This is a genomic window from Bartonella sp. AC158YNML, from assembly GCF_042196725.1.
GTDB lineage: Bacteria > Pseudomonadota > Alphaproteobacteria > Rhizobiales > Rhizobiaceae > Bartonella.
This window is the reverse complement of record NZ_JBHIQU010000010.1, coordinates 1-51,324: the sequence shown is the minus strand read 5'-3', so window position 1 is coordinate 51,324 and position 51,324 is coordinate 1. Positions and strand designations below refer to the sequence as shown.

At 35.5% G+C, this 51,324-nt stretch carries 44 protein-coding genes and 2 tRNA genes; 17 read left to right on the top strand and 29 right to left on the bottom strand.

All coding sequences use genetic code 11. The annotated features are described in order from the left end of the window. Positions 1 to 182: 182 nt before the first annotated feature. The 4 genes from ACFIM1_RS06755 to ACFIM1_RS06740 all read right to left on the bottom strand — a co-directional run bounded on the left by ACFIM1_RS06755 (position 183) and on the right by ACFIM1_RS06740 (position 3,455). A tRNA-Thr gene (locus ACFIM1_RS06755) sits at positions 183 to 255 on the bottom strand. 204 nt (positions 256 to 459) lie between these two features. Further along, complete coding sequence (accC, locus tag ACFIM1_RS06750; protein ID WP_375609520.1) at positions 460 to 1,818, bottom strand: acetyl-CoA carboxylase biotin carboxylase subunit; 1,359 nt, start codon at positions 1,816 to 1,818, stop codon at positions 460 to 462. 14 nt (positions 1,819 to 1,832) lie between these two features. After that, positions 1,833 to 2,333 carry an acetyl-CoA carboxylase biotin carboxyl carrier protein gene (accB, locus tag ACFIM1_RS06745; RefSeq protein WP_375606915.1) on the bottom strand — a complete coding sequence of 167 codons (501 nt, stop codon included), beginning with the start codon at positions 2,331 to 2,333 and terminating at the stop codon, positions 1,833 to 1,835. A gap of 255 nt (positions 2,334 to 2,588) precedes the next feature. Continuing rightward, complete coding sequence (locus ACFIM1_RS06740) at positions 2,589 to 3,455, bottom strand: DsbA family protein (RefSeq protein WP_375609521.1); 867 nt, start codon at positions 3,453 to 3,455, stop codon at positions 2,589 to 2,591. A gap of 341 nt (positions 3,456 to 3,796) precedes the next feature. Here ACFIM1_RS06740 and glpD point away from each other — a divergent pair, with 341 nt between their 5' ends. The 3 genes from glpD (at position 3,797) to cobT (ending at position 8,259) form a co-directional block, all read left to right on the top strand. Further along, entirely contained in the window at positions 3,797 to 5,326 is a 1,530-nt protein-coding gene (gene glpD / locus ACFIM1_RS06735) for a glycerol-3-phosphate dehydrogenase (RefSeq protein ID WP_375609522.1), read from the top strand. A 561-nt stretch (positions 5,327 to 5,887) separates the two neighbouring features. Beyond that, entirely contained in the window at positions 5,888 to 6,868 is a 981-nt protein-coding gene (gene dusA, locus ACFIM1_RS06730) for a tRNA dihydrouridine(20/20a) synthase DusA (protein WP_375609523.1), read from the top strand. Between the two features lie 383 nt (positions 6,869 to 7,251). Then, a complete protein-coding gene (gene cobT / locus ACFIM1_RS06725) occupies positions 7,252 to 8,259 on the top strand; it encodes a nicotinate-nucleotide--dimethylbenzimidazole phosphoribosyltransferase (RefSeq protein WP_375609524.1) in 1,008 nt (335 codons plus the stop codon). A gap of 28 nt (positions 8,260 to 8,287) precedes the next feature. Here the strand turns inward: cobT and ACFIM1_RS06720 are convergent, their stop codons facing one another. From ACFIM1_RS06720 to topA, 7 genes are all read right to left on the bottom strand, one after another. Further along, positions 8,288 to 8,779: an Lrp/AsnC family transcriptional regulator gene (locus tag ACFIM1_RS06720; protein WP_375609525.1), complete on the bottom strand. Its 492-nt coding sequence runs from the start codon at positions 8,777 to 8,779 to the stop codon at positions 8,288 to 8,290. Between the two features lie 21 nt (positions 8,780 to 8,800). Further along, positions 8,801 to 9,430, bottom strand: coding sequence for a uracil-DNA glycosylase family protein (locus tag ACFIM1_RS06715; RefSeq protein ID WP_375609526.1), 630 nt, complete (start codon positions 9,428 to 9,430; stop codon positions 8,801 to 8,803). Positions 9,431 to 9,458: 28 nt separating this feature from the next. After that, a complete protein-coding gene (locus tag ACFIM1_RS06710) occupies positions 9,459 to 10,022 on the bottom strand; it encodes a thermonuclease family protein (RefSeq protein ID WP_375609527.1) in 564 nt (187 codons plus the stop codon). Between the two features lie 330 nt (positions 10,023 to 10,352). Further along, a complete protein-coding gene (gene rpmG / locus ACFIM1_RS06705; protein ID WP_004864083.1) occupies positions 10,353 to 10,520 on the bottom strand; it encodes a 50S ribosomal protein L33 in 168 nt (55 codons plus the stop codon). A gap of 102 nt (positions 10,521 to 10,622) precedes the next feature. Then, positions 10,623 to 11,795 (bottom strand): MFS transporter, encoded by a 1,173-nt coding sequence (locus tag ACFIM1_RS06700; RefSeq protein ID WP_375609528.1) that lies wholly within the window; start codon positions 11,793 to 11,795, stop codon positions 10,623 to 10,625. A 367-nt stretch (positions 11,796 to 12,162) separates the two neighbouring features. After that, positions 12,163 to 14,439 (bottom strand): ribonuclease R, encoded by a 2,277-nt coding sequence (gene rnr / locus ACFIM1_RS06695; RefSeq protein ID WP_375609529.1) that lies wholly within the window; start codon positions 14,437 to 14,439, stop codon positions 12,163 to 12,165. Positions 14,440 to 14,442: 3 nt separating this feature from the next. Next, positions 14,443 to 17,016 (bottom strand): type I DNA topoisomerase, encoded by a 2,574-nt coding sequence (gene topA, locus ACFIM1_RS06690; RefSeq protein ID WP_375609530.1) that lies wholly within the window; start codon positions 17,014 to 17,016, stop codon positions 14,443 to 14,445. A 264-nt stretch (positions 17,017 to 17,280) separates the two neighbouring features. Between topA and ACFIM1_RS06685 the strand changes: the two genes are divergently transcribed. Then, entirely contained in the window at positions 17,281 to 17,487 is a 207-nt protein-coding gene (locus tag ACFIM1_RS06685) for a hypothetical protein (RefSeq protein ID WP_005773510.1), read from the top strand. Here ACFIM1_RS06685 and dprA read toward each other — a convergent pair. The 4 genes from dprA to ACFIM1_RS06665 are packed head-to-tail and all read right to left on the bottom strand — an operon-like array spanning position 17,417 to position 21,513. Further along, complete coding sequence (gene dprA / locus ACFIM1_RS06680; protein WP_375608347.1) at positions 17,417 to 18,649, bottom strand: DNA-processing protein DprA; 1,233 nt, start codon at positions 18,647 to 18,649, stop codon at positions 17,417 to 17,419. The genes ACFIM1_RS06685 and dprA overlap by 71 nt on opposite strands. Further along, positions 18,606 to 19,238, bottom strand: a complete 633-nt coding sequence (gene plsY / locus ACFIM1_RS06675) for a glycerol-3-phosphate 1-O-acyltransferase PlsY (RefSeq protein ID WP_375606903.1) — start codon at positions 19,236 to 19,238, stop codon at positions 18,606 to 18,608. Before plsY ends, dprA begins: the two co-directional genes overlap by 44 nt. An 11-nt stretch (positions 19,239 to 19,249) precedes the next feature. Then, positions 19,250 to 20,551, bottom strand: coding sequence for a dihydroorotase (locus tag ACFIM1_RS06670; RefSeq protein ID WP_375606902.1), 1,302 nt, complete (start codon positions 20,549 to 20,551; stop codon positions 19,250 to 19,252). Next, a complete protein-coding gene (locus ACFIM1_RS06665; protein ID WP_375608348.1) occupies positions 20,548 to 21,513 on the bottom strand; it encodes an aspartate carbamoyltransferase catalytic subunit in 966 nt (321 codons plus the stop codon). Before ACFIM1_RS06665 ends, ACFIM1_RS06670 begins: the two co-directional genes overlap by 4 nt. 125 nt (positions 21,514 to 21,638) lie before the next feature. Between ACFIM1_RS06665 and ACFIM1_RS06660 the strand changes: the two genes are divergently transcribed. Next, complete coding sequence (locus ACFIM1_RS06660) at positions 21,639 to 23,258, top strand: acyl-CoA dehydrogenase family protein (RefSeq protein ID WP_375606900.1); 1,620 nt, start codon at positions 21,639 to 21,641, stop codon at positions 23,256 to 23,258. Here the strand turns inward: ACFIM1_RS06660 and ruvX are convergent. Continuing rightward, on the bottom strand, positions 23,243 to 23,722 hold the full coding sequence (ruvX, locus tag ACFIM1_RS06655) for a Holliday junction resolvase RuvX (protein WP_375606899.1): 480 nt from the start codon (positions 23,720 to 23,722) through the stop codon (positions 23,243 to 23,245). The genes ACFIM1_RS06660 and ruvX overlap by 16 nt on opposite strands. A 147-nt stretch (positions 23,723 to 23,869) precedes the next feature. Between ruvX and gatC the strand changes: the two genes are divergently transcribed. Together gatC and gatA are read left to right on the top strand one after the other, a co-directional pair. Continuing rightward, complete coding sequence (gatC, locus tag ACFIM1_RS06650; protein ID WP_375609531.1) at positions 23,870 to 24,157, top strand: Asp-tRNA(Asn)/Glu-tRNA(Gln) amidotransferase subunit GatC; 288 nt, start codon at positions 23,870 to 23,872, stop codon at positions 24,155 to 24,157. Between the two features lie 31 nt (positions 24,158 to 24,188). After that, on the top strand, positions 24,189 to 25,676 hold the full coding sequence (gatA, locus tag ACFIM1_RS06645; protein WP_375609532.1) for an Asp-tRNA(Asn)/Glu-tRNA(Gln) amidotransferase subunit GatA: 1,488 nt from the start codon (positions 24,189 to 24,191) through the stop codon (positions 25,674 to 25,676). A gap of 88 nt (positions 25,677 to 25,764) precedes the next feature. On the opposite strand, the gene ACFIM1_RS06640 is transcribed toward gatA, so the two are convergent. The 5 genes from ACFIM1_RS06640 to ACFIM1_RS06620 all read right to left on the bottom strand — a co-directional run bounded on the left by ACFIM1_RS06640 (position 25,765) and on the right by ACFIM1_RS06620 (position 30,622). Continuing rightward, positions 25,765 to 26,475 carry an ABC transporter ATP-binding protein gene (locus ACFIM1_RS06640; RefSeq protein ID WP_375609533.1) on the bottom strand — a complete coding sequence of 237 codons (711 nt, stop codon included), beginning with the start codon at positions 26,473 to 26,475 and terminating at the stop codon, positions 25,765 to 25,767. After that, positions 26,462 to 27,244, bottom strand: coding sequence for an ABC transporter ATP-binding protein (locus tag ACFIM1_RS06635; RefSeq protein WP_375606895.1), 783 nt, complete (start codon positions 27,242 to 27,244; stop codon positions 26,462 to 26,464). Before ACFIM1_RS06635 ends, ACFIM1_RS06640 begins: the two co-directional genes overlap by 14 nt. Next, on the bottom strand, positions 27,241 to 28,299 hold the full coding sequence (locus ACFIM1_RS06630) for a branched-chain amino acid ABC transporter permease (protein WP_375606894.1): 1,059 nt from the start codon (positions 28,297 to 28,299) through the stop codon (positions 27,241 to 27,243). Before ACFIM1_RS06630 ends, ACFIM1_RS06635 begins: the two co-directional genes overlap by 4 nt. Continuing rightward, positions 28,299 to 29,375 carry a branched-chain amino acid ABC transporter permease gene (locus tag ACFIM1_RS06625; protein ID WP_375609534.1) on the bottom strand — a complete coding sequence of 359 codons (1,077 nt, stop codon included), beginning with the start codon at positions 29,373 to 29,375 and terminating at the stop codon, positions 28,299 to 28,301. The genes ACFIM1_RS06630 and ACFIM1_RS06625 overlap by 1 nt, the downstream gene beginning before the upstream one ends. A 113-nt stretch (positions 29,376 to 29,488) precedes the next feature. Further along, on the bottom strand, positions 29,489 to 30,622 hold the full coding sequence (locus ACFIM1_RS06620; protein WP_375606892.1) for an ABC transporter substrate-binding protein: 1,134 nt from the start codon (positions 30,620 to 30,622) through the stop codon (positions 29,489 to 29,491). A gap of 325 nt (positions 30,623 to 30,947) precedes the next feature. Here ACFIM1_RS06620 and ACFIM1_RS06615 point away from each other — a divergent pair, with 325 nt between their 5' ends. The 4 genes from ACFIM1_RS06615 (at position 30,948) to ACFIM1_RS06600 (ending at position 33,888) form a co-directional block, all read left to right on the top strand. Then, the gene (locus ACFIM1_RS06615; RefSeq protein ID WP_375606891.1) at positions 30,948 to 31,523 is read left to right on the top strand and encodes a cold-shock protein; all 576 of its coding nucleotides are present in this window, start codon (positions 30,948 to 30,950) and stop codon (positions 31,521 to 31,523) included. A gap of 261 nt (positions 31,524 to 31,784) precedes the next feature. Then, complete coding sequence (locus tag ACFIM1_RS06610; RefSeq protein WP_375609535.1) at positions 31,785 to 32,297, top strand: DUF192 domain-containing protein; 513 nt, start codon at positions 31,785 to 31,787, stop codon at positions 32,295 to 32,297. After that, positions 32,294 to 33,067, top strand: a complete 774-nt coding sequence (locus ACFIM1_RS06605) for an alpha/beta fold hydrolase (protein WP_375606889.1) — start codon at positions 32,294 to 32,296, stop codon at positions 33,065 to 33,067. Before ACFIM1_RS06610 ends, ACFIM1_RS06605 begins: the two co-directional genes overlap by 4 nt. Before the next feature lie 608 nt (positions 33,068 to 33,675). Then, positions 33,676 to 33,888, top strand: a complete 213-nt coding sequence (locus ACFIM1_RS06600) for a DUF3126 family protein (RefSeq protein ID WP_375606888.1) — start codon at positions 33,676 to 33,678, stop codon at positions 33,886 to 33,888. Between the two features lie 45 nt (positions 33,889 to 33,933). On the opposite strand, the gene radC is transcribed toward ACFIM1_RS06600, so the two are convergent. The 3 genes from radC to sfsA are packed head-to-tail and all read right to left on the bottom strand — an operon-like array spanning position 33,934 to position 36,285. Further along, complete coding sequence (gene radC / locus ACFIM1_RS06595; protein WP_375606887.1) at positions 33,934 to 34,728, bottom strand: DNA repair protein RadC; 795 nt, start codon at positions 34,726 to 34,728, stop codon at positions 33,934 to 33,936. 17 nt (positions 34,729 to 34,745) lie between these two features. Further along, positions 34,746 to 35,576, bottom strand: coding sequence for a type I methionyl aminopeptidase (map, locus tag ACFIM1_RS06590; protein WP_375606886.1), 831 nt, complete (start codon positions 35,574 to 35,576; stop codon positions 34,746 to 34,748). After that, entirely contained in the window at positions 35,569 to 36,285 is a 717-nt protein-coding gene (gene sfsA / locus ACFIM1_RS06585; protein ID WP_375609536.1) for a DNA/RNA nuclease SfsA, read from the bottom strand. Before sfsA ends, map begins: the two co-directional genes overlap by 8 nt. A gap of 248 nt (positions 36,286 to 36,533) precedes the next feature. Here sfsA and ACFIM1_RS06580 point away from each other — a divergent pair, with 248 nt between their 5' ends. The 4 genes from ACFIM1_RS06580 (at position 36,534) to ttcA (ending at position 40,119) form a co-directional block, all read left to right on the top strand. Next, positions 36,534 to 37,370 (top strand): RNA methyltransferase, encoded by an 837-nt coding sequence (locus ACFIM1_RS06580; protein WP_375609537.1) that lies wholly within the window; start codon positions 36,534 to 36,536, stop codon positions 37,368 to 37,370. Next, positions 37,363 to 38,190 carry a glutamate racemase gene (murI, locus tag ACFIM1_RS06575; protein ID WP_375606883.1) on the top strand — a complete coding sequence of 276 codons (828 nt, stop codon included), beginning with the start codon at positions 37,363 to 37,365 and terminating at the stop codon, positions 38,188 to 38,190. The genes ACFIM1_RS06580 and murI overlap by 8 nt, the downstream gene beginning before the upstream one ends. A 170-nt stretch (positions 38,191 to 38,360) precedes the next feature. Further along, on the top strand, positions 38,361 to 38,978 hold the full coding sequence (gene rpsD / locus ACFIM1_RS06570; protein WP_375606882.1) for a 30S ribosomal protein S4: 618 nt from the start codon (positions 38,361 to 38,363) through the stop codon (positions 38,976 to 38,978). A gap of 265 nt (positions 38,979 to 39,243) precedes the next feature. Beyond that, on the top strand, positions 39,244 to 40,119 hold the full coding sequence (gene ttcA, locus ACFIM1_RS06565) for a tRNA 2-thiocytidine(32) synthetase TtcA (protein WP_375610372.1): 876 nt from the start codon (positions 39,244 to 39,246) through the stop codon (positions 40,117 to 40,119). A gap of 538 nt (positions 40,120 to 40,657) precedes the next feature. On the opposite strand, the gene rimO is transcribed toward ttcA, so the two are convergent. After that, positions 40,658 to 41,971: a 30S ribosomal protein S12 methylthiotransferase RimO gene (gene rimO, locus ACFIM1_RS06560; protein ID WP_375606880.1), complete on the bottom strand. Its 1,314-nt coding sequence runs from the start codon at positions 41,969 to 41,971 to the stop codon at positions 40,658 to 40,660. A gap of 498 nt (positions 41,972 to 42,469) precedes the next feature. Continuing rightward, the gene (gene lexA / locus ACFIM1_RS06555; protein WP_375609539.1) at positions 42,470 to 43,174 is read right to left on the bottom strand and encodes a transcriptional repressor LexA; all 705 of its coding nucleotides are present in this window, start codon (positions 43,172 to 43,174) and stop codon (positions 42,470 to 42,472) included. A 1,203-nt stretch (positions 43,175 to 44,377) separates the two neighbouring features. Between lexA and ACFIM1_RS06550 the strand changes: the two genes are divergently transcribed. After that, a tRNA-Lys gene (locus ACFIM1_RS06550) sits at positions 44,378 to 44,453 on the top strand. A gap of 582 nt (positions 44,454 to 45,035) precedes the next feature. Next, positions 45,036 to 45,935, top strand: coding sequence for a septal ring lytic transglycosylase RlpA family protein (locus ACFIM1_RS06545; protein ID WP_375609540.1), 900 nt, complete (start codon positions 45,036 to 45,038; stop codon positions 45,933 to 45,935). A 1,987-nt stretch (positions 45,936 to 47,922) separates the two neighbouring features. Here the strand turns inward: ACFIM1_RS06545 and ACFIM1_RS06540 are convergent. The 3 genes from ACFIM1_RS06540 to ACFIM1_RS06530 all read right to left on the bottom strand — a co-directional run bounded on the left by ACFIM1_RS06540 (position 47,923) and on the right by ACFIM1_RS06530 (position 50,098). After that, the gene (locus ACFIM1_RS06540) at positions 47,923 to 48,702 is read right to left on the bottom strand and encodes a hypothetical protein (RefSeq protein WP_375609541.1); all 780 of its coding nucleotides are present in this window, start codon (positions 48,700 to 48,702) and stop codon (positions 47,923 to 47,925) included. A gap of 102 nt (positions 48,703 to 48,804) precedes the next feature. After that, positions 48,805 to 49,245, bottom strand: coding sequence for a hypothetical protein (locus ACFIM1_RS06535; RefSeq protein WP_375609542.1), 441 nt, complete (start codon positions 49,243 to 49,245; stop codon positions 48,805 to 48,807). A gap of 82 nt (positions 49,246 to 49,327) precedes the next feature. Next, positions 49,328 to 50,098 (bottom strand): hypothetical protein, encoded by a 771-nt coding sequence (locus ACFIM1_RS06530; RefSeq protein WP_375609543.1) that lies wholly within the window; start codon positions 50,096 to 50,098, stop codon positions 49,328 to 49,330. Positions 50,099 to 51,324 lie beyond the last annotated feature (1,226 nt).

The window sequence follows — 51,324 nt, the reverse complement described above, 5'->3', positions numbered from 1 at the left end:
TTTAGAAGTTGAGACCCTTTGGACCTCTGGTTTTGCTAAAAAACCACCACAAAAAGAACTCTTGATTCGTAATAATTAGAGAGGCATGTTAAAAATCCTATTCCCTTAACTTTATTAAGGTATCCCTCACTTAAAAAAACATATGTAAAATCAATAAATTATTATTCAAATAAAAAAAACGGTGCCCCCAGAGAGACTCGAACTCCCGACCCCCTGATTACAAATCAGGTGCTCTACCAACTGAGCTATAAGGGCGTAACCATGTAGGAGTTAGCACAAACTAACAAAAAGGAAAACAGAAAATTATTAAATTTTATGCATATTAAAAGAAAACTATATAACAAATAAAAAATAATCAGCTCATTTCTTTTTTAACACTTTTTACAGCAACGTTGGAATTATCCTTATGTTAATATTTTATAGAACCTATGATGAAAATTCACTATTTCGCTATTGAACTTACGAATCTGAAGACATGGACTGATGAGCAAGGTATTTTTCTAGCCAGTGGATATTATAATTACCATCAGCAACATCTTGATTATTAATAAGATCGCGAAAAAGAGGTAGTGTAGTTTTTATTCCATCGACGACAAATTCATCTAAAGCACGCCGTAAACGCATCATACATTCTAAACGGGTACGTCCATGAACAATCAGCTTTCCAATCATGCTATCATAGTAAGGAGGAATACGATAACCTGAATAAGCGCCTGAATCAACACGAATCCCTAAACCTCCAGGTGTATGAAAATGTGTAATGGTTCCAGGTGATGGCGTAAAATTAATGGGATCTTCTGCATTAATACGGCATTCAATGGCATGACCAGAAAAACAGACTTCATCTTGTGTCACTGAAAGTTTACAGCCTGATGCAATATGGATTTGTTCGTGGACTAAATCTATACCTGTAATTGCTTCAGTTACAGGATGCTCGACTTGTAAACGTGTATTCATTTCAATAAAATAAAATTCACCATTTTCATAAAGAAATTCAATAGTACCAGCTCCACGATATCCAAGTTGGGCACAAGCATTTGCAACAATACTTCCAATTTTTTTCCGTTCAGTTTCATTAAGTGCAGGTGACGTAGCTTCTTCCCATACTTTTTGATGCCGTCGTTGAAGTGAACAATCGCGTTCTCCTAAATGAATAGCATTTCCCGCACCATCACCTATGACTTGAATTTCAATATGACGGGGTTTTTCTAAATATTTTTCTATGTAAACAGCGTCATCACCAAAAGCAGCTTTCGCTTCTGAACGCGTTGTCTTGAGAGCTATAGAAAATTCTTGTTCAGAATGAACGACTTTCATACCACGTCCGCCACCACCGGCAGAAGCTTTTATAATAACCGGATAACCAATTTCACGAGCAGTGCGTAAAGCATCTGATTCTTCATTAACTGCTCCATCTGAACCTGGAACTACAGGAATACCAAGTTTTTTGGCGGTTTTCTTTGCTTCGATTTTATCGCCCATGATTCGAATATGAGTAGCTGTTGGACCGATGAATGTAATATCATGGGCTTCTAGAACATCTGCAAATTTTGCATTTTCAGAAAGAAAGCCATAACCTGGATGAACAGCATCCGCTCCTGTAATTTCACAAGCAGCAATAATTTGCTGAATACTCAAATAAGAATCGCGAGCAGGAGGAGGGCCAATACAAACACTTTCGTCAGCAAGACGAACATGCATTGCATCTGCATCAGCGGTAGAGTGAACAGCCACGGTTTTTATGCCAAGTTCTTTACATGCACGTAAAACGCGAAGAGCAATTTCTCCTCGATTAGCAATGAGGATTTTTCGAATCATGGTTGCCCCTCGCTTTATTCAACAATAATAAGTGGTTCACCAAATTCAACAGGTTGACCATCTTTGACAAGAACAGTGGTTACCGTACCTGAGCGCGGTGATGAAATTTGATTCATTGTTTTCATGGCTTCAATAATAAGTAATGTCTCCCCTTCAGAAACATTTTGTCCTACTTCTACAAAAGGTTGTGCGCCTGGTGAAGGTGCAAGATAGGCTGTTCCAACCATTGGAGAGGTTATTGTGTTTTTTGATTTATCTTCTTGGATAGAGTGTATAGGAGATTCAGCTGTTGGAACTGGAGAAGATGTTACAGAAAAAGTAGGAGTAGAAACAGGAGCATAGATCGCTTGCTCGGAAGAAGTTGAGGTATTTTGGCGTGAGACACAAATACGAAGCTCCCCTTGTTCAACTTCAATGTTCGTTAAATTTGTATCATTCAAAATTTCAGCAAGATCACGAATAATGTTCGTATCAATTGCGGTATATTTTGCCAAATCCATTTTTTTTGTTGCCATTTTATTTCTAACTCCTTGATCAATGAAGATCGTCATTATTTCGTTTTATGACAGAATATCTCTAGATTAGGGATGATATCTTTTGAAGCTTTAAAGATATTTATTTCCTTTAAATTCATTATCTTTTGCAATTTTAAACTCGTATCTGCTTTACGCAAAATTGCATTTATAAGCCTGTTGTCAAAAAAGAGAAAGCATAAAATTACCTCATTTACAGTATTCTTCCTAAAACTAATCAGGTATAGAATAGGGTATTTACTGTGTATTATCTATCGCTTGTTTTAGAATATCTTGTCTGGCTGCGCCGATGAATATTTTATTACCAATGATATAAGAAGGTGTTCCCGTAATATGAAGTGTAGAGGCAATGTGAATATTTTCTTTAAAAGCTTTTTGCAGATTAGGGTCTTTTATTGCATTACGGAGTTTTTTTTCATCTGCTCCTAATGAAACAGCTATTTTTATAGCTTTAGCTTCATTTGCGCGCCCTTGATTCATTAAAAGCTTTTTATGAAACTGAGGATATTTTTCTGGAAATTGTTTTCGAAATGCGTAAGCAACGGTATGAGCCGCCATAGAATCAAATCCCAAAATCGGTAAATCCTTGATAATAACCCGTAGATCTGGATATTCTTTTATCAAGTCTTCTATATCTGAATAGGCACTTTTACAAAATCTGCAATTGTAATCAAAAAAATCAACAAGTATTTTTTTACCATTTGGATTCCCAAAAACAGCGTCATGAGGAGAGTGAAAAATTTCCTTTTCTAATAAATGAATAATTGAGCTTTGACTTTCGTCTTCATTTTGTTTTTCCAGCTTATCTTGAAGGATAAGCTGCATTTCAATCAAAACTTCTGGATGAGTAAGAAGATACTCTCTAACAATTTGTTGAATATGCTGAGAATCAGTATGCAGTGTCATTTTTTCTTTAAGCTTAGATAAAAAGCTAGAATCTTCTAAAAGTTGTGCTTTAAGTTTTTCTAAGCTTAAATAATTGGTTACTGTCTGCTGTGATGTTGCGTTTGATAAAGAAGGTAAAAAGGTTAAAATACTCAACATAACTGGGACTAAAATTTTTGAAACACGTGTTATTTTCGAGTTTTCAGGTTGATGAGTCATCTATATACCTTTACATTTTCTATTGTGTCATTGAGTAAACTATATGAAAAGCGTTCTCTATGTGCAATAAAGCATTTAGCTATAGTATGTATTCTCAAATGATAAAAAACATTAATTTTTCTCTAAAAAGCTTTCATATGATGTACATTTACAAAGATTATATTGCCTACAGGATAAAAAATCCTCTCTTTAATTTGTCAAATGTTGTTTTGATGTATAAGGGTATCAAAAGCTTTTTGTGCGTATTTATTTTAGGAAAAAGTACGTTAATAATACAATGAAGAACACTTGTATTATTTTTTCCTGTTGCTTTATTGAGGACTGAGAAACAAAATTAAATAATGAAAAGTGAAATTATGAAAACCACAACACATTATGAGCTGTTTATCATTGGGGGAGGGATAAACGGATGTGGATTGGCAAGAGATGCAGCTGGACGCGGTTTTAAAGTAGGATTAGCTGAAATGAAAGATCTTGCATCAGGGACTTCAAGTGCATCAACAAAACTTATTCACGGTGGTCTTCGTTATCTTGAACATTATGAGTTCAAACTTGTTCGTGAAGCACTCAAAGAACGCGAGATCATTTTACGCATAGCTCCACATATTGTACGTCCTTTACGTTTTCTTCTTCCTTATCATAAAGAATTGCGCCCTGCTTGGATATTGCGTTTTGGACTTTTTATTTATGATTATTTAGGGAGCTGGAATCAGAAATTGTGGCGCAGTAAAACGATTAATTTTTCAAAAAAGTTTTGCTCTACACTGAAAAAAGAATATCAGAGAGGTTTTGAATATTCTGATGCAAGAGTAGATGATGCGCGTTTAGTCATTGCCAATGCTCGTGATGCAGAAAAGTGGGGAGCTGATATAAAAGTACGGACAAAAGTTCTATCTTTAAAAAGAGAAGACAAAAAATGGCGTATCTTTCTTCAAGACAAGTTAAGCGGTAAAGAATATAATGTCACTGCTTCTTATGTCGCGAATATGACAGGACCTTGGATTGATCATGTTTTGGCAAGCGTATTAGACTGTAAAGAACATACACCAATACGGCTTGTTAGAGGTTCTCATATTTTGGTTCCCAAGCTTTATACTCATGATCGTGCTTATATTTTTCAAAATGGTGATGAGCGTATTATATTTGCTATTCCATATCAAGAAGAGTTTACCTTGCTTGGAACAACAGATTGTAACTATCAGGGAGATCCAGCTGATGTTCATATTACTGATACAGAAATTAACTATCTCTGCACAGCAGCCAGTGAATATTTCATACAACCAGTATTACCTGAAACGATTGTCTGGTCTTACTCTGGAGTTCGTCCACTCTATGATGATGGAGCTTCAAAAGCACAAGAAATTACGCGCGATTATGTTTTAAGAGAAATGGGAACAGGAAGTGCACCAAAGATTCTTAATCTTTATGGTGGAAAGATCACAACTTATCGTAAGTTGGCTGAAGATGCAATGAAATTTGTTGAAAAAGCACTTGGTAAAAAGGGAGCGTCATGGACAGCTAATGCAACACTTCCAGGGGGTAATTTTCACTATAATAAATTAGATATAATTGAAAATAAAATTGCTCTTTTGACGCCAGATTTAGATGCCTTTACACACCGCAGACTTGCACGCTCCTACGGTACAGAAGCATTAGTGATATTTGCAAATGGTAAGGCGGATAGAGGAAAAAATTTTGGACATGGGCTTTATGAAGTAGAAGTAAAATGGTTAATGGAAAAAGAATGGGCTAAAGCATGTGAAGATGTGTTATGGCGTCGTTCAAAACTTGGTCTCCTATTTAATGAACAAGAAGTTGATACCCTTTCTTCCTATATGCAAAATAAACAAGAGATTGAACAACGTTTATGATCATTTCATTTTACAGATTTTATCTGTAATATTGTAAAATATTTTTCTTCAAGAGATATTGATATAAGGTACATTCACACATGTTAAAAAATAATGCTTGTCTACGCCCTCATTTTAGTTGTTTGTTTGCAACAACCATACAATGGAAAAATTAGTTTGAAGATTTAGAGTGAAATTTGTCTATCTTATACAGTAAAATCCCCAAATAACTCATTGAGAAAAAGTGATTTATAATCAGATTCGTATGAATAAGAAGTTTTGTTCTTTTCTTAAGGAGGAGATAAAATACTTTCTATAGTGTTTTGTGTACAATAAATTGGGAAATTCTAAAGGAAATTAAGCCTATCATAAAATTGTATAATATACCTGAACACTAATCTATAAGAAATGCAAAATTGTGTTTTATCATGATTGATTGTAGTAAGCCTTGATATCAATTAAAAATAATGAGCTGTTATTATACTCATGATAGTATAAGAGAATAAAACTTTCTGCAAACTAAAAGTAAGAATTTTTTTATGTATAAAGAGAGAGCTATAGGGACATGAGAGTAATACCCTCATGATATTTTACAACCTTCCATCACCTGTAAAATTTGCAGTAGCACCAATGTTGGACTGGACAGACCGACATTGCAGATTCTTTTATCGTCTTTTAACGAAAAAAACACTCCTTTATACGGAAATGGTGGTAGCAGATGCTGTCATTTATGGTGTTCGCGAACAATTGTTGGCTTTTAGCGACAAAGAACGTCCAGTTGCATTACAATTAGGGGGGGCAGATCCGAAAAAGTTAGCAGAAGCCGCACGAATTGCTGAGGATTTTGGCTACAACGAAATAAATCTCAATGTTGGTTGCCCATCAAATCGTGTTCAAGCAGGAGTATTTGGAGCTTGTTTGATGTTACATCCAGACATTGTAGCAAATGCTGTGGAAGCGATGAAACGAGTGGTTACGATACCTGTAACTGTTAAATGTCGGATTGGAGTGGATGAACAAGATGAAGAATTAGCATTAGATCTTTTGGCTAATCAGGTTTGGAATGCTGGATGTGATGCACTCTGGATCCATGCTCGCAAGGCATGGCTACAAGGATTAAGTCCGAAAGAAAATCGCAATATTCCGCCCCTTAATTATGAAAGGGTTTATAAATTAAAACGTAAATATCCTCATAAATTCATTGGAATAAATGGTGGAATTAAATCTATTGATGAGATCAAACAGCACTTGATTTTCTGTGATGCTGTGATGGTTGGTCGCCAAGTTTATCATGATCCAACTTTGTTAAAATATATTGATTTTGAACTCTATGGTGAGTCGCAGAATAATTTGAGTGAGAGTGATCTTATTGAGATTATGTGTGATTATGCGGCTCGACATATTGCATCGGGGGGGCGGCTTTCTCATGTGACGCGTCACATGATTGGTTTATTTCATGGGCGGGGTGGGGCGCGTCGATGGCGGCAAATATTATCAAATGATGCGACAAAACCAAATGCAGATATATATATTTTGAAAGAAGCTTTTCATGCTCTCATTTAATAACAGCCTGACAATTAACCTATGTTAAAGTTAAGATCTTTTGCTCTTTGATTGCTTTGCGATGATTTTGATGACTTTAATTTTAATAAATTTTTAAAAGCTTATAACTTCTGTTATAGAAAGAATATTAGGATTTATATATTAAATAACATGCGGATTGCTCCTATTTATTAGAAGAATAGGTTAAGGGTATCGTGTAAAGATAGTAATAAGATATTGAATCTTGCATGTTCGTTATCTAGTTAGAAAATAGAATATAAAAAACATTGTTTTTAGAATAGTTAACGTTTTTAAAGCACTATTAAAAAAAACAATAAATTATTCATATCCTGTATATATGACGTGATTTTCATTAAACATTGTAGATTTTAAAAGGTATCCTCATGACTGCTAGTCCATTTGATGATTTTCGTGCTTTGCTTACAAATTTACCTGTTGCTGATGAATTTTCTATAATTTTGGCAAAAAAAAGGCAAAAAAACTTAACAAAAGCGCAAAGAGCATTAGGGAAACTGGGAGATATTGCTGTTTGGTATGCAGGGTGGAGGGGTACAGAAAAACCTATCGTAACGCGACCTTTGGTCGCTATTTTTTCTGGAAACCACGGTATCGTAGAAGAAAATGTTACACCATTTCCACAGTCTATGACACAAAGGATGGTACAAAATTTTGCATCTGGCGGTGCTGCTATCAACCAAATTTGTATCGCTTATGATCTGGGATTAAAAATTTTTGATTTAGCATTGGAATATCCAACAATGAATATTACCAAGGATGCTGCAATGGACGAGAGAAGTGCAGCTGCTACAATGGCATTTGGAATGGAATCCATTGCTGGTGGAACAGATCTTTTATGTATTGGTGAAATGGGGATTGGAAACACAATAATAGCTTCAGCTTTATGTTTAGCATTGTTTGGTGGAGACGTTGAAGAGTGGACAGGACATGATATGGAATCGGAGGGTGATTTTTATCAGCGTAAAATAGCAGCGGTTAATGCAGCAGTTTCCTTGCATAAGGAGCATTTAAATGATCCTTTTGAGATAATGCGTCGCTTAGGAGGGCGTGAAATTGCTGCTATGGTTGGTGCTATTTTAGCGGCAAGAATGGAAAAGATACCCGTTATTTTAGATGGTTTTGTGGCAACAGCAGCGGCAGCGATCCTTTATAAAATGCATCCAAAAGCTCTTGATCATACTCTTGTTGGACATGTTTCTTCTGAAAAAGTCCATCGTAAACTTTTACAAAAAATTGGCAAAGAACCACTTCTAGATTTTGGAATGCGTCTTGGTGAAGGAACAGGAGCAGCTATAGCAGCTGGAATTGTCAAAGCTGCTGTTTTAACTCATGCACAAATGGCGGTTTTGGAACAAGAAAGTTTGAATACTTAAAAGATGATGAGACGGATATAAAAAACGCTTAAGAGTTGTGCTCATTTACCTTTTCATGTAATTTAATATAATTCAGCGGAAGCTCCGTTGTATATTTAATCTGTTCCATTGCGAAAGAAGATGAGACATCACGGATATCAATTTTAGAAATTAATTTTTTATAAAAAAGATCATAAGCTTCAATATTGGGAACAACAACACGCAATAAATAGTCAATATCTCCACTCATTCGATAAAATTCAATGACTTCACGGAATTCTTGCACAATTTTTGAAAAACGCTTAAACCATTCATGACTATGTGTATTTGTGCGAATAGACACAAAAACAGTGACGTGTGCGTTTACTTTTTCTGGAGAAAGAACAGCAACACGACGTTGAATGACGCCATCTTCTTCAAGTTTTTGAATCCTACGCCAGCAAGGAGTGGTCGAAAGTCCCACTTTTTTAGCAATATCAGCAACAGAAAGTGTCGCATTTTCTTGCAAAAGATGTAAAATTTTTCGGTCAAGACGATCCATATTTCTTCTCAATATTTTAATTTATAAAAATTTACGCACTAAACGACGCAGATATACAATAAGCTCATCGTTAAACCATGGATTTTTCTGTAACCAAGAAGTATTTCGCCATGACGGATGAGGCAAAGGCATAACATTATAGCCTCGAGGTTGAGGAATGGAAAGAATATTTCTCCAATCACCAACAGTTGCAGAAACGGTTTTATGTTTTAATTCTGTAATGTGCCACTTTTGCGCATAACGACCAATGGCAAAAACAAGCTTTATTTGAGGCATTGCCTGAAATATCTTTTCATGCCATATTTCTCGACATTCACATCTTGGTGGTAAATCAGCTTTATTTTTGTCATAACCTGGAAAACAAAATCCCATAGGAACAATAGCAAAGAGAGATTTATTATAAAATTCTTCTTTTGTAACACCCAGCCAATTACGCAATCTTTCGCCGGAACGATCATTAAAAGGGATAGAAGTTTCATGAACACGCAATCCTGGTGCTTGGCCTGCAATTGCAATCGAAGCGGTATCGGATAAATAAACGACAGGGTTTGGTTCATGAGGAAGAGGAGGAAAATAATGGGGTTGTTGGACGCAAACACGACAGGAATAGATCTCTTTTTCAAGTTTGATAATTGGGCTACATTGTTTCATTAGTAAATAAAATTAAAAAATATTTTTCTTATTCTGTGCGAGGATTTGCTTTGCGCCATTCTTTTGGTCGTTGAAAACTTGATGCCCATATTCCTTTCTTTTTCCTTCTCGCTTCTTGCTCTTCTTTGGGGTATTCATAATAATTTACAGCCCAACCATTATGTACAAGTGTTGCGTTGATATTGCTAACTTGTTTTGTTTTACATGTTGCAAGAATACGGCGATATTTATCTGTTTTTTGCCAGTGACATATAACAGTTTGATTTTTTAATAATTGTTCTAAATATTTCTTTGCCTCAAGCCCACAAGGGTAGCGTGCTTCCTTTTTTCCACAAAATTGGTGGAGTTCAGGAGCATCAATTCCAGCTAGTCGAATCTTAATTGAAGAAATCATAATGGTATCGCCATCAATGATTAAAGCATTTCCTTTAACAGAGTTTTGAGAAGAAAATTTTTCTTTTTGAGGCAACAGCTGAGTTTTCTTAAAGTAAGTTGACATAATGATAAGAATGCTGGCAGCGACAAAAATACTGAAACCGATAACTTTTAGATTAAAGATTCTTAGATTAAAATGAGAAAAAGATTTTTTCATGAAATAAAGAAACTGCTAACATTACTATAACTCTATTTTAGTATTGTTTATAATTCATCCGAGAAGCTTTATTCATATGACGAAACAATGTCTCGTTTTAATGACAAAATTTTCGTTAAATATCACAATAATCAAATACTCATGCAGAATATATGTAAGCAACTTAAATAATAAATCAACTTAATCCAAATCCGTACAAAACATACAAAGTTTAAAGTAAACTTTTTAAACTTAAGCAAATAAAAAAAAACCTCAAAAAATAACTTTGAAGAGCAATACTCCCACATTTCTTTTGGAGTATAAAATCTATCAATTCAATAATAATTTTATTTATTTAATTTTTGTTTCTTTAAATTCAACGTGCTTTTTTACAACTGGATCATATTTACGCTTGCTCATTTTATCTGTCATTGTGCGGCTGTTTTTCTTTGTTACATAGAAAAAACCAGTATCTGCAGTTGATAAAAGCTTGATCTTAATGGTTGCTGCTTTAGCCATAATGTAAATACCCTATTTATACTGAAAAAATATTATTGCTTTCAAAACTTATTTCCGACATCATCAGATTTTCCGGCAACACTACGGATGTTCTCAAAAAAGTCAAGAGCTGATTAATTTTCTCATCAGTTGGATAAATACCAAAATGACATATAAACCGAAAAAAACAGCCATAGCTATTGAAAAACCAAAAGGATTAAAAATATCCATGGATTTTCCAATAAAGGTTGGCCCGATGAGCATACCAATTCCATAGCAAAAAATAAAGGCAGAATTAGCAGCAGCAAGTTCTTGGCCCTTAAGACGTGCTCCTAGATGTGCCAGAGCAATTGTATAAAGGCTAGCTGATACACCACCAAGAAGGAACAGATCAAGCATTAGAACCCATGGATATTGAGTGATCCATGGTACCATAAAAGTTCCCACAAGACCTAGGATAGCACAACTTATTAGTGGATAACGTCGATCTTTGGCATAGTCGCTTATAATGCTGATAGGAATTAAGAGCAAAACATTCCCAAGTGCAAGCGTTGCCATAAAGTGTGCTGCTTCATGCTCATTATAGCCAATGGATAAAGTAAAGGGTGTTATAAGAGTTAATGCGCCCATTTGAATAGCACCGTAAACAAACACTGCCATCATGGCACTTGGAACATGAAAAAGATAACGAAAAAATGGCGTATATTGGCTTTTTTGAAATTCTGGACTTAATTTCCAAGCCGCAAGAATTGGGATAACAGCAAGTATAATAAGGCTATAGCCAACAGCAAAAGGAATAAAGCCTTGTGTTCCCACTTTTGCTAGCAACGTTGGACCTACCGCAAACCCTAATCCTAAAACAATAGCATAAATGGAAAGGATCAAGCCACGTTTTTTAGGGGGAGCACAACTGTTGATCCAAAACTCTGACAGGATAAACATAACTGTCATAGTGAAATGTAATATAAACCTTAAAATGAACCAAACCCATAAGGGGTCGAAAAAATAGAATCCTAAAAAACTTAAAGATCCTATAGCCATCATAAGCAATATTGTTTGAGAAATGCCTAAGCATAAGGCGATTCGAGACGTAAAAATAGCTGCAATAATTGTGGCGATTCCACCAACAGTTCCACTATAGCCGATCGTACTGTTGGAAAGTCCTTTTTCTGCCATAAGAAAAGAGACAAGTTGTGTTCCCATTCCCAATGCTGTTCCAACGGTACCAATGGTTGCAATAGCTGCAATAATGGCACGCAAAGAATTATTTTGAGAGTCAAAAGCTTTTTTTTTCATGAGAATGACTTAAGATACTTTTGTTTATTCGAATAATAAAAAGGTGTGCTGAAATGAAAAAAGCCCAAGCTCTCTTTTGCAGATTTTCTCACCTATTAAGTATAAAAAACTCGCAAGATTTTTATAAAATTACTATATTTATAAAATAAATTACATACCTTTATATACTAAATAAAACAATAAAAATAATATAAATACTACATATTATAGGTCTTTTCTTATCTTGAAGTCATTATTATTTCATAATTTATATGCTTTTAAAGAGAGAAACAAGAGGTTTAATTATTTTTAATAAAGATTTTTAGACTTTAAAATAAAAAATAATACAACGAAAATTATAAAAATGTTTTTTACTTTTTATTTTTAATTAATTTTTTCTTTTCCCATAAAAAGTATATTTTTGTTTTTTTAATTTGTTTTTATGGTAGGATGTCGGTGAAAATTTTATTGGACGAGGTTTTGTTAAGAGTTCAAAGCATAAAGCGCCAGCGAAAGGTTGTACAGTTATAAGTTTTACTTCTACAATATCACTGAGTTGATAGCCTTTATGGCTACGCTGTCCTACAAGAACATGTTGTGCTTCATCAAAATGATAATAATCATTTTTAAGTGTAGAAATATGGACAAAACCATCTGTATTGAGTTTATCAAGTGAGATAAAAAGACCTGCTTTTGTAACTCCGGAAATGCGACCTGTAAAAATACGACCGATTTTATTCGTTAAATAGTGAGCAACAAGCCGATCAATCGTTTCTCTTTCAGCCATCATTGCACGGCGTTCGTATAAAGAAATTTGCGTAGCAATTTCTGCAAGATTTTGTTCTTGTGTCTCTGTTAATTGATCATTTCCTAATTTGAGAGCTTTAATGAGTGCTCGATGAATAATGAGATCAGCATAACGACGGATTGGTGATGTAAAATGTGTATAGTTCTGCAAGTTCAAACCAAAATGGCCACTATTTTTAGGGTTATACTCTGCTTGTGATTGTGAACGCAAAATAACTTGATTGACTAGTTCTTGTTGTTGAGTATGAGCGACCTTTTCTAAAATTCTATTAAGACGTGCTGATGTCAGTTCTGCACTTCGAGCGAGTGATATTCCTAAACTTTGAAGAAAATTCCGCAATATTTCTTGCTTGGCAAGAGAGGGTTTCTCATGAATACGGTAGATGAGGGGCTGATGATGTTCTTTTAAGGTTTCAGAAGCTGCAATATTTGCTTGTATCATAAACTCTTCAATCAAACGATGTGCTTCTAGATGTTCTTCACTCACAACATCTTGGATGCATCCATTTTGATCAAGAATAATCTTTTTTTCTGTTATTTCTAATTCTAGTGGTTGTCGAAGATTTCGCGCAGCTTTAAGGCATGCATAGGCTTCCCATAAGGGGTGTAAGATATTCTCAAGTAAAGGTGCATTTTTTTCATTGATATGTTCTTTTCTTGCCAATTGCACTTCTTGATAAGAAAATTTAGCTCTTACCCGCATCATAATACGATGAAAACTATGTTTTCGTTTATTACCGTTTGCATCAAAAATCATACGAACTGCTAAAGCTGGCCGTTCTTTTCCTTCACGTAGAGAACATAAATCATGAGAAAGGCGTTCAGGCAGCATTGGCACAACAGTATCGGGAAAATAAACAGAATTTCCGCGTTTCAATGCTTCTTTATCTAAAGCACTTCCTGTTTTGATATAGTAAGAAACATCTGCAATGGCCACAACAATAATCCAGCCACCATTATTTGCAGGATCCTTATCCTTGGTTGCATAAACTGCATCATCATGGTCTTTTGCATCTGGTGGATCAATTGTAATAAAGGGTAATTGTCGCCAATCTTCACGATTATCCATATTGGCAGCTTTGATATGTTTGGCTTGCTCAAGAACACTTTCAGGAAAAATATAAGGAATTCCTTTCGAAAGAAGCGCTATCATTGAGAGTGTTTTCTCACTCTTAATGTGTCCTAAAACATTCTTTATTTTTGCGCTCTTTAATCCGTAACCAGTATTTTTTTTTATTTCGACTTCAACGAGATCACCCGTTTTAATCTTCATTTCTGGAGACATTTCAACAATAAGTTCATTGGTTTTGCGGTCTATAGGATCAAGGCGCCATTGATTATTTTCCAATTTTCGTACAATAGCAAATGCGCTTTTGGGAAATACATCAATTTTACGAATAATTCGTCCCGTATAAGGATGGCTTGAGCTTTCAGAATTTTTATTTCGAAAAACTTTTACAAGAATATGATCTCCAACACCAATATTACTTCCTTTTATGTGATGAAAAGAGTGTATTTCAATATTGGGCTTTGGAGAATCTTCCCATTCAAGAGGTTGTGCAATAAAACTTCCATCTTTATCACGTCCGCTAATTTTTACTAAAGTAACAGGAGGTAATTTTCCTTTGTTTATTGCTCTTTTGCGGTGTTTAGATATAAGATTTTGATCCTTCAACTCACGTAACATATCTCTAAGCAAAATACGAGAATCACCTTTTAAGTTAAAAGCTTTGGCGATTTCTCGTTTACTTGAGTGGTTAGGATTCTCAATTATAAAGGACAGGATTGCTTCCTTATTGGGAAAAGTTTTCCCCTTGAATGAAGAGAGGTATTTTATGTTTTTTTCACCTTTAGCCAAAATTTATATCTCTTTTATTTTTGCTTTTGTTTTAGAAGAAGCTCTTTTTGAAGTTGTTTTTTTACTCGATGCTTTAGCCGATATAAGTTCTAGTGCCTCTGGAAGTGTTACACTAATGGGATCTTTATCTTTTGGCAATGTTGCATTAATTTTACCCCAATTGACATAAGGACCATAACGCCCGTTGCGCACGGTAATGGTTCCTCCTTCGGGATGCTCTCCTAATGTTGCCAATGCTTCAGGTGTTGTTCTGCTTTGCCTGGTTTTGTTTTCTTGTTGTTCTGCTAATACTGTAACAGCGCGATTGATACCAATATCAAAAACTTCATCTACATGAAGAAGGCGCGCAGATTTTCCGTTATGGCTAAGATAGGGACCATATCGTCCAATCGTAGCCGTGATTGTTTTTCCGGTTTCAGGATGAATGCCAATTTCACGGGGAAGGGATAGTAAAGCCAAGGCTTTATCAAGGGTTACATTTTCTGCCTGCCATTCTTTTGGTAGTCCTGCACGCTTAACTTCTTTGCTTTCACCAAGTTGAATATAGGGACCAAAGCGGCCATTACGAAGAGAGATCTCTTTTCCTGTTTCAGGGTCAATACCAAGTATAACAAGTTCATCATTGCGTATAGCTTCATTCTCTTCTCCAGTATCTGTACCAAGTTGGCGTGTGTATTTACATTCGGGATAATTGGAACAACCAACAAAAGCACCATAACGACCAAGTTTTAATGATAATTGACCATTTTTACAAAGAGGACAGGAACGAACATCACTTCCATCTTCGCGTTCAGGAAAAGCGAGAGGTGCTAATGTTACATTTAAAACATCAAGGACATTGGCTATACGGAGTTCTTGAATATTGCTAACGGATGCATTAAATCCATCCCAAAAATCCCGTAATACGTCTTTCCAAGAAAGTTTGCCATCAGATATAAGATCCAGCTTTTCTTCAAGATCTGCTGTGAAACCATATTCTACATAGCGATTAAAGAAATTTTCAAGAAAGGCTGTAACAATACGTCCCTTAGCATCGGGAATAAGCTTTCGTTTATCAATGACAATATATCCACGGTCACACAATGTCGCCAATGTGGATGCATAAGTTGAAGGACGACCAATTCCTAACTCTTCAAGCTTTTTAATTAATGAAGCTTCAGAATAGCGTGACGGGGGCTCTGTAGTATGTTGTACAGATTCAACTTTCTCTTTTGTAAGTGATTCACCAATGTTTATTTGTGGTAAACGTGTTGATTCATTTTCTTCATTATTTTCTTCGTCTCGTTGATCCGTGTAGACGGAAATAAAGCCATCAAAGCGAATAACAGATCCTGTTGCTCGTAGATTTGCATGGTTTTCTCCTTGTTGTGCTTCAATTTCAACAGTTGTACGTTCAATTTCAGCAGAGCGCATTTGGCTGGCAATAGCACGCTTCCATATTAGCTCATAGAGCTTTGCTTGATCGCTATCGAGAAAATTACGGACTTGACTAGGATTGCGTTGAAAATCTGTTGGACGGATCGCTTCGTGTGCTTCCTGTGCATTTTTTGCCTTTGTTGAATAAAAACGTGGCTTTTCAGGAATATAGTCTTTTCCGAAAGTTTCATGAATAACTTTTCTTGCTGAATCAATAGCCTCAGGTGCTATTTGCACACCATCGGTACGCATATAAGTAATAAGCCCTGCCGTTTCACCGTTAATTTCAATGCCTTCATAAAGCTTTTGGGCAATTTGCATAGTGCGAGAAGCTGAAAATCCTAATTTTGAAGAAGCTGCTTGTTGTAGTGTGGAGGTTGTAAATGGAGGAAAAGGATTTCTCTTTGTAGGTTTTGCTTCAACACTGAGTGTATGGTATTGGGCTTGCTCCAACATAAAGCGAATTTGGTCTGCTTGTTCTTGAGATTGAATATCAAGCTTGCCTATTTTTCTTTGATTAAACATTGTCAATCTTGCTTGGAAACTATCATTTCGGATGGTTTTTAACTGTGTTGTAATGGACCAATAATCTTCTTTGATAAAATGTTCTATTTCTGATTCACGATCACAAATAATACGCAAAGCAACCGATTGAACGCGTCCTGCTGAACGCGCACCAGGAAGTTTACGCCATAAAACAGGTGAAAGTGTAAAACCAACGAGATAATCAAGAGCACGACGCGCAAGATAAGCATCTACAAGCGATGTATCAATATCACGTGGATTGTTCATAGCATCAAGCACAGACTTTTTGGTGATGGCATTGAAGACAACTCTTTTAATAGGTTTATCTTTTAAAACTTTTTTTTGACGGAGAACATCCAGAATATGCCATGAAATAGCTTCCCCTTCACGATCAGGGTCTGTTGCTAATATAAGGCTATCGGCTTCTTTAACGGCTTTTGCTATTTCATTTAAACGTTTAGCGGCAGCAGAATCTATATCCCATTTCATAGAAAAATCTTGATCCGGTAAAACAGAACCATCTTTTGCAGGCAAATCACGAACATGTCCAAATGATGCGACAACTTTGTATTGAGACCCAAGATATTTATTAATTGTTTTTGCTTTTGCTGGAGATTCAACGATAACGATATTCATAATTTTACCCAAATATTGAAATAAAAATTTTTTTATAAACGCCTTTCACGCGAATAGCTAATGCCAATTACTTAAGAGCACATAAAAAAATATTAGCCATATAAAAAACATGAATATTGTACAACTTATGATTGTCATTATTAGAGTACACCCTATATAGAATTACACGATTTATTTTCCACTGTTATTACAAAAACATACGGCGAAATACTAAAATAACGTCTATTGAGAGGTAGGAGGGGAAATGCTCAAGGATAGAGGATTATGTTTATAAATCATTTAAAAGTTATCCAATATATTACAGACATGTCAAAGCAAATGAATCAGATGGCGCGTCAGGCGCACAGTCCGCTTTTAGCATTGCTTTTGGATATGGTTGCCAAAGAAGGGCAAAGCATTATTAATAGTGCTGAGGCTCTTGGGGAAGATCAAGATTCGACAATGACACACAACCACCAGAGTGTCGAATAAGCTTTCCAGCAAGGTCGAGTTCTACCAACAAGAGGTAGAGAGCTGGGAGTGAAACACCTGAGTGGATACTGAGTGTGTCTAAATCGATTGGCGTTGTTGAAAGAGCGGAGAGAACTGCTGCGCGTGCTGCATCATCATCTGCTAAAGAGAGGCTGTTGTTTTTTTTATCTGCTAAATTAAAATTCTCCTTTTCAAGTTGTAAAGAGGATGGTTCCTCAAAAAAATTGAGTTGGGAATTTGGAAGCGGTGAAATTAATGGCGTAAGTGTTTCTATGATGTCAGAAGGATGTGTGGTGAGTAGAGCTCCGTCTTTGATAAGATTGTTGGTACCAACAGATCTTGGATCAAGTGGAGAACCGGGAATGGCAAAAATTAACCGTCCCATTTCAGCTGCTTGACGTGCGGTAATTAAGGACCCTGAGCGCAGGGCTGCCTCTACAACCAAGAGACCAAGTGACAAAGCTGCAATAATACGGTTTCTTCTTGGAAAATCGATAGCACGCGGCTGCCAAGAAATGGGCATTTCGCTGATGATGGCTCCACCGTTGGCAATAATATCTTCATGCAACTTTTTATTTTCAGGAGGATAGATATGATCAATTCCTCCAGCCATGACTGCAACAGTTCCTGTTTTTAAACTTGCTTGATGCGCAACACTATCAATTCCACGAGCAAGCCCAGAAATTGTTACAAAGTCTGCTTCTCCGAGAAAACGCGCAAATTGAGCCGTAAGCTTTTTTCCCGCAGCTGAAGCATTTCGAGAACCTATAATTCCAATAGAAGTTTTTTGAAAAATTGCAACATTACCTTTGATAGCAATAAGCGGCGGAGGGGCTTCTGTAACCTTAAGAAAAGCTGGATAATCTGGTTCTCCTATACCGATAAACCGGACATCTAATCTTTCAGCTTCTTGCATTTCTTTTTCTGCATCTTCTAAGCTTGCTATTTTAATAGATACAGAACCACCACCTTTTCTACTAAGCTCTGACAGCGCTGCCAGAGCATTTTCTGCTGTTTTATAATGATCAATGAGATTGCGAAAACTAACAGCTCCAATATTTTCACTGCGCAATAACCGTAACCAGCTTAGACGTTGACGATCAGTAAGCAGGATTCCTTTATTTATCTCCGTTTTTCGTACCAATCTTATTTTCTTCCCCAATTAATAATCTACCGATATTTGCATAATGTTTTATGAAAACAAATATGCTCATCATAATCAGCATACAACAGAAATAAGAAGCGGAAAAATAAAAAACAAATACCGGTGTGATCGTAACAGCAATAAGCGCAGATAATGAAGAATAACGCATGAGAAGAAAAATCGCACTCCATACAATAATAAAAATAATTGCTGCAGGCCAATAGATTCCTAAGCACACCCCTAGATAGGTAGCAACACCTTTGCCGCCTTTAAATTTAAGCCATACGGGGAAAAGATGTCCTAAGAAAACAAAAAAGCCTGCTAGAGAAATAAGAATACTATTGTCTAGCGGATCACTAAAAAATTTTGTAACGAAAACAACGATAGTTCCTTTTAACATATCACAAAGAAGTGTTAGAGCAGCAAGCTTTTTATTTCCTGTTCGTAAAACATTTGTTGCTCCAATATTGCCGGAACCGATTGTTCTTATATCACCAAATTTGAACAATTTCGTAAAAAGAAGCCCAAATGGAATCGAGCCAATGAGATAAGATATGAGGAAAATAAACCATGGAGTGAACTGAAAAAATATTTCTGCTTCATTCATTAAGAATCTCATTAAGTTTGTTGATCAAGTTTAAAAACGTTTTTCCCTTTCACAAAAGTCTGGAGCACGCGTCCTTGAAAACGTGCATTCTCAAAAGGGGTATTTTTTGAATGTGAATAGAGCTTCTCTTTTGAAACAACCCATGGTTCTTCAAGATCAACCACAATAAGGTCTGCATGAGTACCTTTTTTGAGTGTTCCTGCATTGAGTCCAAAGAGCTTTGCAGGCGCCGTTGACAAAAGTTCCGTTATCCGTAGAAGAGATAAGCTCTCATCATGATAGAGGCGTAAAGCTGCGCTCAATAAGGTCTCCATACCAATAGCGCCAACTGCCGCGTCATTAAATGGTAAATGTTTTTTGTCAATACTCTGAGGATCATGAGAAGAAACAACAACATCTATAGTCCCATCCTTTATTGCTTCAATCATTGCTATACGGTCTTCTTCTGTACGCAATGGGGGCATTAAGCGAAAAGAGGTGCGATATTCACCAATGTCATTTTCATTGAAAGATAAATGATTAATAGATACACCCGCTGAAATTTTCTCACTGCGTTTTTTACCTAAACGAAGTGCATCAGCAGAGAGTGCTGTCGATATTTGAGCAGCATGATAGCGTGTTTGCGTTAATACTGCTAATCGCAGATCTCTTTCAAGTGGGATAACTTCTGCTTCGCGTGGGATGCCAGAAAGACCAAGCCAACTGGCAAGCAGTCCTTCATTCATCACACCTTGCCCTGTAAGATCTTTATCTTGCGTTTCATGCATCAATGGAACATCAAAATCGCGTGCATAACTCATTGCCCGTCGCATAACAGATGAATTTTGAAGTGTTTTTTTTCCTTCACTAAAAGCAACAGCCCCTGCATCCTTGAGCAAACCAAATTCAGTTATTTCTTGTCCATTGAAACCTTGTGTGATGGCAGCAACAGGATAAATATTGACCGATGACATTTCCTGTGCTGTATGCGTAATAAATTTAATCAGAGCAATATTATCAATGACTGGGTGCGTGTCTGGCATCATCAAAAAGGAAGTAATACCACCTGCTGCGGCCGCTTGACTTGCTGATGCAATTGTTTCACAATGTTCATTCCCTAATTCTCCAACAAAAACGCGCGCATCAACAAGTCCAGGGAGAATTGCTTTGTTTTGTGCGTTAATAACTTCTGCTTCTTCAGGAAATCCTTGATTCAGAGCTTCTTTTCCAGCGGCTATAATTCGTCCATTTTCAATAATAACTGTACCAATTTCATCGATTGCGCGCGAAGGATCAATAATACGAGCATTTTGAAAAACAACTGGTTTTATCATTTTTTTTCTCCACTGATCTTTGCGCGTGAATCTAATAGAGCCTCCATGACAGCCATACGCACTGCAATTCCCATTTCTACTTGTGTATGAATCATACTTTGTGGTCCATCTGCTATATCGGATGCAATCTCCACACCACGGTTTATTGGTCCAGGGTGCAGAATAATAGAATCATTTTTGGCATAGGCTAAATTTTCTTTATGTAAGCCAAAATAATGGAAATATTCACGCGTAGAAGGAATAAAAGATCCTGTCATCCGTTCATGCTGTAAGCGCAACATCATGATAACGTCAGCATTTTTAAGACCTTCTTTCATCGTGTTAAAAACCTCAACACTCATATGAGCGATTTCTGCGGGTAAGAGTGTTGAAGGAGCAACAGCACGAACACGAGCACCCAAAGCATTGAGACACAGGATATTGGAACGGGCAACACGTGAGTGTAAGATATCTCCGCAAATCGCAACAGTTAATCCTTCAATACGACCTTTTGTCCTTTTAATGGTTAGAGCATCTAATAAAGCTTGGGTTGGATGTTCATGAGCACCATCACCTGCATTAATAACACAACAATCAACTTTTTGTGCTAATAAAGCTGCCGCTCCTGCACTGTTATGGCGAAAAACCAGTATATCTGGCTTCATCGCATTGAGAGTTATAGCTGTATCAAGTAATGTTTCTCCTTTTTTTACAGATGAGTTGCCGATCGCAAGACTCATCACGTGTGCACCTAGCCTTTTACCCGCTAATTCAAAAGAAGATTGTGTTCGCGTAGAGGCTTCAAAAAAGAGATTAATTTGAGTCCGTCCATGCAAAGTAGATTTTATTTTATCAATTTTGTTAGAAAGGATAACATTTGCTTCTGCACGATCAAGCAATGTATTAAGATCTTGTACACTTAGATCTTTAATAGCTAAAAGATGTTGATGAGGGAAAAGTGGAAAAAAATTATCTTGCATCATAGCATTCTTCTTTATCTCTCTCTAAACAGGTTAAACAAGCATTTGTTTGAATATGATAAATGTTTCTTAACTCTAAAAAGACAAATAGTCTATGATATGAATGATTTGAATGTAGGAATATACCTATGAGTGCTGTATCTGCGCAAAATACTCGTCGAAAAAATACATTTCTTAGCGATACGCTTATGTTTCGTATTGCTTCTACTTTGCCTAAGTTTTTGTTAGCAAGTTTTGAAGAAATAGGGGATTTTGCCGCGAGTCGAGAAGCATGGAAACTTTCTTGCTTAGCGAATCATTATAAGCCTTTACTATGCTATAATGATGAATGGGGGCAACCAACAGAAAGATTAGAGATCCATTCTTCCTATCAAGCTCTTCAACAATATTCTAGACAAGCAGGTTTGGTTACCTCGCTTTGGGAAAATACGAGCTCAGAAAATGGAGTACGCTATCAAGCGCGTGCGATTCGTTTAGCTTTATCTGCTGGTTTAGAAACAGGACATTTGAATGAAGTTATCATAACGAGTGCAGCTATTGCTGTTTTAATTAGTGATATTGAGCTCTTCAAAAAATGGCAACATGTCCTTTTATCACGCCAATATGATTCCTCATCAAAGCCTATTCATCATAAAAAGGCTGCTTCTCTAACTTGTGCATTTGACGATATTGAAAAATACGCTTTCAATTTTCCAAGTGTTAAGAAAATTTCTTTCGATGAAAGTATGGAACGTGATCTATATCGTTTAAATGTTGTAAAAACCAACGTTATTAATCCTACCGCTGACGGATATCTTGTTAGTGCAGATTTAGATGGTCATTTAAGTTGTTTTTTTATTCCACGCATACAAGAAAATGGCGCATTAAATGGATCTATATCGATTCGTCATTTAATTCAGCGTTCTGGAGAACTTTTAACACCAGAGGGGGTTGTCGACTTCCAAGGCAGTTATGGCTGGCTTTTGGGAAATGCTGGAGAAGGGCTTAAAGTTATTAAAGATATCGAGACGATGATGCGTTTCGATCAATCTGTCATATCGGCAGGTGTTTTACGAGCGGCTCTTCAATTTGGTATGGATTTTTTCCGGAAAAAAATGCCCAATCAGCCTTTACCTCCACTGACAGAACGTATTTTTGCAGATATTGCATTAGATATAGCTGCCTCACAAGCATTGGTTTTGCGTTTAGCAAGAGCATTTGACAATGCAGCAAATGACCGTTCTGAAGCAGCTTTTGCCCGCATTATGACACCTATTATTGCTTATCATGTAAGTCAATTGGTTGTGCCTATTATTGGTGAAATTATTGCACAACTTGGTATTGAAAGTTTTATAGAGAATAATCCATTATCACAAATGTTGCATAATGGGCCTGCGCGAATTGTGAGAAATAGTTCTGCTAATCAATTGGTAAAGGATGCCATTCTTATTGGTGAAAAAGCACCGGGATTGTTTCAGAAATTGTTGGAAAAAATTGCTCTTGATATTGGACCAGCGGGACCCCGAGCAATTGAAATTATTAAATCAGCAGGTGATATGGCATCAGCAAATGAAGGTGCAGGAAGATTTTTTGTTGAACAAGTAGCTTATGCAGCAGCAGCAGCAGCATTACGTTCTACGGACATAGAACATGTTGCGAATGCCTATATGGAAAGCCGCCTTGGGGGACAATGGAGATCTTCTTACGGGATGCTCATTGCGCGATATAATGCAGGGCATTTGCTCAATGTCCTCTATCCTTCCATATGATGAAAGTTTTGAATTCTATTGAGAGCACCTTGCAATATAAAAGCGGCGGCTGCCGAATCAATACGGCTTACTCTTTTAGCGCGCGATACATTCATTTCTAAAAGAGACCGTTCTGCAGCAATTGTTGATAAACGTTCGTCCCAAAAAACAAATGGAATTTTTGTATAAGCTTTCATATTGCTCACAAAAGCTCTGGTTGCTTGAACACGAGAGCCACTGCTTCCATTCATGTTAAGAGGTAAACCAATGATAATAACACCTACATTTTCACGGTCAAAAATTTTAATAAGTGTGTAAGCATCTTCTGTAAATTTTTTTCGCTGTAATACAGGACGCGGATTTGAGACAATCAACCCCCTATCAGAAATCGCAATTCCGATCGTTTTTGTCCCTAAATCTAAGCCTGCTATCGTTTGTCTAGGCAAAAGATGTGTTATAACTTCATCTATATTAATAACAGTCATAAAGGTATAATACGTTTTTTAATGTTTCAGATCTATAGTTATATTCTTTATTCATGTTATCTAATATTCTTGCACTTACAAGTGCAGCCTTGTATAGCCAGAATAAAGATCAATAAATAAACAAAAAAGCAGAAAGGCGTAAAGAGTATGTCTATTGATCAAGAGACAGTCAAGCGGATAGCACATTTAGCAAGGATTGCTCTCCACGATGATGAGATAGAACCTGTGACAAAAAAATTCAATGCTATTTTAGGTTTTGTAGAGCAATTGAATGAAGTTGATGTCAGTGGAGTTGAGCCATTAACTTCTGTGATGCCGATGACTCTACGAATGCGTGAAGATAGTGTTACAGATGGCGATAAAGCAGCAGATATTGTAGCCAATGCCCCTGTTACAGAAGAAAATTTTTTTCTTGTCTCAAAAATTGTTGAGTAACTTTTTATATTTTTGAAATTTGAGAACCAATATGACTGATTTAACAACTCTCACAATTGCGCAAGCTCGTGATGCTTTAATAAAGAAAAATCTCAAAGCAACAGAATTAACGGAAGCTTATTTACAAGCAATAGAATCAGCTAATCCAATTTTGAATGCTTATGTAACAATAACGGCAGAACAGGCAATGAAAATGGCTGCTGAATCAGACAGTCGCTTAGCGAGAGGGCAGGAAGGGCTTTTGGAAGGAATTCCCTTGGGGATTAAAGATCTTTTTGCAACCTATGGTGTTCATACTCAAGCCTGTTCAAATATCCTTGATGGTTTTAAACCGCACTATGAATCAACTGTCACGGCTAATTTATGGCAAGATGGTGCTGTGATGTTAGGAAAACTTAATATGGATGAGTTTGCTATGGGCTCATCCAACGAAACATCATATTATGGTCCCGTTATTAGTCCATGGAGAAAAAAAGGCTCAAATGAAAAACTCGTACCCGGTGGTTCTTCGGGGGGATCCGCAGCCGCTGTTGCGGCACAAATTTGTGCTGGTGCAACTGCAACCGATACAGGTGGCTCAATACGTCAACCCGCAGCTTTTACTGGAACTGTAGGAATAAAGCCAACTTATGGACGTTGTTCGCGATGGGGCGTTGTTGCGTTTGCTTCATCTCTTGATCAAGCTGGACCTGTTGCTAGAGATGTTCGTGATTGTGCTATTTTACTAAGATCAATGGCCTCTTTTGATGAAAAAGATTCTACTTCCGTCAATTTACCAGTTCCTGATTATGAAAGTTATCTTGGTCAATCAATCAAAGGAATGAAAATCGGTATTCCAAAAGAATATCATGTAGATGGAATGTCTCCAGAAATTATTGAGCTTTGGCAAAAAGGAATAAATTGGTTAAAAGAAGCCGGTGCTGAGATTAAAGATATTTCTTTGCCCCATACAAAATATGCTCTACCTTCTTATTACATTATCGCTCCTGCAGAAGCCTCTTCTAATTTAGCGCGTTATGATGGTGTGCGTTTTGGTTTGCGCATGCCTGGAAAAGACATCATTGAGATGTATGAAAATACGCGTTCTGTTGGTTTTGGAGATGAAGTCAAACGGCGCATTCTAGTTGGAACTTATGTTCTTTCATCTGGGTATTATGATGCCTGTTATTTAAGAGCTCAAAAAGTAAGAACACTCGTAAAGCGTGATTTTGACCAATGTTTTGTTTCAGGCATTGATGCTATTTTGACACCAGCAACACCAACACCTGCTTTTGGTATTGCTGATGAAAAAATAAAAAATGATGCTGTCGCAATGTATCTTAATGATATTTTTACGGTACCAGTTAATATGGCTGGTTTACCAGGAATTTCTGTTCCTGCTGGTCTGTCATCAAATGGTTTACCGTTAGGACTGCAATTGATTGGTAAACCTTTTTCTGAGGAAGTTATTTTTCAGATAGCGCACATTATTGAACAAGCAGCAGGAGTATACTGTGCAGAAAAATGGTGGATATCATAGTTAAGCGCAAAAAAGCATTTCTCATTAAATAGAGAGATGCTTTTTTAAAAGGAGGAGGGGAGAACTTTATTTCCTTAATTTGTAGCCTTTATCCACCAAGATAGGCTTCTTTAACACGTGGATCAGAAAGCATAGCTTTACCTTCACCGTGAAATAAAATATGCCCTACCTCTAAAATATAAGCATAGTCAGCTATGGAAAGTGCAGCAAATGCATTTTGCTCAATAAGAAGAACAGTTTTTCCCATATCATTAACTTTTCGGATAATTGAAAAAATTTCCCGAACGAGAAGGGGCGCTAATCCCAACGACGGTTCATCTAATATGACCATATCAGGATTGCTCATGAGTGCGCGGCCTACAGCAACCATTTGTTGTTCCCCACCTGACATTGTTCCTCCCAACTGTTTTGATCTTTCACGTAGGCGCGGAAAAAGATCAAATATCCATTCAATATCACGAGAAATTCCCTGTTTATCATGACGGATATAAGCACCTAGATGGAGATTCTCTAAAACAGTGAGATGAGGCATAATACGACGCCCTTCAGGACTGAGAGCAATCCCTAAACGCAAAATCTCTTCTGGTGACTTTTTAATAATTGATTTGCCATTATAGGTAATTTCCCCATACACAGAGCGATTAAGTCCTGTAATAGAACGTACAATACTGCTTTTTCCTGCACCATTGGCGCCAATTAAAGTGACAATACTTCCTTTTTTTATGGACATAGAAAGATCTTGGACAGCTTTAATGGCACCATAATGAACGTGAAGATTTTTTATTTTAAGAATATCCATACACATCTCCGCCAAGATAAGCTTCAATAACTTTAGGGTTATTACGAATTTCATCTGGTGTACCATTGGCAATGCAACAGCCATGTTCCATGACTAAAATATGTTGGCAAAGTCCCATAACCACTTTCATATCATGCTCGATAAGAAGAATTGTAAGATCAAAGTCTTTTTGCACTTTTGTTATAAATTCTTTAAGATCTTCGCTTTCTTGTGGATTCATGCCAGCAACAGGTTCATCAAGAAGAAGCAATTTGGGCTTTGTGGCTAACGCACGCGCAATTTCTAGACGTCGCTGCACACCATAAGGTAAAGCTGTTGCCGATTGATTGGCAAGGTGATCAAGTTGTAGCCGTTCAAGAAGCTCCATGGAGTTTTTATAAATTTCTTTTTTTTCTTTCATTGCTTTTGAAAAAAATAGAGCTGAAGAAAACCAAGGATATTTTTGTCGAACATGCGCCCCCACCATAACATTTTGCAAAACCGTTAACCCTGAAAAAAGACGAATATTTTGAAATGTTCGGGCGATATGGCGTCTGCAGATAATATAAGGAGGTGCTCCAGAAATTTTTTGCTCATCAAAAAGAATGATACCGCTCGTAGGGGCATAAAATCCCGAAATCATATTGAAAACTGTTGTTTTTCCAGCACCATTGGGACCAATTAATCCAGTAATACTTCCTCGTTTAATTGCCATATTAATATTATTTACAGCAACTAATCCGCCAAAACGCATGACGATCTCGTTGAGTGAAAGGATGGTGTCGTTCATAGATTTCCCTCAGTATTAGAAAGTTTTTTGCGTATCAGAAAGCTATAAATTCCATTCCATGAGAATTCACGTTGTCCCATCAAGCCTTTTCTCCAAAACAAGATAATTACCAGCAATAAAAGAGAAAAAACAACCATACGAAGTCCTGGTGTTTCTGGAATATGTATAAAACCTAAGTCAAATGGACTTTCAATAATACGAAGCCATTCAAGCATCACTGTAATAACAATGCTACCAATAATACTCCCTGTAATTGAACCCAAACCACCAGCAACAACAATCATCAAAATATTAAAAGTGAGAAGAAAATTAAACATTTTGGGATCAATGGTTGAAATAAGAGCAGCCATTAATGCTCCACCTATACCTGCAAAAAACGCTCCAACAGTAAAAGAAAAACTACGGTAGAAAAAAGCGTTAATTCCCATAGTTTTCGCAGCTATTTCATCATCACGAATAGCACGTAATACATTACCAGTATTGCTTCGCAGTAAGAGAACAATAAAGAGAACTGTGAATGCTAGCCAACCATAGTTCCACCATAATGTTGCATTTTGAGGTATTCCTTTGATTCCTAAAGAGCCATTTGTGAGCGATGTTGCATTTGTAATGACAATGCGAATAATTTCTGCAAAACCCAATGTTGCAATTCCAAGATAATCACCACCAAGACGCAATATTGGCAAAGCAATCAATAAACCTACAACTGCGGCACACAAACCACTTACAACAACAGCAATAAAAAAAGGTAATTGCAGATGATACAATGGTTCAGCGATAGGCTCAAGAATCCACATCATCTCTTTTTGTTCAGGAGAAAGCAGTAAAATTGCGCAGACATAAGCACCAATAGCCATAAAGCCAGCATGTCCAAGAGAAAACATACCTGTAAAACCATAAATCAAATTAAGCGAAATTGCCAGTATCGCATTAATAGCAATCAGATTTATGATACGAAGCGTATAGTCATTAAAATGGCTATCAGCATAAAATAAAAAACCTATGAGAACTAAAACACTTATACACGATAAAATAGTTGTCACTGACTTTGCCATTAGATTTTCTCCTGACTTTTTTTACCCATTAATCCTGTGGGCAATATCAATAAAATCAGAATCAATAAAATGAAAGCGAAGGCATCTCGATATCCAGATAGCGCGGGGAAAAATGCGATAATCATAATTTCAATAAACCCTAATAACAATCCTCCCAACATTGCTCCTGGTATCGAACCAATCCCTCCGATAACAGCAGCGATAAATGCTTTGAGGCCAGGAAGAACACCCATATAAGGCTGAATTTGAGGATAGCGCAAAGACCACATAATGCCTGATATAGCGGCAAGTGCTGAGCCTATTCCAAATGTAAATGCAATGACTTTATTAACAGATACACCCATCAAACGCGTCGTTTCAATATCATGGGAGATTGCACGCATAGCAAGACCCGGTTTCGTTTTATGGATAATCCATAACAGTAATACAATAAGAATTAATGACACAACGGGAACAATCAGAGACATAGGAGCAATTCTAATGATACCATCTGCGTCTGATCCTAGATGCCATAAAAATGGTGTTACAAGAAAATCTGGTTGTTTTACACCTTTCGGAATACCACTAAAGAGTACAGTAGCAAGATTTTCAATAAAAAAAGAAACACCGATCGCACCGATCAATGCCGAGATACGTGGAGCATGGCGTAGAGGTTTATAGGCAAGTTGATCAACAGTAACACCCACTGCACTTGTAATAAAAATGGAAAAACAAAGCGCTAAAACCCAAATCGGAGTGAAATCCTGTGGAGAAATTTTAAAGTAATAAACAAACCCTAAAGCAAGAATTAAAAAAACAGCAATCCAATAAACTGGAGGACGCCTTTTAAACCCTAAAAAGACCGAATAATAAACAAGAGCAGCGAGGAACAAAAGAAGAAGGGCTGCCCAAGCAGGCATAAAGCCAATTGTGGAAAAGAAAACAAAATATGCTCCCAGCATAAAAATATCACCGTGAGCAAAATTAATGAGTCTCAGTATACCGTAGACCATAGTATAACCAATAGCGATAAGTCCATAAAGAGATCCCAATGCCAGTGCATTAAAAAAATACTGGATGAACATTTCAGTGCTCATCTCTCATCCTTCCACATTTATTAATTTACATAAGACAACAAGAAACCTTTAAGTTTTTGGTTGAGAAAAGATCCTCAACCAATTCTTGTATTTTCATTAGTAAAACTTCTTAATTAAAAAGCAGGTTTAACTTCTTCTAAATAAACACGTTTTCCATCCTGTATTTTAATGATACCAATAGGAATTTTAGGATTATGATTTTCATCCATGGACATATCACCAAAGGGGGTTGGAAAATCTTTTAATTTGCTAAGTGCGATAGTAATTTTTTCACGATCAGCGCTACCTGCATTTTCAATAGCCTTCATAAACATCATATAACTCGTGTACCCTAAAACAGAGTTGATATTTGGCTCTTTGTCAGGGTAAGCTTCTCTCCATTCTTTTGTGAATTCTTGCGCAGCTACTGACATATTTGGCATATCCTCACTATAGGGAAGTGTTGTATGTAAGAAACCTTCTGCCGCTTTTCCTGCAATCGTAATGGTTTCTGGATTATCCATAGCATCTCCACCCATAATTTGAAACTTCGCTCCTAATTCTCGTGCTTGTTTCATGATGATAGCACCTTCAGAAAAATAAGATGGAATGAATAAAATATCAGGTTTTTGTGCAATAATTTGCGTAAGAACAGCTGAAAAATCCTGATCTCCGGAATTATAGTTTAAATTTGAGATAACTTCACCACCTAATTTTTTGAAAGCACGTGTAAAATAACTTGCAAGACCAATAGCATAATCGTTTGAAATATCTTTGAGGATAGCAGCTTTTTTTGCGTGTAAAGTTTGGCTTACATAAGTTGCGATTCCTACTCCTTGATAGGAATCAATAAAGCAAGCGCGAAAGTAATATTTTTTACCCTGTGTAACAAGGGGACTCGTTGAGGACGTTGCAATGGTTGGAGTCTTTGCTTTTTCAGATATTTCACCACCTGCCAACGAAAGCGAAGAGCCATAGCTCCCAATGATTCCACTCACTTTTTCACTTGCTGTTAAACGCATAACAGCATTAGCTGCTTCTACTTTATCAGACTTATTATCAATAATAACAAGTTCCACTTTACGGCCTAAAATTTCTGGAACTTTTTTATGGGCTAATTCTATACCTCTAATTTCAAGCTGACCTCCAAATGCATTTTGACCACTTAATGGAAGATAAACACCAATTTTGATAGGTTCACTTGCATACACATTTGCTGTAAATGCCATGAATGCTGTGATTGTCGTAAGGATTTTTTTCAATTGCATGCGCATTTTCCTTAATTGAATTGTCGTTTTTGCACCTTATATTGAACTTCTTCATCATGCAAGTTACACATTAATGAAAATATCATTATGTAAAAAAACCTTTTATATGATCTCTTTTGTAGGGCATTCTTTGTAAGATATATAAAGCGTACAATCAAATAGTTTTATAAATATTCATGTTGATATTCTCTGATGTTAACATAGAAGATACGACAATATGGGGAAATCTTATCTTGGGACTTGCGTGTTGGTACAAGAGCAATGTTTACTTAAACTTAGAGAATCAATATCGTACAATTTATAAAAGCTACAGGATCACGTTATTATGACGAGTAAGGATGCATTAAAGGATTGTTCCCTATCTGAGGAGAGTATAGGTGCTTGTGGAGAGATTATTGAAATAAGTGGTGTCATTAAGTGGTTTGATGGTAGTAAGGGGTATGGATTTATTGTACCTGATTTACCTCATTTTCCCGATATATTATTGCATGTTACAGTAATGCGACGGGATGGTTTTCAAACAGCGATGGAAGGAGCTAAAGTTATTTGTGCTGTGGAAAAAACTGAACGAGGATTAAAGTGCGTTCAGGTGAAATCCATAGATTGTTCTTCAGCTGTTCACCCATCAGAAGTTCCAGCCCGTACCCATGTTGTTGTGACTCCAGAAAGTGGCCTAGAACGTGCAATTGTTAAATGGTTTAATCGTGATAAAGGTTTCGGTTTTCTTAGCCGTGGACAAGGAACAGAAGATATTTTTATTCATATGGAGACGTTGCGCCGTTTTGGTTTAGCAGAGCTTCGTTCGGGCCAAGTTGTTCTTGTGCGTTTTGGAAAAGGGGAAAAAGGTTTAATGACAGCAGAAATTTATCCAGATATAGGTATTCCTTTTTCTACGCATTAAATTATTGTGCATTGAATTTCACTAGTAAAATCAGTATGTTTTCTGTGTTTTTTAAAGGTGATTATTGCATAAAAAGCTAGAGAGGTAAATATATTTCAAGAAAATATGACTCTCGTGAATCGATAAACCAAATGGAAGAATTGCGCCTATTGTGTTGAGAAAAAATAGAGAAAAACAATGAAACAGCTCTCTTTTTTTTGATTTTTTAGCACTTTTTATTTTAGAAACAAAGTTTGAAATTTTTCTGTGGTGGAGACAAGAATGTTAAAGCCTTTTAAAAAAGAGCATATCATTTTATTGGCGATACTTTTTATGTTAAACGTGCATATTGTTTTAGCAAAGAATCCCATAGAGATTCCCGTTCATCCAATTCCTTTAGAAATACATACAAAGCAAGGTGCGATTTATTATAAGGTAGAGCTTGCTTTTACGCCATCTCAAGCAGCAGCTGGTTTAATGTATCGGACTGATTTTCCACGCGATCGTGCAATGCTCTTTAAGCAGCAAAAAGGTTATCTATCGGGAGATGAGCAGAAGTTTTTTATGTGGATGGCAAATACACCTTTACCTTTAGATATGATTTTTTTAAACTCTGAGGGAATTATTGTATCGATTATTGAAAATACTTCTCCATTTTCAACAAACACTATTTCCTCAGGAGTTCCTGCAGCTTTTGCACTTGAAATTAATGCTGGTGAAGTTTCTGAAAAACAGATACAAAAAGGGCAACGTGTTATTCATCCTGTACTTTGTGGAAAGTGCAATAAAAAATGACCGCTGAAGATATTCGTTTTTTTGAATATGATGGTTTGCGATTTGCTTATCGAGAAGAAGGGCAAGGCGCTCCTGTTTTGTTGATCCATGGTTTTGGATCTTCTGCACGGGTGAATTGGTATGCGACAGGTTGGTTTCGTATTCTCACGGAAGCAGGATATCGTGTTATTGCTCTTGATAATCGCGGTCACGGAGATTCAGTTAAAAGTTATGATCCTGCTTTTTATACACCTCAAGCTATGGCTGGTGATGCGATAAAGTTACTACAGCATTTAGAGTTATCTAAAGCCCATGTTATGGGATATTCTATGGGAGCTCGTATTAGTGCTTTTATGGCTCTTTTGCATCCAACATATGTGAACAGCGTTATTTTTGGTGGTTTAGGTATTGGTATGGTAACGGGAGCAGGAAATTGGGAGCCTGTGGCTGAAGCTCTTTTAGCGGAAGATATTTCTACCATTACCAATACGCGCGGTTTAATGTTCCGTAAATTTGCTGATCAAACGAAAAGCGATAGACGTGCTCTGGCTGCTTGTATTATCACATCAAAACAGGAGTTAACGGCATCTGAAATTTACAAAATCGAACAACCTGCACTTGTTGCCGTTGGTTCATTAGATGAAATTGGTGGCGCTGCAGAACCATTAGCAGCTTTGTTGCCTTGTGGTGAAGCTTTATCAATTCCTGGTCGTGATCATATGCTTGCTGTAGGCGATAAAGTTTATAAAAAAGGAGTTATCGATTTTCTTTCTCGTTATCCTATAAAATAAGCATTCTTCATAGGTTTTAGTATTTACAAAAATACCTAATATTCTTCTATATAAACTGAAAGCTTATTTAAAAATTTCCCATTGTGAAATGAATTTTTATAAAAATGGAGAGAAAAATGAACTCTTATTAACTTATTTTGTATATTTTTTAGAGATGTAATTCTTCTAAGGTTAGACAATATCTACTTTAAAAAGTCGTTAAAAAGAATTATTTTTTAATGATATAATAATGTTTTTTGCTAAAAACTGTAGCTTTAAATAAAAAAGTTTTGTTCTTTGAATTTTTTATAGAAGGAACAAAACTATAAATGGTTGATCAATTTTTCTCCCGAATAGGAATCTGTAAATGCAGATGCTAAAATTAGAAATAAAGTAAAATTATTAAAAATATACAATTTTCTGCCGTTTTTTAATTTATACGGGTATATTTAATAATGAGGATTCCTTTTGTAGAAGTTTTTTATGAATGTATAAAAAGCAGTGTAAATATATGTAATATTAAGTGAATATTCAGATTAAGCTTTTTTACTAACTTTATAGAATCATAGGTGTGTCTTATTTGCATGACACGCAATTGTTTTAATTGTCTCAAAAAATAGGAGAGTATAGTGAATGCTGATGAAATAAAAAAACTTAATAATTATTTAAAAAATATATTCCAAAACTCAGCATTGCACGTCAAAGCACGGCCTAAGAAAGATGATTCTTGTGAGGTTTATATGGGGGATGAGTTTTTAGGTATTATTTATCGAGATGAAGATGAAGATGAGCTGTCCTATAATTTTTCAATGGCTATATTAGATATTGATTTAGAAAATTGATTCGTTATTCATTGTTGAATGAAGCCTTTTTTCATCCTATAAGGTTTATATAAGCTTTAATGCTTTAAAGCTCGTGTGGTTATTTCGTGCGATAATAAGGTGATCGTGGATAGTAATGCCTAATGCATTTGCTGCGTCTTTTAATCTGTATGTCATTGTTATATCTGCGTCAGATGGTGTGGAATCGCCAGAAGGGTGATTGTGGACTAAAATCAATCCTGATGCGGATAACTCTAAAGCTCGAGAAATAACTTCACGAGGATAAACAGGAGTATGATCAATAGTTCCAGTTTGTTGCACCTCATCAGCAAGTAAGCCGTTTTTCTTATCAAGAAATAAAATACGAAATTGTTCACGGGTTTCGTGAGCCATAACAGCTTTACAATAAGCTAACACTTTATCCCATGATGAAAAAATATCGCGTTTAAATAATTGTGCACGAGCAAGACGTCCAGCAACATCTGAGATAATTTTTAAATCAATTGCAGTTGCGGGACCACATCCTTGAACTTCTTGAAGCCGGTGAATATCAGCTCCCAATACATCAGCTAATGAACCAAAACGTGCTATCAAATTTTTAGCTATGGGTTTTGTATTTGCGCGGGGGATTGTGCGAAAAAGCAATAATTCAAGATATTCATAATCTTCAATTGCATTTCCTTTTGACTTTAAATAGCGTTTCCGAAGACGTTCACGATGTCCTTGATAATGTTTATGAAGCTGTGTGTTTTTCTCAGGCTCTTTACTTTTTCTTTCAGATACTGGGATGAGTGGAAAACTTGATGTTAATGCAAAGTGATTACTTTGAATATCTTCCTTTTGATTTAATTTTTTAGCCATAACATCTCTACAGTGCATTAGGTATACGAATTGGGAATATAAAAAATATTTTTAGGAGATTGTGTAAATATTTCACACCCCTCATTTGTGACACCAATTGTATGTTCATATTGTGCTGTCAAAGAGCGGTCGCGGGTAACGGCAGTCCAACCATCAGATAAAATCTTAACTTGTGGCTTACCAAGGTTAATCATAGGCTCAATTGTAAACATCATACCTTGTTTTAATTCGACTCCTTCTCCAGGGTTTCCATAATGGAGGATATTGGGTGCATCATGAAAAAGCTGACCGATACCATGTCCGCAAAAATCTCTCACAATTGAGCACCGTTCAGATTCTGCATACTGTTGAATAGCAGCACCAATATCACCTGTGGTTGCTCCAGGCTTAACAACAGCAATTCCTTTCATAAGACTTTCATAGGTTATTTGTAAAAGGCGTTCTGCAGCACGTCTGATTTTTCCAACAGGATACATTCGACTTGAATCTCCATGCCAACCATCAAGGATAAAGGTTACATCAACATTCACAATATCGCCTTCTTGCAAGGGTCTTTTATTGGGAATACCATGACAAACAACGTGATTGATGGATGTACAGCATGAATGGCTGTATCCATGATAATTTAAATCAGCAGGAAGAGCTCCTCGCTTAGCACCAAAAATGAATACAAAATCATCTATTTCTTGCGTAGTAACACCTGGCTTAATAATATCCGTAAGCGCATCAAGGCATTCTGCAGCAATACGACCAACTTCACGCATTTTAGCAAAAGCATAATCATCAAAAATGCGGATTTTCCCATTAAATTTTAAAGGTATTTCATTATATTCAATATACTCAGTCATTGTTTCTTCTGTTTTCTATTTTCACTCTCTGAATCGGAAAAATGCCTTCTACACTTACATGACACTTTACAGCATAACATTCTACTCCTGATTTTAATGCTAAATCAAACTTACGTCCATAGAGTGGATCAAGATCATGACAAATTGTAAAAGCTGAGCAATCTTCTCGTTGAATAATATAAAGCATAGCTGCTCGTTTTCCTTGTTGTACAACCCCTATAAGTTCTTCAAGGTGACGTGCACCACGTTTTGTTTCTGTATCAGGAAATTCTGCTAATCCTTTTTGACGAATAAAATGAACATTTTTAACTTCTAGGTAACAATCAGGAAGAATGTCATCACGTAAAAGAAAGTCAATTCGTGATTGTATCCCATAGCGTTGTTCTTTTAAGATTGTTTTATACCCACTTAATTCTGGTAGTAATCCGTTTTGAATTGCTTCTAGTGCGAGTTTATTAGGTAAAGTGGTACTAATGCCAACCAAAGTATTATCGGCTTCAACAATTTCTAATTGATAGGCATATTTTCGCTTGCTGTTGTTATGATATGAAAGCCAAATATTGGAGTTGGAAGCTGTTAATCCAAGCATTGATCCTGTATTAGGGACCGACACGGTGAAAACATGTTGATCATCTTGTTTAACATCCGCAAGAAAACGTTTATAACGACGGATAAGCTTTGCAGGAAAAAGTTTGGGAATAAAATACATATTCCTTTTTTAGGATTTATGATTTCATAATTCAACTGAGATTATGACGGGTAGGAGTTGTCACCTACTAAACAAGATAAAATTAATGTAAAAAATGTTACGATATCTTATATAAATTGTATAAACTCCATAGTCTACTTTGAATGGCTTTTAAAATTTATTATTAACAAGCATTGGTGTACTTTGAAGAAGATTGCTTTTAAAAAAACAGCGAATGGAGCATAAGTAAGTGCAATTAGGGAGTATTGATGGCAGGAACGAATAAGAATCGTGAAAATTTAACAAATGGTCCCGTTATTATTTTAGTTGAACCGCAGCTTCCTGAAAATATTGGTATGGTCGCAAGGGCAATGGCAAATTTTGGGCTTTCTAAGCTTCGATTAGTCAATCCTCGAGAAATGTTTCCAAATGAAAAAGCTAGAGCTGCTGCAAGTAAAGCTGATCATGTCATTAACAACGCTGTGATTTTTGATACATTGCGTGATTCAATTGCAGATTTACACTATGTTTTTGCCACAACAGCGCGTGAAAGATGTGGATTTAAAACTGTAAAAAGTGCTGTCGAAGCAGCAAGCGTATTACGTCAGCGTGAAAGTATCGGACATAAGACAGGTATTGTCTTTGGAAGAGAGAGATGGGGACTAGAAAATGATGAAATCAGCCTTGTTGATGAAATCATCACTTTTCCAGTTAATCCTGCTTTTGCATCTCTCAATATTGCGCAAGCGGTTCTTTTAATGTCTTACGAATGGATGAAAACAGGTCTAGAGAATGTCAACGATACGGCATTTCGTGCCGCAGAGATGGAACCTGCAAATAAAACAATATTTCATGGTTTTTTATCTCAGTTAGAAGAGGCTTTGGATATTCGTGGATATTTTAGACCCCCAGAACGCAAAGAAGTGATGCTTGCAAATTTACGCTCTGTTTTTACGCGTGCTAACTTTAGTGAACCTGAGGTTCGTTTATTGCGGGGCGTTATATCTTCACTGGATTATTTTTCACCACAATATCCACGGGGAAGTGGAGCACCTAAAGAGCGCGACCGTAAAAAATTACAAACAAGTGTGAAAACTGATGGATGAACAGCCTGTTCTTTTTTTTGATAGTGGTATTGGTGGTTTAACTGTCTTAAGGGAAGTGCGTGTTCTTATCCCTGAAAGGCAATTTATTTATGTGGCTGATGATGCGGGATTCCCTTATGGCAATTGGGAAGAAAATGTTTTGAAAGACCATATTTTAAAGATTTTTACAAATCTTTTAACACGTTATAATCCCGCCTTATGTGTCATTGCTTGCAATACTGTTTCTACACTGATGATGGCAGATTTACGACAAAATTTTCCTCATGTTCCTTTTGTAGGAACGGTTCCTGCAATTAAATTAGCTGCTGAACAGACGAAATCTGGTTTTATTTCCGTATTAGCAACCCCTGGAACAGTTAAACGTGCTTATACAAATGAATTAATCAACTCTTTTGCTGGACAGTGTCATGTTCAGCTTGTGGGAAGTGAAAAGCTTGCTGGATTTGCTGAAAATTATTTACGGGGAAAATCTATCGATTCGAAAGAGATAAAGAAAGAAATCCTTCCATGTTTTGTGGAAAAAAATGGCAAATATACTGATATTATTGTTTTAGCCTGCACACATTATCCTTTTTTGATTAGCTTCTTTCGTGAACAAGCTTTATGGTCCGTTAAATGGATTGATCCAGCAAAGGCTATCGCTAAACATACCAGATCATTATTGCCATTGTCGGAAAAAATACAGCAGCAACCTGTAAAGAAATATCAAGATTTTGTGTTGCTAACATCAAAAAAGGTCACTTCTTCAACGGAGCGTTTATTAAAAGGATTTGGCTTAAAACTCATGAAAAGAGTTGACTTTGGGATACGAGATCAATAAAATTGTTCCAGCTTTTTCTTTCAAGAAAATGGCATTAATTGACGTGTCCCGTGGATAACTTTGCATATTGATATGTTAAGGTATTCTGTCAGTCTTTAGTATTTAAAGGCAGAGGAGGGCGCGTTTCCTTGGGGTCTTAAGATCTCGTGTTTTATTTTAAAGGAAATGCGATGAGTAAACGCGAAACAACAAAGTATAAAATTGACCGTCGTATGGGAGAAAATATTTGGGGTCGTCCAAAATCTCCCGTCAATCGTCGTGATTATGGTCCAGGTCAGCATGGACAGCGTCGTAAAGGAAAACTTTCTGACTATGGGGTGCAGTTGCGCGCTAAACAAAAGCTGAAAGGGTTTTATGGAGATATTTCAGAAAAGCAATTTCATAAAACTTATGAAGAAGCCGCTCGTCGACGGGGGGATACTGGTGAAAATCTTATCGGTCTGTTAGAGTCACGTTTGGATGCTGTCGTCTATCGCGCAAAATTTGTACCTACAATTTTTGCTTCTCGTCAATTTATCAACCACGGTCATGTTAACGTAAATGGGCGGCGTACAAATATTCAATCTTATCGTTGTAAGCCTGGTGATGTTATTGAGGTTCGGGAAAAATCAAAACAACTTGTTTTAGTTTTAGAAGCAGTACAATTGGCAGAACGTGATGTCCCTGATTATATTGAAGCTGATCATAAACAGATGAAAGCAACCTTTACACGTATTCCTGCTTTTGCAGATGTTCCTTATGCTGTGCAAATGGAACCTAATTTGGTTGTTGAATTTTATTCTCGATAATTTTTTATGAGGAAACATGTTTTCCTCTTTCTGTGATTATAACTTCAAAATAGTGTGTTTTTTATAATCTTTGAAGTTAACAAGTGTTTTTTGTGAATGGTTCTATATTAAGTTTATTGCTATGTTTTAGAGCGATAAACTTATATAGTTCCATTTCTTTTTTATGTATCTAATTTTATAAATTCAAAAAACATAAATGTAAGTTTACTTTATATTTGTTTCTGTCTTTGCAAAACGAGCTATTACTTGTGCAGGATATGGTATTATGAATGATGTTTCAGTTGAATATCAGGCAATAAAAGAAAACGAAGAGAGAGATGATCTTTTGGAAAGAGAAGCAGATGAATGTCATCCAATATTTCGGGTTGCTCCTTCCAGCGTAGAATTTAATAAATTGCGCAAACGGCTTTTGCGTCATATGCGGCAGGCTTTGGATGATTTTTCTATGCTCTCTACGGGAAAAAAATGGCTTGTCGCTTTATCGGGTGGAAAAGACTCTTATGGTTTATTAGCGCTTCTTTTAGACTTAAAATGGCGTGGTCTTTTACCCATTGAAATTCTTGCTTGTAATCTTGATCAAGGACAACCAGGATTCCCGAAACATATTCTTCCAGACTTTTTAAGTTCTTATAAAATTCCCTATCGTATTGAATATCAGGATACTTATTCCATTGTTACAGATAAATTGGCAAAGACGCAGACATATTGTTCCCTTTGTTCTCGTTTACGACGAGGAAATCTCTATCGCATTGCACGTGAGGAGGGCTGTTCTGCATTAGTTTTAGGTCATCATCGTGATGATGTTTTGGAAACGTTTTTCATGAATTTGTTTCATGGTGGTCGATTAGCCGCTATGCCTGGAAAACTTAAAAATGATGAAGGTGATCTTTTTGTATTACGTCCTCTTGTCTATGCTGCTGAAGAAGATATGGAAAAATTTTCTCAAGCAATGCAATTCCCAATTATTCCTTGTAATCTTTGCGGCAGTCAAGATGGGTTACAACGTAATGCAATGAAAGAAATGCTGAAAAACATTGAAAAACAAATGCCAGGACGTAAAGATACGATGATTCGCGCTTTAACAAATGTGCGCCCAAGTCATTTGCTTGATAAGAAATTCTTTGATTTTAAAACGTGTTAATAAAAATTAGATATTAAAAAAATAAGTTTAAAGAGTTTAAGATAAGAGACTTATTTATAATGATAATTTATTTTTTTCATTTAAATATCGTCAGATTGTTTTGTTTCAAATTCTCTTATATTGCATCCATAAAAAACATCCGTTTGCATATCACAAAGGAAATTCTTGTGTGCATAAAACACTCTTGAAAAAAGTTTCCTTTCACTAACCAATGACTGTCGTAATATGAAAAATGAAAAAATAGTACGGCTGTCGATTTGCTCTTTTGTTAATTAAAAATGGGAAACCTTGTGGATTTTATTCTTTTGCGCCGCCGTCACCGTCATTTAAAGCTCATTTATAAGGTATTAAATTAAGAGAATATATAACTGCTTGGTATTTTGGGAGTGTATAGCAAACATTCAGAGCAAAGATTGCTCGTAAATTTTCATGAAGTAAGCTATATAAGTGATCAAGTTCGATTGTGGGTAGCTGATCTTTTTATAAACCGATGCTAATAGAAATCTTCATCATTGAGGACAGGGAAGGAGTTAATTTTTTAAACTGCTATACCATAAAGGTCATAGGCATCCGATTGTTCGATTTTAACAGTGACAAATTCACCAACACGCAGTGGACGTCGTGATGATATATGGACAACACCATCTATTTCTGGAGCATCGTATTGACTACGTCCTTTGGCAACTTTTCCTTGACTTTCATCGATAAGCACTCGGAGTCTTTTTCCAATTTTTTTCTTTAAAAGATGTGTAGAAATTTGTTGTTGTTTTGCCATAAAACGATGCCAGCGGTTTTCTTTCACCTCTTCAGGAATATTTTTTAATCCCAAATCATTTGCGGCAGCTCCTTTTACTTCTTCATATTTAAAGCACCCAGCGCGTTCAATTTTTGCTTCTTCTAGCCATTCTAGAAGTATATTAAAATCTTCATTCGTTTCACCAGGAAAACCAACTATAAATGTTGATCGCAAAGTAAGATCTGGACATATTTTTCGCCATTTTTCAATTCTACGGTTTGTTTTTTCCATAAGTGCGGGACGCTTCATATGACGCAAAACAGTCGGTGATGCATGCTGAAAAGGTATATCCAGATAAGGAAGAATTTTTTTTGCAGCCATAAGTTCGATAACTTCATCAACATGGGGATAAGGATAAACGTAATGCATACGTACCCAAATACCCATATCGCCTAGTTCGCGACAAAGATCAAAGAATTTGGTTTTGATTGTACGATCTTTCCAAGAATTTTCGAGATATTTAAGATCAACACCATAAGCACTCGTATCTTGTGAAATAACCAAAAGTTCTTTTACACCCGCTTGCACGAGTTTTTCAGCTTCACGAAGAACATCGCTGATGGGACGTGAAGTGAGATCACCACGCAAAGTAGGTATGATACAAAAACTACACCGATTAGAGCATCCTTCAGAAATCTTTAAGTAGGCATAATGGCGAGGAGTTAAACGAATACCTTGGGGAGGAACTAAATCAAGAAAAGGATCATGAACAGGGGGAATTGCTGTATGAACAGCTTCTATAACGCTTTCATAAGCTTGCGGTTTTGTAATAGCCAATACATTAGGATATGTTTGGCGAATAGCATCAGGATCAGCACCAAGACACCCTGTTACAATAACTTTTCCATTTTTTTTAAGAGCTTCATCAATATTGGCTAATGATTCTCTCCTTGCCGAGTCAAGAAAACCACAGGTATTCACAATAACGACATCAGCTCCTTGATGTTGACGTGAAATCTCATACCCTTCAGAGCGAAGGCGTGTAATAATTCGCTCAGAATCTACGAGTGCTTTTGGGCATCCGAGAGAGACAAAACTAATACGAGGTGCGACCATAATAATCCTATAATGACTATGAACAATTGAATGACTCTTTTATTGGCTTAAAAAGAAAAAATGTTCTTTATTTTTATACATATGCAATACAATCTGTTACAAATTTATTTGATTTTTTTCTACAATATTTTACGTGATTTTATGCATGCATATGATTTTATCTTATTATACTGTAAAATACCATCGTTGAGAGCGATGATATAAAGCAAACTCCTTAAAACATTCAGTACTTTAGAGCGTGTAATGAATATTTCTAAGCTTACTTATCAAGCCTTGCGTAAGTGAAGCGCGTAAAAGGGAAGAGAAAAAAGAATTCATTCAACAAGAATCTGAATTATTCTCAGATCAGATTGGGGGAGGATGTCTTTTGAGGAGTGAGAAGAAAATCAATTTCTTGTGGCACAATATTAAAAATGTCCAACGGTTTTTTTTACTGTATTTTATTGGCGTATGTATAGCGTAATATAAAATGCGATTGTTATTTAATATTATTGTTATTTAATATTTACGAATAAGTCCAGTAAGCTTGCCTTGTATCTCTACACGCTCGGATTTGTATGTACGTACTTCATAGTGAGGATTCGCAGCTTCTAATGCAATAGAGGCTCCTTTGCGTCGATAACGTTTTAATGTTGCCTCTTTTTTATCAATAAACGCGACAATAATTTCACCTGATATTGCTGTATTTTGGCGTTTCACAATGATCGTATCTTTATCAAGGATACCAGCCTCCACCATAGAATTATCTTTAACTTCTAGTGCATAGTGCTCACCTGTATTAACCATATCGTGTGGAAGAGAAAGTGTGCTTGTTTGTTGCAGTATAGCAGAAGCAGGAACGCTCGCAGAAATGCGTCCCATAATGGGAATGGTGGTATTTTTTTTTTCTTCTACTTCAAAATTACTCAAGTTTTTGGATATTTTTCTTTTATTTTTTTCTATCATACTGGGAGAAATCTTACGTGCTAAAGAAAGGTTGAATGTTATTTTCTCAGGGAGTCGAATCACCTCCATTGCACGCGCACGATTGGGCAAACGACGTATAAAACCTCTTTGTTCTAAAGCTATAATAAGCTTATGAATACCAGACTTTGAAGAAAGTTCTAATGCATTTTTCATTTCTTCAAAAGAAGGAGAAACTCCTGTTTCTTTTATATGATTGTGAATAAACAAGAGTAACTCATATTGTTTACATGTCAGCATTCAATGTCCCAATCAAAATAATAAAAAGGAATAAAGTAAAAATACGTGTATACATAATAATTCTACATTTTTTTCGCTAAATCAAAATTATTTGCTTTATTTTTGATCTTATAAGTGAAGTTAATATGTTTATTTATATTTAATGTATTATAAATATAAAATTATTTATTTAATAACATTATTAAAATATTATTTATATATTATATAAATACATTAATATTACATCATATATAAAAATATTTTATAGCTCTGAAATAAACTGAATTATTCGACACTAAAGTTTATGATCAGTGGTATCTTTTTCTTTTAAAAATATATATACGTATCTTGTAATTTCTGATATAAAAAGTGAATTAGAAAATATTATTGTCAATAATAGAACTGATCACTCAAGGTGTATCGAGAATCATTTTGCATTATTATGTCTGCTTTATTTTATAGAATAAATTGGCTTTCATTATATAGCCATTGTGCATGAATAAAAGTCATCCCTCTAGAATGCTATTGTCGCTCATTGGTACATTTGTTTAAAAAAGTATCTCTCAATGTGCTTGCTTTCATCAAGACTTTGTGATGAATAATATAAAATCTATTGGATTGCCGCATTTTTATATCAAACGTGCTAACACTATCATATTATTTTGCTATCCTCTTAATGTTTCGATAATTTTTAGTTATTGAAAGAAGGCATAAGTATCATTTTCATTTCTTTTTTTATATAGTTTTATTCCCTCACTTTTATTGGTCGAGCAAATGATTTTGATTGTTTCAATATAAAAGGATTTGAAATGATAAAATCTCCAAGGTATTCAGATCCCTTATTCAATACATAAAACGATCAATTATTATAGATCAATATTTTGTATTATAAAACTGTATTTATATTTGAAAATTGGAAAAGAAAATGTAACGATATAAAAATGATATACGATCTACAGCGAGAAGTACTTTTGCTTTACTCATTATGCTCAACACCTCATATGTATGAGGGAGAAGCTTGCGGATTTCTCATAATTTTAGCATTTTGAATCCCCCTTTATTGAGACTTCAAAAAGAAGATAAAGGGGAGCTATATAATGATGGGAAAAGAGAAAATTATTGATAACTAGAGAAAATAATAATATTTTTTTCAAAAGGTGTTGACCAAATGAAAAGTCAACCGTATGTTCCTTTCACTTTCCGCAAACTAGATAGCTTGTGTGGGAGCGCGTAGCTCAGCTGGTAGAGCAACTGACTTTTAATCAGTAGGTCCAGGGTTCGAATCCCTGCGCGCTCACCAAATTCAAATAAAATCAATAGTTATACAAAAGTTCAGAGATTTCGATTCCTTTAATTCTATTGAGTTCTTTTTGATTACTTTTGGACATTTTTGGAGTTCTTTGATTAATTCTACTGCTGATTATTTTTTATCGGCTGTCTTGGTACAAAGTGATGCCATGCTATCTTTTATCAACCCAAAAGTGCTTTAAGCTTGTGATCCGGCTATACCTGCGTTAGCGCAGCAGGCATAACCGTTAATTTTAGCAATAACACGGACTGATTTTTAAAGTTATCATGTTACATGATTCATAAAATAAATTGTTCAAATCACCATACTTATTCACAGTTTATATTATGGGATGATTTTTTCAATAAGATATTGATTTATTTATTTTTTACTTTTTTTACATCTACAATAGTACATTTATTTCTTATGAAAATTACAAAAAGGTTAACAATGCGTTAATTTTTTGATAGAGAAAAAATTCAAAGATAGTATATGCGCGAGGAAAATCATTTAAAAATGTGAATTTTCCTATCACATATAGAAGGCGTGACATGGTTTTACAGTAGTACTTAAAAGGATAAGTGGACTGAACAGATGCTTTTAAATAGCAAAAAAAAATTTACTTCTATCATTAAACCGACACTTCAATTATTCTCTATGATGGTCATTTCTCAGTTATTGGCGTCTTGTTGTGCAGGCCAAACTGCATTCCTTTCGATAAGGGATTCTTATCATAATAAACCTGTTGACGTAAATACTTCTGTTCTGCCTAAACAAGTATCAAATAAGAAAAATCAATCGGAAGAAAAAAAACGTGAGCGTGCCATTGTTGGTAAGCCTTACCAAATAAAAGGAAAGTGGTATTATCCTCAAAATGATCCAACTTATAAACGTGTTGGTGAGGCATCATGGTATGGTTCAGACTTTCATGGACGATTAACAGCTAATGGTGAAATTTATGACATGAATCTTTTGACTGCCGCTCATCCTACAATGCCTTTACCTAGCTATGCTCGTGTTACTAATTTGAGAAATGGATCTTCAATCGTTGTTAGAGTGAATGATCGCGGACCTTTTATGAAAGACAGAATCATTGATTTATCAAGGCAAGCTGCGACAATACTTGGTTATGTCGATAAGGGAGTAGCAGATGTTAAGGTGGAATATATCGCTGAAGCACCCATTGGCTATTATGATGGTGCATATTTAATGGCCTCTTATACTCCAGGAAACGCCGTGTCATATTCATTAGCGTCGGAGAATGTTTCGAAAAAAAGAGAAACTGTTTTGTTAAAAGAGCAGCGCAATATAGGGAACAAAAAAGAATTAGCTAAAGCAGCTGCTGTTGAACAGGAACAACGTAATAAAACTGTTGCAGTTAAATTGCCGGAAATTGGTCCTATCATGGTTGATAAGCCGATGCCATTCGATCAAGTTGCTTCTATAAATAAGCTAAACAAAAAAACAAAGGTCAATTGGCTACAACTGTTTTAAGAAAAAATGCGTTGATTTTTTATCAATATAATTTTCTAGTAAAAAAGATAAGAACTTACGGATTTAGTGTAGGGGTTTCATCTTAAGGCGCGTTGTCCTTTTCAAAAAGCGTGGTTGGGTGCTATTATTATAAATTCAGTACGGGCCTTTCCACTCCATTGCTAGGATTTTCGTCGTTTTATGATATTGCTTGCTTAATAAAGCGTGTACTTTTCTTGCTGTAATAGCTTTTGCTAGATGAAGGTAGATTATTGTGTCAGTCTGTTTGTGTAATCTCTAAAACAACTGTACAATCGATTTGAGAAGAATAAAAAGCTTAACAAGTAAAAAAATATTTTCTTTTGATTCGACCTTGCATCTTTCTAAAAGGCAGATTTGATATAATATCAAAAAACACAATAAAGTCAATATGTTGTTTGCAATTATTTTATATGAATCCACTCAAGAATCCATCTTTTTATGCGTGTCTAAATTGATCATTTTTTATATAAGATTGGCATGTATGAATAGACCATAAAAAGCAAATCATGATGTAAATATTATAACGCATGTAAACATTCAAATGAAATGAAAAGCAGATATCATTTATAACAGTTCATAAATCTTATGATACGTTTTTATCACAGCACAAATCACATTGTTTTAAAATTTAGTCGTTTGAAATTATCGATAACATAAACCGCATATGTTTAAAGATCACATCTTGTTTTAAAGATTGGATTGTTAATCGCATGATAAAAACACAAGATTTGCAGTCCTCAAAATTGGGGAGCGCAAAATCTAAAGTTGTTATAGTATCCTATAAGAAGGTAATCATTTAAAACTTTTATAAGCTTATAGATTTAATTTATAAAGATTGCACAAAGGATTTAAAGACAAGATTGATTTTATAACCACGGTATTTTTTTACCGAGGTAGAAAATAAACAGATAATGAAATTCAAAACGTCATATCTTATAAATCAAAAGCCTTTTAATGAATAGATTGCAGGCTAGTCTTTAAGAATGGAACTATTCGCTTCCACAAAAAAATGGAGGCAAATAATGCCATGGCAGTAGAATAACTATCTACTTTAGATTTGGTACTAAAAACGTTTTAAAAGTTATAGTTTAAAAATACGAAACCAAATGAGCTCTTTCCAAATTTGGGGGCAGCTATTAAGACAAAGATAAGCAAACAAACTTCAAAACCATTGTAACATCATAAGGTATGGGTTTTTACTCAATTTTGAGTCAAAAGCTGTAATATTTAAGAATGCTCTATTCTAAGATAATGCCTCCAAAAATGGACCGGCTAATATTTAAAGAAATTAGGTTTTAATGAAAAGTACAAATACGCTTATGAGAACCTCTTTAAGTGCACGTTTAAACGTTTGAAACATAAAATGAGATCTTTATAAGAAACGTTAAAACTCTTTTTTATTACAGTTATAACTTAGTTATCATTTGCTCTTAAGAACGTTTCATTTATGAGAAAACTAAGATTTAGCTTTCACAGCAGAAAAAATTTAAAAACCTTACATTTTATAAAAGCGTTTGTTTATTTATCTTATGAAAAGCTGCTTTTAAAAACCAATGCTTGCAAGCTAAAAAGAACGTTTTTTGCAGATATTTATTGAATATGCATTTGCTTTTGATTGAATTATTAAAGCTACCGAGCGTTTTGATACGTTTGAGAGCAACAAAAAGCGTTTATAGGTTTTCTCATTCAAATGAGTGAGTAAAAATCAAACGCATCATTTACATTCCTTTTGATAAGTTTTCATATCTCTCATAGAGCGCTTGCAATATGATACGTTTTGTATATATGCATTCATTACTCCATTGTGGATGATTATTTTTTATCATTATAATCGTTATTTGAAAGCCGCGTCATATCACTTGACACGGCTTTTTTTTATGAATGCTATCTTTTATGAGATGTTTATAGCAATGCATTTTATATGCGTTTATACACCATAAAGAAAGCACGCCCCCCACGCCGTTCTTTATTCTGTTTTATCAGTTATATTGACAACATTATCCCTTTCATACACCTCACAATTTTTTGGAACCAACCTTACTTTGCTTTTTTTATTGATTTTTGCATTGCCATAAACACGCCCCCAGATCGTTGCACAATATGAGATTTTAGCATTGCCATAAACAGAGCCATAAATCTCACAAGAGCCACTCACACAAGCATTTCCATAAACCTTGCCATAAATTTTAGCACGACCATTAATAACAGCATAATTATAAACTTTTGCATGGCTATAAATGCAAGCAGAGCCACAAACCTTGGCATGACCATAGACGCGTGCATAACTAAAAACCGTAGCATCATAAGAAACATGCGCATGATCATAAATATGAGCATCAGCAAGAATGCGGGCACTACCATTCACATGAGCATACCCATAAACATTGCCATAAACATGAGCATTGCCATAGACAAAAGCATGGTCATAAACTTTAGCATATTGAGAGATAAAAGCCTTTCCATAGACTTCAGCATTGCCATAAACTTGACCACAGACTTGAGAAAAATGGCGTATTTTTGCATTTTCATACACTCTTGCATGACCATAGACACAAGCATCATCATACACCCAGCAATTACCATCATGGGATAGGTTAACTTCCTTTTCAATAAAGCCGCCTAAAGACCCCGCCTGTACATCATCAAAATCTTTTAAAGCTTTAATGCGATAAAGGTTTATAATATTTCGAGTAAGAGCATGTTTGATTTTTTTGATTTCACTGGTTAATTCGTATTTTTTGCACATAGAGATACCCTCACAATTTAATGTGATAAACATTTGATAAAATTTGGAATGGGAAAATTTGAAAGAGGGGCGCCCCCGCCGCGCCCGCCGCTGCTTTATTAATTAGACCCAGACAATCTCTAATTCACCATAAGGAGAGAGACGTTCAGTATAGGTTTTTATTTTAGTAGACCCGCCGACATTTTCACGAATAACAGCAATGCCATGAATATTGGCATTTTCATAAACATGCACGTTATTTGCTATACGAGCATTTTCATAAACCCTAGCATTGTCATAAACCCGCGCATGACCATAGATATGACCACAAGTGACAGCATTGCCAAAAACTCTTGCATTTTCATAAACGTGACCATTTTTAAACACAAGAGCCTCATCATACACCCAGCAATTGCCATCATGAGAGAGGTTATCTTCCTTTTCAATAAAGCCCCCTAAAGTACCTGCTTTAACATCAGCAAAGTCTTTTAATGCTTTAATGCGATAAAGGGTATGATTATTAATTACACGCGTTTCATTTGTGAGTGCAAACTTCTTTTGCATGAGCACAATTCCTTTATAGAGATTTAAATTTTTAAATGAGATGTTTAAAGGAGGGCGCCCCCGCCGCGCCCGCGCGTGTCATTTACGCAGCATCACTTTCATATTCGCTGTCATTATCATCGTCATAATACCCTTCAAAATCAGCATAATACTCATGACGATAATAATCATCTTCGCTCCCAAACTCAGGATATGCATCATCACAGATATCTTCATTAGCTGTTAAAGAGGCATTGCTATGAATATATGAAGAACCAGAGATAAGAGCATCACAAATAACGGCATCATCAAAAACACGTGATTCATCACAAATGTAAGCAGAGCCACTTATTTTTGCATTGCCTCCGACATGAGCATCATCACAAATGACAGCATTATCGGAAATATGAGCATGATCAGTGACACGGGCGTTATCATAAATTTGTGCATTGCCTTCAATTACAACGGCGTTGCTAGCATGCGCATTACCAGACAGTTTTGCATTGTCCTTTAATGTCATACCTTCAAAAATAGCATTCCCATAAATTTGCGCATTACCATAGACATCAACAAAAAAGCTTTTTACTTTAGCATTTCCAAAGACGCGTGCATTTTGAAAGACCCGAGCTTTATTATACACCCAGCAATTACCTTCATGAGATAAGTTGCTTTCATTTTCAATATACCCCCCTAAATCGCCTTTTTTGACATCATCAAAATCTCTTAAGGCTCTAATTCGAGTTAAGAAATGACCATCGATATATTCACAATCATCAATAAATTCATATTTTTTTGCAGGCTCTTGTTTATTAACAGATGCAGTTTCATTTGCAATGTTAGAGAGAACGGGGGTGTTTTTTGAGATATTTGTCATATTTAAAACCTTATCATAAAATTGTTTTTCAATTGACAGCTTATAAAAGCATCGGGTGTTGAAAAACACGGTGATAAGTCCGTTGCTTACACTTTTCCCATAAGGGTATTGTATGATGTAAGCACACCCGACAAAATCATCATATATGCTAATCACAGCATAAAAGATAGCCAGTTTTTTAAAGACTTTGGAAAGGCTGTTTCGTAGCCTATCCGCTTATCACAAAGTGTTTTTCAATCACTTGATTATTTATATAACAAAATACGTATTTATTGTCAAACAATATTTTATCTTTTTTGATATTTTTTAAATACGTTGTGTATTGATAATATCTTATGCCTATTAATTGCTTCTTTTATATTTATGTGCTTTTAAAGCTATATTATGGGCTTTGTGAAACGACTGCGTATTTTCTGAATCTATACATTTATAATATTTAGAAACGCTCTCATAATGCATATTTTTAACTTTATAACCTATCAATTTTGTAACTAAATGAATTTAATTTTTTTGTGAATTTTGTTTATAAGGGGCTCTAATTTAAACAACCTTAATAAGCACCGCGCTCTTATAACCAATGCATTAATTTGCATTTTTGCTTTATTCAAATAAGGCTGTTATTTTTACGCATTCTCTATAGCTGTTATATGCTTTATAGCCATGGCATCATTTTTCATTTTCATGAGAGAAATGATAAATAAGATATATGATAATTGTAATTTAGAGACTGTTATGAAAACACTTATGAAAATATCTAAAGAGAGATTTATCATTATAAAGATTAGCAAAATCCCTTTTAATAGGCTTTTGTCAGTTGTGTCAGTTTTGTCAGTTCCTTTTAGACCCTATAATTATTTTTTTAATGAGAAAAAATAAAAATATTATATTTCAATAGGTTAATATCTTAAAAATACAATCTATATCGAAAATACAACCTTAAATACAATTAATAATATATATTTGTCAGTTATGTGTCAGTAAATTGAACTGACAAAAGTGATCATTTTAGTGTGTCATTAAAACGTGTCTTATGAAAAGCAACTGATTACGTTATCAAAATCCTTTTTATGAATTTTTATCAGTTCTTTTGAAGATATAAACTTATGATTTAGAGAATGATTACAACGTGCTTTATAAAAAGCATGTGAACCTTTAAAGCCTTTCAAAAGATAGCTTGTAACTCATAAGAGATGCTATCAAGATCATTAGGTTATGAGTTTTGAAGG

Excerpts from the sequence above, each read along its gene's own strand:
- rimO (WP_375606880.1), bottom strand. The coding sequence starts at position 41,971 with ATGGTCGCACCTCGTATTAGTTTTGTCTCTCTCGGATGCCCAAAAGCA.
- rpmG (WP_004864083.1), bottom strand. The coding sequence starts at position 10,520 with ATGGCTAAAGCAGCAACCATTAAGATCAAGCTTTTATCAACTGCAGAT.
- ACFIM1_RS06545 (WP_375609540.1), top strand. The coding sequence starts at position 45,036 with ATGCTTTTAAATAGCAAAAAAAAATTTACTTCTATCATTAAACCGACA.
- dusA (WP_375609523.1), top strand. The coding sequence starts at position 5,888 with ATGATATTTTACAACCTTCCATCACCTGTAAAATTTGCAGTAGCACCA.
- ACFIM1_RS06685 (WP_005773510.1), top strand. The coding sequence starts at position 17,281 with ATGTTTATAAATCATTTAAAAGTTATCCAATATATTACAGACATGTCA.
- ACFIM1_RS06740 (WP_375609521.1), bottom strand. The coding sequence starts at position 3,455 with ATGACTCATCAACCTGAAAACTCGAAAATAACACGTGTTTCAAAAATT.
- gatC (WP_375609531.1), top strand. The coding sequence starts at position 23,870 with ATGTCTATTGATCAAGAGACAGTCAAGCGGATAGCACATTTAGCAAGG.
- ACFIM1_RS06635 (WP_375606895.1), bottom strand. The coding sequence starts at position 27,244 with ATGAACGACACCATCCTTTCACTCAACGAGATCGTCATGCGTTTTGGC.
- glpD (WP_375609522.1), top strand. The coding sequence starts at position 3,797 with ATGAAAAGTGAAATTATGAAAACCACAACACATTATGAGCTGTTTATC.
- ACFIM1_RS06700 (WP_375609528.1), bottom strand. The coding sequence starts at position 11,795 with ATGAAAAAAAAAGCTTTTGACTCTCAAAATAATTCTTTGCGTGCCATT.
- rpsD (WP_375606882.1), top strand. The coding sequence starts at position 38,361 with ATGAGTAAACGCGAAACAACAAAGTATAAAATTGACCGTCGTATGGGA.
- lexA (WP_375609539.1), bottom strand. The coding sequence starts at position 43,174 with ATGCTGACATGTAAACAATATGAGTTACTCTTGTTTATTCACAATCAT.
- map (WP_375606886.1), bottom strand. The coding sequence starts at position 35,576 with ATGACTGAGTATATTGAATATAATGAAATACCTTTAAAATTTAATGGG.
- sfsA (WP_375609536.1), bottom strand. The coding sequence starts at position 36,285 with ATGTATTTTATTCCCAAACTTTTTCCTGCAAAGCTTATCCGTCGTTAT.
- murI (WP_375606883.1), top strand. The coding sequence starts at position 37,363 with ATGGATGAACAGCCTGTTCTTTTTTTTGATAGTGGTATTGGTGGTTTA.
- cobT (WP_375609524.1), top strand. The coding sequence starts at position 7,252 with ATGACTGCTAGTCCATTTGATGATTTTCGTGCTTTGCTTACAAATTTA.
- accC (WP_375609520.1), bottom strand. The coding sequence starts at position 1,818 with ATGATTCGAAAAATCCTCATTGCTAATCGAGGAGAAATTGCTCTTCGC.
- ACFIM1_RS06660 (WP_375606900.1), top strand. The coding sequence starts at position 21,639 with ATGAGTGCTGTATCTGCGCAAAATACTCGTCGAAAAAATACATTTCTT.
- topA (WP_375609530.1), bottom strand. The coding sequence starts at position 17,016 with ATGAATATCGTTATCGTTGAATCTCCAGCAAAAGCAAAAACAATTAAT.
- accB (WP_375606915.1), bottom strand. The coding sequence starts at position 2,333 with ATGGCAACAAAAAAAATGGATTTGGCAAAATATACCGCAATTGATACG.
- gatA (WP_375609532.1), top strand. The coding sequence starts at position 24,189 with ATGACTGATTTAACAACTCTCACAATTGCGCAAGCTCGTGATGCTTTA.
- ACFIM1_RS06630 (WP_375606894.1), bottom strand. The coding sequence starts at position 28,299 with ATGGCAAAGTCAGTGACAACTATTTTATCGTGTATAAGTGTTTTAGTT.
- ACFIM1_RS06720 (WP_375609525.1), bottom strand. The coding sequence starts at position 8,779 with ATGGATCGTCTTGACCGAAAAATTTTACATCTTTTGCAAGAAAATGCG.
- ACFIM1_RS06615 (WP_375606891.1), top strand. The coding sequence starts at position 30,948 with ATGACGAGTAAGGATGCATTAAAGGATTGTTCCCTATCTGAGGAGAGT.
- ACFIM1_RS06715 (WP_375609526.1), bottom strand. The coding sequence starts at position 9,430 with ATGAAACAATGTAGCCCAATTATCAAACTTGAAAAAGAGATCTATTCC.
- ACFIM1_RS06535 (WP_375609542.1), bottom strand. The coding sequence starts at position 49,245 with ATGCAAAAGAAGTTTGCACTCACAAATGAAACGCGTGTAATTAATAAT.
- ACFIM1_RS06620 (WP_375606892.1), bottom strand. The coding sequence starts at position 30,622 with ATGCAATTGAAAAAAATCCTTACGACAATCACAGCATTCATGGCATTT.
- radC (WP_375606887.1), bottom strand. The coding sequence starts at position 34,728 with ATGGCTAAAAAATTAAATCAAAAGGAAGATATTCAAAGTAATCACTTT.
- ACFIM1_RS06640 (WP_375609533.1), bottom strand. The coding sequence starts at position 26,475 with ATGGATATTCTTAAAATAAAAAATCTTCACGTTCATTATGGTGCCATT.
- ruvX (WP_375606899.1), bottom strand. The coding sequence starts at position 23,722 with ATGACTGTTATTAATATAGATGAAGTTATAACACATCTTTTGCCTAGA.
- ACFIM1_RS06540 (WP_375609541.1), bottom strand. The coding sequence starts at position 48,702 with ATGTGCAAAAAATACGAATTAACCAGTGAAATCAAAAAAATCAAACAT.
- ACFIM1_RS06610 (WP_375609535.1), top strand. The coding sequence starts at position 31,785 with ATGTTAAAGCCTTTTAAAAAAGAGCATATCATTTTATTGGCGATACTT.
- ACFIM1_RS06580 (WP_375609537.1), top strand. The coding sequence starts at position 36,534 with ATGGCAGGAACGAATAAGAATCGTGAAAATTTAACAAATGGTCCCGTT.
- plsY (WP_375606903.1), bottom strand. The coding sequence starts at position 19,238 with ATGAATGAAGCAGAAATATTTTTTCAGTTCACTCCATGGTTTATTTTC.
- ttcA (WP_375610372.1), top strand. The coding sequence starts at position 39,244 with ATGAATGATGTTTCAGTTGAATATCAGGCAATAAAAGAAAACGAAGAG.
- ACFIM1_RS06710 (WP_375609527.1), bottom strand. The coding sequence starts at position 10,022 with ATGAAAAAATCTTTTTCTCATTTTAATCTAAGAATCTTTAATCTAAAA.
- ACFIM1_RS06665 (WP_375608348.1), bottom strand. The coding sequence starts at position 21,513 with ATGATGCAAGATAATTTTTTTCCACTTTTCCCTCATCAACATCTTTTA.
- ACFIM1_RS06670 (WP_375606902.1), bottom strand. The coding sequence starts at position 20,551 with ATGATAAAACCAGTTGTTTTTCAAAATGCTCGTATTATTGATCCTTCG.
- ACFIM1_RS06530 (WP_375609543.1), bottom strand. The coding sequence starts at position 50,098 with ATGACAAATATCTCAAAAAACACCCCCGTTCTCTCTAACATTGCAAAT.
- ACFIM1_RS06605 (WP_375606889.1), top strand. The coding sequence starts at position 32,294 with ATGACCGCTGAAGATATTCGTTTTTTTGAATATGATGGTTTGCGATTT.
- ACFIM1_RS06625 (WP_375609534.1), bottom strand. The coding sequence starts at position 29,375 with ATGAGCACTGAAATGTTCATCCAGTATTTTTTTAATGCACTGGCATTG.